General features: G+C 43.2%; 54 protein-coding genes, 1 tRNA gene and 6 pseudogenes (2 of these 61 cut by a window edge). 26 read left to right on the top strand and 35 right to left on the bottom strand.

The features are described from left to right. On the top strand, positions 1–1088 hold the 3' portion of the coding sequence (locus MAE_RS21690; protein WP_012267455.1) for a three-Cys-motif partner protein TcmP. 34 nt of this gene lie to the left of the window's left edge; 1088 of the gene's 1122 nt are visible here — the last part of the coding sequence; its start codon lies off the left edge, out of view; its stop codon occupies positions 1086–1088. On the opposite strand, the gene MAE_RS21685 is transcribed toward MAE_RS21690, so the two are convergent. From MAE_RS21685 to MAE_RS21675, 3 genes are all read right to left on the bottom strand, one after another. Beyond that, complete coding sequence (locus MAE_RS21685) at positions 1078–1854, bottom strand: DUF5131 family protein (protein ID WP_012267454.1); 777 nt, start codon at positions 1852–1854, stop codon at positions 1078–1080. The genes MAE_RS21690 and MAE_RS21685 overlap by 11 nt on opposite strands. Before the next feature lie 66 nt (positions 1855–1920). Continuing rightward, positions 1921–3108, bottom strand: a complete 1188-nt coding sequence (locus MAE_RS21680; RefSeq protein WP_012267453.1) for an RNA-guided endonuclease InsQ/TnpB family protein — start codon at positions 3106–3108, stop codon at positions 1921–1923. 545 nt (positions 3109–3653) lie between these two features. Beyond that, positions 3654–4595: a hypothetical protein gene (locus MAE_RS21675; RefSeq protein ID WP_012267451.1), complete on the bottom strand. Its 942-nt coding sequence runs from the start codon at positions 4593–4595 to the stop codon at positions 3654–3656. 90 nt (positions 4596–4685) lie between these two features. On the opposite strand from MAE_RS21675, the gene MAE_RS21670 reads away from it, so the two are divergent. Next, positions 4686–5507, top strand: a complete 822-nt coding sequence (locus tag MAE_RS21670; RefSeq protein WP_002763378.1) for a nucleoside triphosphate hydrolase — start codon at positions 4686–4688, stop codon at positions 5505–5507. 96 nt (positions 5508–5603) lie between these two features. Here the strand turns inward: MAE_RS21670 and MAE_RS21665 are convergent, their stop codons facing one another. The 4 genes from MAE_RS21665 to MAE_RS21650 all read right to left on the bottom strand — a co-directional run bounded on the left by MAE_RS21665 (position 5604) and on the right by MAE_RS21650 (position 10470). Continuing rightward, positions 5604–5804, bottom strand: a complete 201-nt coding sequence (locus MAE_RS21665; RefSeq protein ID WP_002735656.1) for a hypothetical protein — start codon at positions 5802–5804, stop codon at positions 5604–5606. A gap of 424 nt (positions 5805–6228) precedes the next feature. Further along, complete coding sequence (locus tag MAE_RS21660) at positions 6229–7227, bottom strand: Npun_R2821/Npun_R2822 family protein (RefSeq protein ID WP_012267450.1); 999 nt, start codon at positions 7225–7227, stop codon at positions 6229–6231. A 539-nt stretch (positions 7228–7766) separates the two neighbouring features. After that, positions 7767–8777: an Npun_R2821/Npun_R2822 family protein gene (locus tag MAE_RS21655; RefSeq protein ID WP_012267449.1), complete on the bottom strand. Its 1011-nt coding sequence runs from the start codon at positions 8775–8777 to the stop codon at positions 7767–7769. Between the two features lie 208 nt (positions 8778–8985). Beyond that, positions 8986–10470: a hypothetical protein gene (locus MAE_RS21650; protein WP_041804276.1), complete on the bottom strand. Its 1485-nt coding sequence runs from the start codon at positions 10468–10470 to the stop codon at positions 8986–8988. 127 nt (positions 10471–10597) lie between these two features. On the opposite strand from MAE_RS21650, the gene MAE_RS21645 reads away from it, so the two are divergent. Then, positions 10598–10670 (top strand) — tRNA-Glu (locus MAE_RS21645). Positions 10671–10690: 20 nt separating this feature from the next. On the opposite strand, the gene MAE_RS21640 is transcribed toward MAE_RS21645, so the two are convergent. After that, positions 10691–12040: a sensor histidine kinase gene (locus MAE_RS21640; RefSeq protein WP_012267447.1), complete on the bottom strand. Its 1350-nt coding sequence runs from the start codon at positions 12038–12040 to the stop codon at positions 10691–10693. Between the two features lie 320 nt (positions 12041–12360). On the opposite strand from MAE_RS21640, the gene MAE_RS21635 reads away from it, so the two are divergent. The 3 genes from MAE_RS21635 to MAE_RS21620 all read left to right on the top strand — a co-directional run bounded on the left by MAE_RS21635 (position 12361) and on the right by MAE_RS21620 (position 14803). Next, positions 12361–12834 (top strand): EVE domain-containing protein, encoded by a 474-nt coding sequence (locus MAE_RS21635; protein WP_041804275.1) that lies wholly within the window; start codon positions 12361–12363, stop codon positions 12832–12834. Positions 12835–12837: 3 nt separating this feature from the next. Next, positions 12838–13692, top strand: a complete 855-nt coding sequence (locus MAE_RS21630) for a prohibitin family protein (RefSeq protein WP_002763389.1) — start codon at positions 12838–12840, stop codon at positions 13690–13692. 460 nt (positions 13693–14152) lie between these two features. Continuing rightward, positions 14153–14803, top strand: a complete 651-nt coding sequence (locus tag MAE_RS21620) for a hypothetical protein (RefSeq protein WP_012267443.1) — start codon at positions 14153–14155, stop codon at positions 14801–14803. Between the two features lie 113 nt (positions 14804–14916). Here the strand turns inward: MAE_RS21620 and MAE_RS21615 are convergent, their stop codons facing one another. Next, a complete protein-coding gene (locus MAE_RS21615; protein WP_002795832.1) occupies positions 14917–15909 on the bottom strand; it encodes a DNA cytosine methyltransferase in 993 nt (330 codons plus the stop codon). A gap of 113 nt (positions 15910–16022) precedes the next feature. Between MAE_RS21615 and MAE_RS21610 the strand changes: the two are divergent. The 5 genes and pseudogenes from MAE_RS21610 to MAE_RS21590 all read left to right on the top strand — a co-directional run. Then, positions 16023–16148: pseudogene (locus MAE_RS21610) on the top strand (IS30 family transposase); the annotation flags it as partial. A 248-nt stretch (positions 16149–16396) separates the two neighbouring features. Then, positions 16397–17068 carry a response regulator transcription factor gene (locus MAE_RS21605; protein ID WP_012267441.1) on the top strand — a complete coding sequence of 224 codons (672 nt, stop codon included), beginning with the start codon at positions 16397–16399 and terminating at the stop codon, positions 17066–17068. Positions 17069–17206: 138 nt separating this feature from the next. Next, a complete protein-coding gene (locus MAE_RS21600) occupies positions 17207–18934 on the top strand; it encodes a M6 family metalloprotease domain-containing protein (RefSeq protein WP_012267440.1) in 1728 nt (575 codons plus the stop codon). Positions 18935–18965: 31 nt separating this feature from the next. Continuing rightward, positions 18966–20651 (top strand): DUF6345 domain-containing protein, encoded by a 1686-nt coding sequence (locus tag MAE_RS21595; protein WP_012267439.1) that lies wholly within the window; start codon positions 18966–18968, stop codon positions 20649–20651. An 84-nt stretch (positions 20652–20735) separates the two neighbouring features. Next, positions 20736–21173, top strand: a complete 438-nt coding sequence (locus MAE_RS21590) for a pentapeptide repeat-containing protein (protein WP_002795826.1) — start codon at positions 20736–20738, stop codon at positions 21171–21173. Here MAE_RS21590 and dcm read toward each other — a convergent pair. The 16 genes and pseudogenes from dcm to MAE_RS21515 form a co-directional block, all read right to left on the bottom strand. Then, positions 21138–21660 (bottom strand): annotated as a pseudogene (gene dcm, locus MAE_RS21585) (DNA (cytosine-5-)-methyltransferase); the annotation flags it as partial. The gene MAE_RS21590 and the pseudogene dcm sit on opposite strands and share 36 nt — an antisense overlap. A gap of 210 nt (positions 21661–21870) precedes the next feature. After that, the gene (locus MAE_RS21580) at positions 21871–22107 is read right to left on the bottom strand and encodes a DUF4926 domain-containing protein (RefSeq protein WP_002731660.1); all 237 of its coding nucleotides are present in this window, start codon (positions 22105–22107) and stop codon (positions 21871–21873) included. A 226-nt stretch (positions 22108–22333) separates the two neighbouring features. Then, positions 22334–22546: a hypothetical protein gene (locus tag MAE_RS21575; RefSeq protein ID WP_004158042.1), complete on the bottom strand. Its 213-nt coding sequence runs from the start codon at positions 22544–22546 to the stop codon at positions 22334–22336. Further along, positions 22543–23019, bottom strand: a complete 477-nt coding sequence (locus MAE_RS21570) for a type II toxin-antitoxin system VapC family toxin (RefSeq protein WP_012267435.1) — start codon at positions 23017–23019, stop codon at positions 22543–22545. Before MAE_RS21570 ends, MAE_RS21575 begins: the two co-directional genes overlap by 4 nt. 123 nt (positions 23020–23142) lie before the next feature. Further along, positions 23143–23343 (bottom strand): hypothetical protein, encoded by a 201-nt coding sequence (locus MAE_RS21565; protein ID WP_231859659.1) that lies wholly within the window; start codon positions 23341–23343, stop codon positions 23143–23145. A 262-nt stretch (positions 23344–23605) separates the two neighbouring features. Beyond that, entirely contained in the window at positions 23606–23812 is a 207-nt protein-coding gene (locus MAE_RS21560) for a type II toxin-antitoxin system HicB family antitoxin (protein WP_012267433.1), read from the bottom strand. 5 nt (positions 23813–23817) lie between these two features. Then, positions 23818–24027: a DUF6887 family protein gene (locus MAE_RS21555; protein ID WP_002763394.1), complete on the bottom strand. Its 210-nt coding sequence runs from the start codon at positions 24025–24027 to the stop codon at positions 23818–23820. Between the two features lie 81 nt (positions 24028–24108). Further along, a complete protein-coding gene (locus MAE_RS21550) occupies positions 24109–24381 on the bottom strand; it encodes a type II toxin-antitoxin system RelE family toxin (RefSeq protein WP_002795818.1) in 273 nt (90 codons plus the stop codon). Further along, a complete protein-coding gene (locus tag MAE_RS21545) occupies positions 24368–24580 on the bottom strand; it encodes a hypothetical protein (protein WP_012267430.1) in 213 nt (70 codons plus the stop codon). The genes MAE_RS21550 and MAE_RS21545 overlap by 14 nt, the downstream gene beginning before the upstream one ends. Positions 24581–24633: 53 nt before the next feature. Beyond that, positions 24634–24885, bottom strand: coding sequence for a hypothetical protein (locus tag MAE_RS21540; RefSeq protein WP_012267429.1), 252 nt, complete (start codon positions 24883–24885; stop codon positions 24634–24636). A 36-nt stretch (positions 24886–24921) separates the two neighbouring features. Further along, on the bottom strand, positions 24922–25143 hold the full coding sequence (locus tag MAE_RS21535) for a DUF2283 domain-containing protein (RefSeq protein ID WP_002769518.1): 222 nt from the start codon (positions 25141–25143) through the stop codon (positions 24922–24924). Further along, positions 25124–25390, bottom strand: a complete 267-nt coding sequence (locus tag MAE_RS21530) for a hypothetical protein (protein WP_002795816.1) — start codon at positions 25388–25390, stop codon at positions 25124–25126. The genes MAE_RS21535 and MAE_RS21530 overlap by 20 nt, the downstream gene beginning before the upstream one ends. A gap of 166 nt (positions 25391–25556) precedes the next feature. Then, positions 25557–25931 (bottom strand): DUF5615 family PIN-like protein, encoded by a 375-nt coding sequence (locus MAE_RS21525; protein ID WP_012267428.1) that lies wholly within the window; start codon positions 25929–25931, stop codon positions 25557–25559. Next, positions 25928–26161: a DUF433 domain-containing protein gene (locus MAE_RS21520; RefSeq protein WP_012267427.1), complete on the bottom strand. Its 234-nt coding sequence runs from the start codon at positions 26159–26161 to the stop codon at positions 25928–25930. Before MAE_RS21520 ends, MAE_RS21525 begins: the two co-directional genes overlap by 4 nt. Positions 26162–26650: 489 nt before the next feature. After that, positions 26651–26815, bottom strand: a complete 165-nt coding sequence (locus MAE_RS30675; RefSeq protein WP_232023864.1) for a GUN4 domain-containing protein — start codon at positions 26813–26815, stop codon at positions 26651–26653. A gap of 32 nt (positions 26816–26847) precedes the next feature. Next, positions 26848–27214, bottom strand: a pseudogene (locus tag MAE_RS21515) (IS1 family transposase); the annotation flags it as partial. A gap of 171 nt (positions 27215–27385) precedes the next feature. On the opposite strand from MAE_RS21515, the gene MAE_RS21510 reads away from it, so the two are divergent. Beyond that, positions 27386–29044, top strand: a complete 1659-nt coding sequence (locus MAE_RS21510; protein WP_012267424.1) for an IS1634 family transposase — start codon at positions 27386–27388, stop codon at positions 29042–29044. A 246-nt stretch (positions 29045–29290) separates the two neighbouring features. On the opposite strand, the pseudogene MAE_RS30670 reads toward MAE_RS21510, so the two are convergent. The 6 genes and pseudogenes from MAE_RS30670 to MAE_RS21475 all read right to left on the bottom strand — a co-directional run. Next, positions 29291–29729 (bottom strand): annotated as a pseudogene (locus tag MAE_RS30670) (IS1/IS1595 family N-terminal zinc-binding domain-containing protein); the annotation flags it as partial. Between the two features lie 116 nt (positions 29730–29845). Continuing rightward, positions 29846–30709: pseudogene (locus tag MAE_RS21500) on the bottom strand (NB-ARC domain-containing protein); the annotation flags it as partial. A 93-nt stretch (positions 30710–30802) separates the two neighbouring features. Then, entirely contained in the window at positions 30803–31195 is a 393-nt protein-coding gene (locus MAE_RS21495; RefSeq protein ID WP_012267421.1) for a hypothetical protein, read from the bottom strand. 108 nt (positions 31196–31303) lie between these two features. Then, positions 31304–33109 carry an aspartate kinase gene (locus tag MAE_RS21490; protein ID WP_012267420.1) on the bottom strand — a complete coding sequence of 602 codons (1806 nt, stop codon included), beginning with the start codon at positions 33107–33109 and terminating at the stop codon, positions 31304–31306. An 867-nt stretch (positions 33110–33976) separates the two neighbouring features. Then, a complete protein-coding gene (locus MAE_RS21480; protein ID WP_012263965.1) occupies positions 33977–35386 on the bottom strand; it encodes an IS4 family transposase in 1410 nt (469 codons plus the stop codon). A gap of 196 nt (positions 35387–35582) precedes the next feature. Continuing rightward, positions 35583–37151 carry a bifunctional ADP-dependent NAD(P)H-hydrate dehydratase/NAD(P)H-hydrate epimerase gene (locus MAE_RS21475; RefSeq protein WP_012267418.1) on the bottom strand — a complete coding sequence of 523 codons (1569 nt, stop codon included), beginning with the start codon at positions 37149–37151 and terminating at the stop codon, positions 35583–35585. On the opposite strand from MAE_RS21475, the gene MAE_RS36200 reads away from it, so the two are divergent. From MAE_RS36200 to MAE_RS21465, 4 genes are all read left to right on the top strand, one after another. Beyond that, the gene (locus MAE_RS36200; protein ID WP_331448763.1) at positions 37150–37311 is read left to right on the top strand and encodes a transposase; all 162 of its coding nucleotides are present in this window, start codon (positions 37150–37152) and stop codon (positions 37309–37311) included. The two genes, MAE_RS21475 and MAE_RS36200, sit on opposite strands and share 2 nt — an antisense overlap. A 552-nt stretch (positions 37312–37863) precedes the next feature. Continuing rightward, complete coding sequence (locus tag MAE_RS21470) at positions 37864–38451, top strand: hypothetical protein (protein ID WP_012267416.1); 588 nt, start codon at positions 37864–37866, stop codon at positions 38449–38451. Positions 38452–38460: 9 nt separating this feature from the next. Continuing rightward, the gene (locus MAE_RS33555; RefSeq protein ID WP_012267415.1) at positions 38461–38682 is read left to right on the top strand and encodes a hypothetical protein; all 222 of its coding nucleotides are present in this window, start codon (positions 38461–38463) and stop codon (positions 38680–38682) included. Positions 38683–38733: 51 nt separating this feature from the next. Beyond that, positions 38734–38934, top strand: coding sequence for a hypothetical protein (locus MAE_RS21465; protein WP_041804266.1), 201 nt, complete (start codon positions 38734–38736; stop codon positions 38932–38934). Positions 38935–39059: 125 nt separating this feature from the next. Here the strand turns inward: MAE_RS21465 and MAE_RS21460 are convergent, their stop codons facing one another. Beyond that, positions 39060–39836 carry a Uma2 family endonuclease gene (locus tag MAE_RS21460; RefSeq protein ID WP_012267413.1) on the bottom strand — a complete coding sequence of 259 codons (777 nt, stop codon included), beginning with the start codon at positions 39834–39836 and terminating at the stop codon, positions 39060–39062. Between the two features lie 28 nt (positions 39837–39864). Further along, positions 39865–40869: an NADPH-dependent aldehyde reductase Ahr gene (gene ahr, locus MAE_RS21455; RefSeq protein ID WP_012267412.1), complete on the bottom strand. Its 1005-nt coding sequence runs from the start codon at positions 40867–40869 to the stop codon at positions 39865–39867. 572 nt (positions 40870–41441) lie between these two features. Here ahr and dnaK point away from each other — a divergent pair. The 4 genes from dnaK (at position 41442) to rsgA (ending at position 46366) form a co-directional block, all read left to right on the top strand. After that, complete coding sequence (dnaK, locus tag MAE_RS21450) at positions 41442–43490, top strand: molecular chaperone DnaK (protein ID WP_012267410.1); 2049 nt, start codon at positions 41442–41444, stop codon at positions 43488–43490. 260 nt (positions 43491–43750) lie between these two features. Continuing rightward, complete coding sequence (dnaJ, locus tag MAE_RS21445; protein WP_002795599.1) at positions 43751–44875, top strand: molecular chaperone DnaJ; 1125 nt, start codon at positions 43751–43753, stop codon at positions 44873–44875. Positions 44876–45067: 192 nt separating this feature from the next. Further along, the gene (locus tag MAE_RS21440; protein ID WP_002738399.1) at positions 45068–45289 is read left to right on the top strand and encodes a sulfurtransferase TusA family protein; all 222 of its coding nucleotides are present in this window, start codon (positions 45068–45070) and stop codon (positions 45287–45289) included. Next, positions 45290–46366, top strand: a complete 1077-nt coding sequence (rsgA, locus tag MAE_RS21435) for a small ribosomal subunit biogenesis GTPase RsgA (RefSeq protein ID WP_012267409.1) — start codon at positions 45290–45292, stop codon at positions 46364–46366. A 142-nt stretch (positions 46367–46508) separates the two neighbouring features. Here rsgA and MAE_RS30665 read toward each other — a convergent pair whose 3' ends face one another. Next, on the bottom strand, positions 46509–46871 hold the full coding sequence (locus MAE_RS30665; protein WP_231859808.1) for an ARC6/PARC6 family protein: 363 nt from the start codon (positions 46869–46871) through the stop codon (positions 46509–46511). Positions 46872–47627: 756 nt separating this feature from the next. Next, positions 47628–48827 (bottom strand): hypothetical protein, encoded by a 1200-nt coding sequence (locus MAE_RS21430; protein WP_041804263.1) that lies wholly within the window; start codon positions 48825–48827, stop codon positions 47628–47630. 55 nt (positions 48828–48882) lie between these two features. On the opposite strand from MAE_RS21430, the gene MAE_RS21425 reads away from it, so the two are divergent. The 6 genes and pseudogenes from MAE_RS21425 to adhE all read left to right on the top strand — a co-directional run. Continuing rightward, positions 48883–49590, top strand: a complete 708-nt coding sequence (locus tag MAE_RS21425) for a Crp/Fnr family transcriptional regulator (RefSeq protein ID WP_012267406.1) — start codon at positions 48883–48885, stop codon at positions 49588–49590. Between the two features lie 180 nt (positions 49591–49770). Further along, a complete protein-coding gene (gene cutA, locus MAE_RS21420) occupies positions 49771–50109 on the top strand; it encodes a divalent-cation tolerance protein CutA (protein ID WP_012267405.1) in 339 nt (112 codons plus the stop codon). 174 nt (positions 50110–50283) lie between these two features. Continuing rightward, a complete protein-coding gene (locus tag MAE_RS21415) occupies positions 50284–52989 on the top strand; it encodes a phycobilisome rod-core linker polypeptide (RefSeq protein WP_012267404.1) in 2706 nt (901 codons plus the stop codon). A 101-nt stretch (positions 52990–53090) separates the two neighbouring features. Continuing rightward, positions 53091–54329, top strand: coding sequence for an AAA family ATPase (locus tag MAE_RS21410; protein ID WP_012267403.1), 1239 nt, complete (start codon positions 53091–53093; stop codon positions 54327–54329). Beyond that, positions 54326–54835: pseudogene (locus MAE_RS36195) on the top strand (hypothetical protein). The gene MAE_RS21410 and the pseudogene MAE_RS36195 overlap by 4 nt, the downstream one beginning before the upstream one ends. Before the next feature lie 464 nt (positions 54836–55299). After that, positions 55300–57671 carry the 5' portion of a bifunctional acetaldehyde-CoA/alcohol dehydrogenase gene (gene adhE / locus MAE_RS21400; protein WP_012267401.1) on the top strand. Its footprint extends 295 nt past the window's final position, so 2372 of the gene's 2667 nt are visible here — the first part of the coding sequence; its start codon is at positions 55300–55302; its stop codon lies off the right edge, out of view.

Genomic DNA, 57671 nt, shown 5'->3' with positions numbered 1-57671 from the left:
AACAGTCCTTGATCAAAGCTAGGATTGTTGAGAAATATTTCTGGGCTTGGGCAAAAGTTATAATTTCAAAAGTTAAGGGATCGTCTTCAGTCCAGAAAATCGCTTATGTTGACCTTTTTGCTGGTGCAGGACGATATAAAGATGGCTCAAAATCAACCCCAGTAAAGGTTCTAGAAACTGCCATCGCCGATACAGATATGCGAAATATGCTGGTATCGATCTTTAACGATGCCGATGTCGAAAATGTTAATTCTCTTCAACAAGCTATAGATTCAATTCCGGGCATAGAAAATTTAAAATACCGCCCTCAAATATCAAAATATGAGGTGGGAGAGGACATAGTTAAAATCTTCCAAAGCATGAAATTAGTTCCCACTTTACTTTTTGTTGATCCTTGGGGTTACAAGGGGCTATCTCTTCAACTTGTTAATTCGGTCGTCAAAGATTGGGGTTGTGATTGCATCTTCTTCTTCAATTACAATCGCATCAACATGGGTTTAAATAATGATGCAGTCAAAGAAAACATGAATGCGCTATTCGGACAAGTAGGAGCAGATCAACTCCGCAAACGATTGAAAACACTTACTCCACAAGAGCGTGAGTTAACCGTTGTAGAATATATCTGTGAAGCCTTGGAAATGGGTGGTAAATATGTTCTTCCATTTCGTTTCAGACATGAAATGGGAAATCGTACTAGCCATCACCTAATTTTTGTAAGCAAGCACCCTAAAGGCTATGAAATTATGAAAGAGATAATGGCTAAAGAGAGTTCTGAACAGACGCAGGGCGTACCATCTTTTGAGTATAATCCTGCAACTCTTCAACAACCGTTACTCTTTGAGCTAACCCGTCCTCTTGATCAACTGGAATCTATGTTGTTGGACAATTTTTCAGGTAAAACTATGACGATGGCAGAGATTTACGACCAGCATCATGTGGGAAAACCGTACATTAAAAAAAATTACAAAACTGCCCTTAGCAATCTTGAATCTCAAGGAAAAGTCACAGTACATTCACCCGAGGACAAAAAACGGCGAAAAGGAACGTTTGCGGATGATTTAAAGGTTACATTTCCAGTTAAGCAATAAGCTCTAATTTTTCTAACCGCCTCGCCGATTTAAGTGGGACACTTCCCCATGTTTGGATATGCTGATTCCAGGCATTAGGCATCTCGTCCCAGATTTTATCATCAAGTAATCTACCTGCTGCTTTCGGTGTCCTTCCCCCAACTTGTTTGAAAAAAAATGCTACCCCTGAATTTTGACATTGATTGCGGATATCCCTTGCCCAGTCAAGTTTCATCTGGCGATGTTTTTGCCCGGATTCTCCGCCGACAATAACCCAATCAATGCTAGTTAAATTAAGTTCTAGTGGTCCTAAAAGTGGCTCACATGAAATGAAACGCACTGAAACAGGAACTGTCCGAAGATATTCAATCCGATCTATGTGGTTTTGGTTCTCGACAGATACACCTAGCCAAATGTTTTCTGGAAAATCTAATTGAGACGCTAAATCACCTAAACGGCTTTGTCGCTTTGTTAGAATCTGATATATATGCCAAGGTGTTGAATGAATAACTGAGAAAACTTGTCTGATAAAGTCGAGAGGCACATCATCATGAAAAAGGTCACTCATTGAGTTGACAAAAACTCGACTGGGAGTGCGCCAACGTAAGGGTTCTTCCAATCTTTCTGGATGCAAAGTCAAGCTGAATCCATTGGGAAAGTTCTTGGGAAAACGCTGTGTAATAGCTTCGGCATAACAATGCAGACAGCCAGTGCTAATTTTATCGCACCCAGTTGTTGGATTCCACGTTTTATCAGTCCACTCAATACCAGTGTGTGTACTAGACATATTTTAACTCCACAAGCTATATCTTTGACATCCTCACCGCCGTGAACGGACGGTGATTCCCAAACCTCACGATTTAGGTTTCTGTTTCTTTCCCGAAGGATTTTTCGCACCTGCCTTAACAGATTTACTCTGTTCTGGTCTTATGGTCGCTCGACAGACTGACACCGCAAGCCCTGCGGCCAAAATATTTTTACTAGCGTTAATATCTCGGTCATGGTGCGTCCCACAGTCTGGACAATCCCACTCTCGAATATTTAACGGCATTTTCTCAGCAATATACCCGCAATTACTACACCTTTTAGAGCTAGGAAACCATCTATCTATTTCGATGTAATTTCTCCCATACCAACGGCATTTATAGGCTAATTGTCGGGTTATTTCTCCCCAGCTTACGTCAGATATTGCCTGAGATAATTTCGGGTTTTTGACCATATTCTTAACGGCTAAATTCTCAACAACAATCGTTTGGTTTTCACGAACTAATTGAGTGGTTAGCTTATGTAAATGGTCTTTTCTACTATCAGTAATTTGAGCGTGAATCCTTGCTACTTTGATTCTCGCTTTTTCCCGATTTTTTGAGCCTTTCTGTTTTCTAGAAAGATTTTTAGATGCTCTTCGCAGTCTCCGATAATGCTTGTTAAAATGCTTGGGATTAGACACTTTATCGCCATCGCTGGTAATCACAAGGCTACTAATTCCTAAGTCAATTCCGATGGCTTTATCGGTTGGGGGTAATGGCTGGATTGTTGGGTCATCAAATCTTATTGAAATATGCCAACGTCCAGAAGGATGTAATCTGACTGTTACTGTGCTTGGTTCACAGCTTTCTGGTATTTGTCTTGACCATCGAATAGGTAAGGGTTCTGTGCATTTAGCTAAATAGATTTGTTTGTCTTTGAATTTAAAAGCAGATTTGGTAAATTCGGCACTTCCTCCTTGATGTTTTTTCTTAAAGTTAGGATACTTAGTACGACCAGCAAAGAAATTAGTAAAAGCTGTTTGTAGGTGTCTTAACCCTTGTTGTAAAGGTACACAGCTAACTTCGTTTAAAAAGTCTAATTCTTCTTGCTTTTTCCAATCGGTCAACATTGAAGAAGTTTGAGCGTAGCCTACTCTTTCTTGTCTTTCATACCAAGCTTGTGTTCGTTCGTGGAGAGCTTTGTTGTAAACTAATCTTACACAGCCCAAAGTGCGCCGCAATAGCGACTCTTGTTCGGGTGTGGGGTAAAATCGAAACGAATAGGCTTTTTCCATACCTCACATTTTAGCATATATTTCGTAAACGATGCTCATATTTAACAGCAAAGCCGCCGTAAAACGGCGGGGTTTCAGACCCAAATTTTCGATGACAGACGCTACCTGCCGATAATTAGCAATTTACTTGTACTATACCATTGTTTGACAAGTACAATTGTCGCCGCACTCACTTTCTACATTACGCAATCGTCAATGAGTTGCGGTGTACACAAAATATTACATCGTTTAACGAAAACAACAGGCGCTTACAGCCGGTGCTATGAAATCTAAGCGGCGATCGCTTCACCAGCAAGCCCTAAGTAGGGCTTGCTGAATAAATCTAAAAAGCTTGTTGGATAAGGTTTTTAGGCTTTTTTGACCTCAAAAAGTGCCTAGCATTGGAGTGATCGGGGGTAAAATTCCTGGACTTTTTCCCTGAAAATTAGGTAATTGACCACCTGAAAATGAGTAAAACCCCACACCCCACACCCTGCCACCGGGAAAAACTTTTTCAGCAGACCCTAAGTACCACCTCACCTCAAATCTAGAGAACTAACGCTCTTTTAATACCATAATTCCGGGATCAGGTCATAATAACCAGCTTGGGTCGGTGGGTAAATACCCGCTTCGATTTTTTCGATAATAGTCGGCCAAGCTTGCCTAAAAGCGGCAGAGCGCTCGTTGGGGTGCAGAGTCCAACCCTTGGCATTGGTGAGAGTGGCGCGATAGTAGTTGCTTTGTTCTAGGGAGCGAGAAACCATAATTTCCCAAGAGTCGAGTTTTCCTTTGCCGGTCAAAATATTGCCCCAAGTTTTTAAACCATCGGGTAAATGATCGAGAAAGGTATTTTTATAAGAGCGCCAGAGGGGGGTGATCGGTAAAAGGCGATCGTAGCGACGACAATTAAGTAGATAGGCACGACTACCAAAAAATTTAAATTGATAGAATCCATCGGGATTTTTCGTGCAGGGATGGGCAGAATCAATCGTACCATCGGGCCGCGGCGGACCGGACAAAGGACGCACAAACATCATTTCTGGATGGGTTTCCATTAACTCGATCCCTTCGCGAATCCAACTGTAATCCGGTTCTTGGTAGAGCATCATGTCGCTGTCATAATGGACCATATAATCGCTGCGACAGGACTCGATTTTGAAGATCGAGCCGAAAATCGGATAACCTTTGTAGTTATGGGTGGAACGGAGGGGACTGCCGAAATGCTTTTGATAGATGCGCTGACGATAGCTGGGATCGTAGTTAAAATCCACTAGGCGATCGATTATGCCATCTTTAACTAATTTTTCACCACAGGCTCTTAACTCCTCCATTGTACCCAGTCCGGGGCGATTAACCTTTTCCCCGCTTAAAGGGGCCGTGTCAATAGCGAGTACCTTTTCCTCGAAGGGAAACTGACTCATTTTGACTAGATGGGGAATAGTGTTCATCATAAACCAGACATCGGTTCGCGCCGTAAAAAACCAGAGCGAACAACTTGGCAATCCCATTTTGTATAAACCTCACTTTTGTTTGGGTCTTAAATGGGATACATTATAGGGGAATCTTCGCGACAAGTTGACACAATTCCTTATTAACCTATGACTATAGCCCTCGATCGCTTACCCCAATCTTGGCAGGGTTTAACCCATCGTTTAACTTATAAGTATTTTCAGGTACGCATTGATACACCCAAAGACCCCTATAAAATTCTCTTTCGTCCCCAACCCTATCAGGTTTTATTTATTCTTAGCCATATGCGATCGGGTTCGTCTTTATTGACCCATATCCTCAATTCTAATCCTGAAATTATCGGTTTTGGCGAAACTCATCTGGTTTATGAGAGTGAAGAGGATTTTAAAACTTTAATGTTTCAACTCTACTGGCGGTTGAAAGATTTAAACATGAATCATAAATATATTTTAGATAAAGTTCTTCACGATCAGAAGTTTTTAGATCATAGTTTTTTGCAATCTGATCCGGTTAAGACCATATTTTTACTACGAGAACCGCAGCGCACTTTAGCTAGTATTCTAGATATTAAACCGCATCAAAACGAGCAGCACGCCCTGGGTTATTATACCGGTCGTTTAGCCACCTTAGAAAGTTATGCTCAATTAATTAACAGCAAAGAAAAGAGTTTATTTATCACCCACGATCAGGTATTAAACCAAAGTCAGTTGGTTTTTAATAGTTTACAGAGTCATCTCGATACTAAAACGGGATTTTCTGAAGAATATCGAGTTTTAAAAACCACTGGCAGCCGCGGTATAGGAGATTCTTCCGAGAATATCAAAGCGGGTAAAATTATTAAACAAGCCAGAAAATTAGATATAGAAATTTCCGACGCTGTTTTAACCCAAGCCCAAAAAGCCTACGATCGATGCTACGAAACCCTCAGCCATTATTGTCATTGTATCTAAACTGAATTGGGTATTAGTAATAGCCTTGATTCTCTCCTCCGAGTCCCAAGAAAATACCCCTAACTCAACTCTAAGTTGAGCATTTAAAAGGTCTGATTAGCCTTCAATATTAGCAATTGTAAAGCCCATCTGACACTCGTAGAGATTGGGCTGTTGGCTTCCTCCTTTACCCAAGGAGTGACCACAGCCTAGTTTACCCTCTCGCCACCGGGGTTGTCCCTGCTGGTTGGCTAAAAGACAGCCCTGACAGACAGAACCCGTATCGAGAATGTGTTCGTCGGTTAAAATCACTAACATGACGTTCACCCCCATTGATCTCCGATCACTTTTGTCTCTATTGTAAGAGGTTTTTTCTGAGATGTAGTGGCGCGCTATACATTCCGCTACTTTTTGGTTTTTTTTCGCCTGGACTCTTCTTATCAGAAGATTAGTCCTTCAAAAGGGATAGTCATTTCAGATAAGTCTGATACGATTCAATCTTAATTGAAGTGACTATAATTAGGGCTTGCTGAATAAATCTAAAAACCTTGTTGGATAAGGCTTTTAGACTTTTTTGACCTCAAAAAGTGCCGACCATTGGAGGGATCGGGGGTAAAATTCAGGTACTTTTTCCCTGAAAATTAGGTAACTGACTACCTCAAAATCGGTAAAACCCTACACCCCACACCCCACACCCCACACCCTGCCCCCACCAACAAACTTTTTCAGCAGACCCTAATGATTATTTTCCTAAACCGAGTTTTCTGGTTACTTTTTGCCAAAAAGTTGGGGTCGGTGGTTGATAGGGTTTGGGACTGCCGGTAAATATAGGGCGTTGACTAGGTTGGTAGAGATAACGATAGTGTAAGAAAATATCTCGATAGGGAAAATCGAGATTTTCACCGCTACAAAGTCGCGTGAACAGAGAGGAAGATAAACCAATGTAGTGAAGGTATGTCAAGCGGTTGCCCTGATCATAAAGAATATTATCTAAAGCCTGAAAATGGGGAGAGGTGACACAGCAGCCGGTGCGTTCTTCTTTAGGCAATTGAAGAGCTAGATTATATATAGAAAAATTTGAGCGCATCATCATATAATTGACAATAGTTTGATCGGGAGCCATCGGATAGAGAATTTCTGCTTCTCCTGCTCGCAATTGTTCGATTAGCCAATTACGGCGTTCCCCGTCAAATAAACCTTTTTTTGAGCCATAAAAACCCGAACAGAAAATTTCTTGGTTAAGACGTTCTTGGGGAAAGATTTCTAATAATTTTGGGGAAGTAACTTCATAAACGTGGGTGATATCTTTGTGCTGAAAATCGTAGACCACACAATCATAATTATCTAACTGTGCAAAAACCCGATCTAAGGGACTCATCAATAGGGTATCACCATCCATGTAGATAAAGCGATCGAACGGCCCATCAAAGGCACAATAACGACGATGGGTACCAAAACGATGATAACCTTTGCTACCAGCCTTTAACCAGCGTTCTTTAGCGGTAGGATGGGGTTCCCAAGCAGATTTAGCGAAATTATCCCAGCGTTCGATAATTTCCTGATTATCAAATAACTGTACCTTAGGACGTTGAGCAATTTCCGCCTTGATACGTTCGGTGTTGTCATCGTAGGGATAGACACAAACAGGAAGAGCCTTTCCCGCATTTACCTCGATGCTGTTGAGTAGGGCGACTAATTGATCGTAAACGCGATCGTTGGCTAAGGTACAAATACCTTCCATAAGTAATCCCAAGTAGAAAAATCAAAACATCCTATCTTTCCCCTTATTTTAGGGAGGATCTTAACTTATGTAGGGCTTGCTGAAAAAGTTTTTCCTGGGGGCAGGGTGTGGGGTGTGGGGTGTGGGGTGTGGGGTTTTATCGATTTTCAGGTGGTCAACTACCTAATTTTCAGGGAAAAAGTACCTGAATTTTCCCCCCAATCACTCCAATGGTCGGCACTTTTTGAGGTCAAAAAAGTCTAAAAACCTTATCCAACAAGGTTTTTAGATTTATTCAGCAAACCCTATGTAATAAATATTTACAATTACAGCGTTTCTCACACCAATGAAGTATGATCTAATTTGCTATCATCCCCAGACGACCAGCTAATGTTGCTCCTTGGCTGTTCCCCGTTTCCTAAAACCAGAGACTTCCTAACTCACCCTTAAGATAACTGATACTAAATCCGTTGAGTATAGGCTACATATCAGGACAGGCAAAAGGGGCAACAAATAATCAGTCTTTAATAACCTGAAAACTGATTATTCACTCCTAATTATTATTTTCCTAAACCGAGTTTTCTGGTTACTTTTTGCCAAAAGGTTGGGGTAGGTGGTTGATAGGGTTTGGGACTATCGGTAAAAACAGGACGTTGACTAGGTTCGTAGAGATAACGATAGTGTAAGAAAATATCTCGATAGGGAAAATCGAGATTTTCACCGCTACAAAGTCGAGTGAACAGAGAGGAAGATAAACCAATGTAGTGAAGGTATGTCAAGCGTTTGTCGTGGTCGTATAATAGCCCATCCCGTTGTTGGAAATGGGCGGAGGTGACGGCGTTACCGGTGCGACGACTGGCAGGCCATTCTTTCGCTAAGTTAGAGACGGATAGCTGCGATCTCATCACCATATAGTTCAGCACCGACTGATTGGGAGCCGAGGGATACAACACCTCTGCCTCGCCCTCCTGTAGCCTTGCCACTAGCCAATCCCTTTGTTCCGACAGCATAAAGCCGCGCTTGGAGGCGTAGAACCCAGCACAAAAGATCTCCGCCTCGATCCGTTCTTGGGGAAACACTTCCAGCAGTTTCGGCGAATTGACATTGTAAATGTGGGTAGGGTCTTTGTACTGAAAGTCGTAAGTCACCACATCACAACTGTCTAACTGTTCAAACACAGGGGTGACATCATCCAAAATCAGCGCATCTGCATCAATGTAGATGAATTTTTCAAAGGGGGCGTTGGGGTCAAAGGCACAGTAACGGCGGTTCATACCCAACCGTCGTACTCCTTGTATGCCTTCAGTTTTCCGCCAATGTTGCAGTGCTGTGGGGTGAGCTTGCCAGACTTGTAACGAAAAGTCCTCCCACGGCTTAAACAGATCTTTGTCATTCCAGAGGGTGACATTGGGACGGGTGGCGATTTCGGCGGCGGTTTTTTCCAAGCGGTCGTCGTAGGCGATGACGCAGACGGGCATACCCGCACCCGCATTGACGGCGATGCTATTCAGCAAGGCCACCAGTTGGTCAAACACGACATCATTACCGAGGGTGTAAATACCGTAGTTCATTGCAGCTCAGGAAGAAAAAAAATCAAAACTTATTATCTTTGCCGTTAGTTTAGCTTATTTTTGTCGATAAATTTCGGTAATTTGAGATTATGGCCATGACTTTAACTGCTGAAATGTCTAAGATTGATAGAGGTAAGTCCCTAAAGATAGTCTCAAGTTTCTCACAACAGAAAGACTACCCGCTCGGCTATACCCAAAACCGATCGATTTAGCGTTTGCGTTTGAGTAATTTAGAAATGCGTCGATTGTACCGCAACCAACGCCAGATTTTAATAACTAATTCCTCCACCCATAAAATAATCGCATCTAATCCCTCTAAAATCCGTTCTAAGGGGTGTTTAACGTAGCCGACGGGGGTTGATTCGGTTTCTAACCATTCCTCGTTAATTGGTTGAATTATTTCCTTGGCATAGCGGGGATCTAATTGGGTGGCGGGGGGGGATTCTCCTGGGGGGATTTTTTGTAAAGATTTATTTTGTTTTTCTTGACTAAAAGCTTTTTTTGTGCTATGAGGCTCGGCTGGTGTGCCTGGGGACTGGGGAAGGGGATAAGCGGGGTTAAGGCGCAGTTTTTCGGAGTCTTGGGGAGAAATAGCCAAGATATCGGCGGATTCTAGCCATGGTTGCTCGCTGACGGCGGAAAATGTCAGGGATTGGCGAGAGGAAAAGAAGTGATCGATCGCCGCTTGGATGAGTTTGCCGATCGTGAAGGGATCCGCTTGGGTTTGTTTTTCTAGCCAATCCTGGAGACGTTGCTTGAAGGTGATCAGCAGAGAATTAGGAAGACTTAAGGGATATTTTGCCGATAACGCGGGTGAATCAGCACTATATTCTAAATTATTCTTCTCTTTTGCCCAGAAATGCTCGATCGCAGCATAAATTAACCAATAAAGTCGCCAGAGATAGGAGGAATTTTTCTCGAGAGTCGGGGACTGGTTAACGAGATCGGAAGGGGGGTTAGAGGTGTGGCTAACACTGCTGGGGATTGCGGGGGAGACAGCGAGAAATTTAGCCTCGAAAATTGCTAATTTTTCGTCAATGACTTCTAAAATCGCTTGAGAATTGAAATTAGGCAGTGGTAAGGAGAGTGGTGTCGGGGTTTTGACGAGATGGGATTCTTGGAATAGATTAATGGCGATCGCTATTTGCCCCTGTTGTTCCCAGCGTAGTAGGTTCCAAAACCAACGTATCGGAGGCAAGACAGGATTTTTATCGGTAAAATTCGGTAATAAAGGCGGATATTGAGGATTTAATCGCTTAATTTTCCGGTTTTCGAGGGCGTAGTTAGCCAGTGCCGTCCTAATTTGTTTTTCTATTTGTCTTTGGGTTTGATTATCGGTGATTTTAACAGTCTGGTGATCGTTAGTGACGAAAACTAAAGCTTGATCCTCTAGATCGGCTGCTATGCCAATAAATGGCGTTTCTTGGTCAGATAAGCTCTGTAGAAATTCTTTGATCGCATCCGTCCCCTCTTTGCCGGGGGGTGATAATTGTTTCTGGAGACTGTTCCCCAATTGATTAGCCGTCATCCGCAGGGATTGTACCAGCAAATAGACGGGATAGAGGGCTATTTGCAGGGCAATAGCGATCGCATTTTGACCGCGACGGGAGACGCGGCCGAGGTTATCTTTCAGACGGATCAAGCGACGGTTGATCAGGTTGAACAGTCGGCTTTTATAGGGATCGGCAGCCATGGATTTTGGGCGATAACATCTTCAATTAGACTATCCTATTGTGCAAGGGCGGGATTAAAAAAATTTTGGCCAAAACCCTTGACTCCCGGAAAGATTATTGTTATATTTAAAAAGGTCTGAAATCCACGCCCCCATCGTCTAGTGGCCTAGGACACCTCCCTTTCACGGAGGCGACAGGGATTCGAATTCCCTTGGGGGTATCAAAAAAAGGTCAGAGGTGTTAAGCTTCTGACTTTTCGGTTTTTTTCTCCCGTTGATGGCTTTTTGGTAGGGTGACGGTGAAAACTGTTCCTCGATCGATCTGACTCTCGACGCTAATTTGTCCATGATGACTGAGGGTAATCGCTAAAGCGATCGCTAATCCTAATCCTGTTCCCCCGGAAGTGGCAGAATTTTGTCGTGCGGGATCGAGACGATAAAAGCGATCGAAAATATGGGACAAAGCAGCCTCGGGAATACCGATTCCGTTATCTTTGATGCGTACCAGTAACACCGATTGTCGATCGCGTTTACTTTTTTCCAATTCCACTGCCACATTTTTAGGCTCAGATTCGGGGAAAAAAGCGTGTTTTAGGGCATTAGAAATTAAATTTGTGAATAAACGGGCTAATTGATCCCAATCTCCCTGCATAGTAAACATTTCATCGCTGTAGGAAAAATCCTCTTGGTCTGGTTCCACGATCGACAAAGAGAGGGAAATTCCCTGCTTATCGGCGATTAAACGCTGTTCTTCCACCACTTCCATCAATAGAGCATCCAAAGGTACAGCTTGCTCGATCGGTTGGACGATGCCACTATCAGAACGGGCTAAAAAGAGCAGATCATTGACTAAATTGCCCAATCTTTCCGTTAAACGATCGATCACCTGCAAGCGTTGATGGCCAGTTTGGGGATAGGCGATCGCCATTTGCACGTTAGTTTGGATAGTGGCGATCGGATTGCGTAATTCATGGGAAGCATCGGCGGTAAATTGTTTTAAACTCTGATAGGACTCTTTTACCGGTTGAATGGCTAAACCGGACAAAAACCAACCAATCCAGGCAACACTAGCAATCATCAGGCAAATTCCGACGATTAAATCCCATAATAGCTGTCTAATCGGTTTTGTCACCTCAAACCAAGGATGACTTACCCGCAGATATCCCAAAACATAATGACCGATTTCCACCCTTTCGGTTACTTGTCGCAGCAGACGATTATCGGATAAGCGAATAGTTTCCCCTTGACGGTGGGGATGGAGGGGAATATCTAAGGATTCGGCCAGAGTTGACCAAAGTAGATTACCTTGGGGATCAAACCATTCCAAATCTATATGATCGTCCTCGACGGATTTACCCTGACTGGGAAAACTTGCGAGGGGATCGACGCGATAACGTCCTTGATCCGGGGGAATCGATTCGATCACGAGGGAACGATTTACCACCTCAATGATGTGTTTGAGGGTATCATCAATGCGATCCACTAGGGTATGGCGCACATAAAAATACATTCCCGTAGCGAGAAAAAGCAGTAGTATGGCAGTGACAACAGTGTACCATAAGGCTAAACGGCGGCGAGTGGCTTGGAACACCGATAATCTATGGATTGGCTAGAGATTTTTAGAGCAATGTATCCTATTTTACAGCTTATTTGAGCGATTTAATAGTGGAGAATAAATTATTTTTACCTATAGGGAAAAACTGACGGTTGCCAAGAATAGCTAGACTTGAACGCTCATAGTCCTTAAAAATTGCCGCTAACAAAAGTATTTTTAGATACATTCTCCTCAATAATTGTTTGAGTAGAACTACAAAAGCAGTCAAAGTGAATTATATTTAACCCTATGGTGACAGGGCTGACAGGAACGGCTAAAAATATTTTTGAGCTTATGTGAATTAATCACAACTATAAATGATGAATTTAAATTACTGGTTAATGAAATCGGAACCCGATGTCTATAGTATCGAGGATTTAAAAAAAGATGGTCAAACTATTTGGGAGGGAGTGCGAAATTATCAGGCGCGCAATTTTCTCCGTCAGATGAAACGGGGAGATTTAGCCTTTTTTTATCATTCTAATACCACCCCGCCAGGGATTGTCGGCTTGATGCGAGTAGTGCAAACTGATATGATCGATCCCACACAATTCGATACCGATAGTCCCTACTATGATTCTAAATCCTCCCCAGATTACCCGCGCTGGTGGACGGTTAAAGTTGAGTTTGATCGCCTTTTTCCCCAACTGCTGCCCCTGGGAATTTTAAAACAAAATTTTACGGCCGATGAATTATTATTAGTAAGGACAGGAAATCGTCTGTCAGTGATGCCTGTCAATCAAGCAATTGCGGTAAAAATTATCGCTTTAGTCGCTCATCAAGGAGTATAAACTGTGAACCAGAAAGATGCTATTAATTTACTTTCCCTGATCGGGGGATTATTGGCCACTATTGTCATTTTAGCGGCCTTTAATGCCTATGTGATTATCACCCCCGGACAAGCGGGGGTTTTAAGTGTGTTAGGAAAGGCTAAGGACGGGGTTTTATTGGAGGGATTTCACTTTAAACCTCCCTTTGTTTCTAGTGTCGATATCTACGATGTTACGGTGCAAAAATTTGAAGTTCCTGCCCAAAGTTCCACTAAAGATTTACAAAATTTATCCGCTAGTTTTGCGATTAATTTTCGTCTTGATCCGACTCAAGTAGTGGCAATTAGAAGAACCCAAGGTACCCTACAAAATATTGTCGCTAAAATTATCGCCCCTCAAACCCAAGAATCCTTTAAAATTGCCGCCGCTAAAAGAACAGTAGAGGAGGCAATTACTCGACGCAGTGAGTTAAAAGAAGACTTTGATAATGCCCTATCGACTCGGTTAGAAAAGTATGGTATTCTAGTCTTAGATACCAGTGTGGTAGATTTGAATTTTTCTCCGGAATTTGCTCGGGCTGTCGAAGATAAACAAATCGCGGAACAACGCGCCCAAAGAGCCGTTTATATCACCCAAGAAGCAGAACAACAGGCCCAGGCAGAAATCAATCGCGCTAAAGGGAAAGCTGAGGCACAAAGACTATTAGCAGAAACTTTAAAAGAACAGGGGGGAGGATTAGTTTTACAGAAAGAAGCGATCGAAGCTTGGCGCGAAGGTGGGGCGCAAATGCCCCGGGTTTTAGTCATGGATGGATCGGGAAAAAATAGCGTACCATTTTTATTTAATTATAGTGATTCTTTTCCAGAAAATACCCCCTAAATTCGGGTCTATTTAGCCCAATTATTTTCTCAAGATACAGTCTTTCCCATCAAGAGGAAGTGTAACCTAAATTTGGTAAGCTGTTGACTATCTAAATTACTCGTTAAGACTATAGGGGAGAAGGGAGCAGGGAGAAGGAGTTTCAGCCTAAGTTCACCCCACTTCTCCCCATTCCAATCCCATGCCACCATCCCCAACCTAATCAAACCTCTAACTACAAGAAATATGACCTTGGGGTGCTTTTCGTTCAAAAATAACTTGATCGTAGATCGCCGACGAGTGTAAAGTGCGTTAGAAGGCTACCAATTCTGTTAAAAAAACCAAATCAACAATCCGCACCCCACGCAGCAACTTTATTCTTAAATTGGTGTTTCTGTCTTGGCTTATTTTGTTAGCAAGAACAGCCGAGAAACCTATTTGACGCTATCATGGAAACAGCGCTGTACTGCTGGCTAAATCAATGCTTACCCTCAAAACGAGTAAACTAACCCTTGCTGATGTTCAACGTCATCTTAATTTCCAAGAAAAGCTTGAGGATGTTTCATTTACAGAGCTTTTAGCTTTGGAAACCGTCAGCGACGCAGAAAAATTAGAACTTGTTCAAATCCGCAACGATTTTCGACCCTATTTGATGGAAGATAAAGCATCAGAAGGACAAGTGAAAGTTTTAACCCTATTTCCCTTATGGCGGTTAGCTGGTTTTTATCGTTATCCGATTAAGATTAGGGTTGAAGAAGGGATTGATAATATTATCCTTGTCGATGAAGATAAAACTATTAGCGGACGCTTTGATATTGTCACGGTGAATAATTCGATATCAACTGTCAATAATATCCCTTTTTGGATTTTAGTAATTGAAGCTAAAGAGAGTGGAATCGAAGTACGTCAGGGATTACCTCAATTACTGACTTATGCCTACAATAGCTTAGAAAGACAACCCTCAGTTTGGGGATTAGCGACTAATGGCTTACAATATATGTTCGTCTATCTCAGACAAGAAACTAACCCCACTTATCAAATAATGCCAGAACTTAATTTAATGTATCCTCAATCAGCAATTAATCTGCTCCAAATTCTCAAGGCAATGGGTCAGCTAATTTTAGAGACATAAATTAGGACTCAAACAAGCTATAATCTCCTAGGCTTTTACTGTCTATATAGGGAATTAAAAGCGTCTTGAATAATCACCACTATCTAAAACTCCTGAGTCGAAAATAAACTTAATTAAGTTGTTCGATTGAACGAGAATGAATTAGTTGATGCTTGAGCAACATCTAACAAAGACTCGATCACAGAATTAACCACAGCAGCTACGCAGGAAATCGCTACACTATTACCCGTTAATTTTCGCATAGTTTGATAACTGCCAACAATTTGATAATCATCGGGAAAACCTTGTAAACGTAGCATTTCCCTTGCTGTTAAGCGTCTTTTCCCATCCACTAACAAATAATTATAGGATGCTCCTGCTCGCAAGGCACAGGAATAGGGATAAGCGCTGACATTACCTCCTTTATTTTCGTGCCAGATGGTCGGTTCACTATAAGGTTTTTTTCCCTCTCTTTTCAGGAAGCGACTTTTTTGAATTCTTGCGGAAGCATAATAAAAATCCGAGACATTTTCCTCTAATATTTCCGTTAAAGTTGTTCTAGATAAAGCTGGTTTTGGCCAGATAAAACCCCGCGCTTCTCGGAAACCAACGATAAAAATTCGTTCCCGTTTTTGCGGTAAACCAAAATTAAGCGCATTCAAAACTCGGTAATCGGTATAGTAATCTAAATCTTGCAGAGTATCGAGAATAACTTCTAAGGTTTTTCCCTGTTGATGTCCCTGCAATTGCTTGACATTTTCCAGAATAAATGCTGCGGGTTGTTTGGCTTTTAAAATGCGGGCAATCTCAAAAAATAGCGTGCCTCTGGTATCTTCAAATCCCTTTAAATCACCACAAATACTAAAAGGTTGACAGGGAAATCCTGCCATTAAAATATCGTGATTGGGAATATCTAGGGCGGCAATTTCGGTAATATCTCCCTGGGGTTGGTCGCCAAAATTAGCGTGATAAATTGACCGAGCGTCTTTATCTATATCACAGGAAAAGACACAATCAGATTCTAAGTTTTTTTGGCGACAAACTTGTTCAATAGCGACTCGAAACCCTCCCAAACCACAAAAAAGGTCAACAAAACGAATTTTCTGCTTATCTTTAAGTAAATTCATCGATCACATCCCTAGCAAGACCTGGATAATATCCTAACTTAATGGGGATAATTCATCACCTTATAGCACAGCTACGTCAAAAAATAAATCGAACTTTAGAGGTATTTTTAGCCAAGTTTGAGGAGGTAGAAAGAGCCGTAAACTTGATTAACAATCGTCCTCGAAAATGTCTTGACTATCGTAACCCGAATGAGGTATTCTATGAGGATAGAGCAGACAGTCATGTAATTCAGACTTGAATTGGCGTTTTATGAAAGGAAATTATAGTTAACAGGGGGCTGTTTTCAGGAATTCTGTCACTGCGACCGATGTTGATGACATAGATATTTTCTTGTTTGTTTCCTAATTTTCTGTTGCCTATTTGCTGCTTTCTAAAAGTACAGATATTCTGAGCAAGCACTAGGCCTTGAGATAAGAGCGTCACCACTAGGGCAGAAAGATGGATTTTGTGATAATTATTTGAATAGTGGAGAAATTTATGGGATTGATGCCAAAGCTCTCGGTAAGTTGCGATCGCTGTCTCGCAGCTTTGCTATCTAGCCCAGAGAGAGAGCCAGAAAACAATAAGGACAAATATAATCAAATAAAAGCAATAAAGCCACGATTACCCCAATTTTGCCAGCAGATAGGTTTAATAGTCATGGATATAGCTGGAAGCGTGCAAATGCTTACGGAACGATCTGAACAATTGCTGTACCAGTATTCCCTCTCCCATACCCCGAACACCTTACCAGAACCCTTGCAAAAGTGGTTTAAACATCCGATTGCCCGACTCTTAGCCAAGGATGAGCAAGCCTTTTCCTGTTCACCCTTACGCCTAGAACAAGAGGGACGACAGTTAATCATTTTTCTGATTCCCACTCTTATCGGAGAACAGTTTCTCCTAATCTTAGAAGAACAAGAACTGCCCTCTTTTTCGATTGCGGCCTTAGAATTGTTGGGACTGACTAAAAGGGAAGCAGAAGTGCTATTTTGGATTGCCCAAGATAAAAGTAATGCCGCCATAGCAAAAGTGATCGGATGTAGCGAAGGAACCGTGCGAAAACATCTAGAACATATTCACGGGAAACTAGGGGTACAAACTCGGACGGCAGCGGTTATAGTTGCCCTCGAAAAGTTGGGGCTACTGAAAGGGCAGATTGCTGCGATATCTTCATAATTCCCTACGCGGATCATCGTATTGTTAACCCAGAAAAATTTGATGATTATTGAAATTGTGCATTGTCCTGTACTTAGTTCTTGAACAGAGCTTCTCATCGAGAAAGCCAAAATTTCTTTGGCAAGGAGAATCAAATCTATGCCTACACCCTTTGTGAATGAGGAATTTACCTTCACCAATCCCGACGGCAGCACTATCCGGGTCAGGGGATCGGGAAACCAGTATTATGCTGTTTTTGAAACCCTAGATGGCTATACCGTGGTCAAAAACCCTGACAATGGTTTTTACACCTACGCCCAGCTTTCCGAAGACAAAAGCCAACTGATAGCCACCGATGGGATAGTCGGCCAAGTAGCACCCCAAAGCCTCGGCATCCAGCCCCATCTAAGCATCGAGACCGAGAGTGCCAAACAACAAGCTCAGAGCGCACCGATGCTACAGGAAGGGTTCAGTCAATGGCGAGTCCGTCGTCAGCAAAAAAAAACTCAGCTGCAGGGAATCAGTGCGACGACCAGTGCTGATGCCAGACCAGCTTCAACAGTAACTGTGGGCAACTATCTGGGATTATGTATCTTGATTAAGTTTCCCGACGTTGCCGCCAGCATTTCCCAACAGGAAGTCAGCAACTTCTGTAACCTACCTGGTTACGCCGGATTTGGCAATAAAGGGTCAGTACGGGATTATTTCTACGACAACTCCCAGGGAAAATTAACCTATACCAATGTTGTCACCCAATATTACACCGCCGCCCATAATCGCTCCTATTATACCGATCCAGCGATCGACTATGGTACTCGCGCCCGAGAACTGATTCTAGAAGCCCTCAATTATTTGAAATCCCAAGGCTTTAACTTTAGTCAGTTGAGTAGTGATAGTAACGGCTTAATTTATGCCTTAAATGTCTTCTATGTCGGGCCGCGGGTCAACAATTGGGCCGAAGGACTATGGCCTCATTCCTGGAGTTTAGCTTCACCCTACGATGTCGGGGGGGGCAAGAAGTTATACGACTACCAAATCACCAATATGGGTAGTGAACTGACCTTGCGTACCTTCTGTCATGAAAATGGTCACATGATTTGCGATTTTCCCGATCTCTACGATTATGGCGGTCAATCGGCAGGAGTGGGTAATTATTGTCTGATGTGTTACGGAGGCAATGATAAAAATCCCGTACAAGTTTGTGCCTATCTCAAAAATGAAGCCGGTTGGGCCAGCAAAGTGACAGCGATAACTCCAGGTCTTACCGCCAGTCTTCCTGCGGCCAAGAATGAGTTTTACCTCTACAGTAAGAACGCTAACGAGTATTTCCTGATCGAAAACCGGCAGAAAACTGGCCGGGATACATTCCTCCCCGATGCAGGCCTAGCCATCTGGCACGTGGACGAACAGAAGAATGGTAACGAGGAGGAACAGATGACTCCTAGCCAACACTACGAATGTTCCTTAGAACAGGCCGATAATCGCTTCGATTTGGAAAAAGACGTGAATGCTGGTGATAACGCCGACCTATTTCGAGCCTCCTATAAAACCGAGTTTTCCGATAGCACCAGTCCTGCTGGCAAATGGTGGGATGGTAGCAACTCTGGCCTAAAAATCGCCCAGATTTCTGCCGTTGCTGCCACGATGACCTTCACTGTTCCAGGCAGTGCTTGGCTAGAGAAAAAGCAGATTACCGGTTTGTGGATGATTAACCAAGAACGCAATGCGGCCGCCTATGTGGACGGCCTCGGCTGGCGCAAGATTGCCAGCGAGAGTGACAGTGTTTTCTTGGGGATGCTTGCCCTACTGTCCGCCGCTAAGGAAAGAAAATTTCCCGTCAATCTGCGTCTAGAAAACAACGTGATTCAGGAAATTTACGTTTTTTAAAACTTTTTCAAGATTTAACGAGGAAAATACCATGACATTAACACAACCGACTCAAATTCCCCCCGCAGCTAACGTTCCTAAGTCCGAAACACCAGAAATTCCCGCCGTTCCTCTCTTTGCCGAAAACCCCCTCGGTCAGGATAGCAAAGATGGCCTGCGTGGCGGAGCGAATCTCTATGGCGGCTGTAGTATTGAAGTGGGCTGTGGTTGCTCCTTTGGCACCCTGCGCTATACCCATGAAGATGCCCAAGGCTGGTTAGACTATGTGAAAAAGTTTACCCCCTTAAACTTTTGGTATCAGGATTGTGGCGTACAACCCTGGCTTTACTACGAACCCTACGATGATTGGCAAGATACCTACGGGGTAGATGCGGTCATGGCCTTCTATCACTCTGGTCATGGCGGGATGGATGCCAATGGCGTGTTTTATCTACCGATGAGCAAACCGTGGGGTAACGAAGGTTGTACGATCGTCTCTAGCAGTGATAAGTTAGTTTGGGCTAACGAGCGGGTCAGATACATTTTTCTGTCTACCTGTCTTTCCCTGCGGGTTCTGGGCGGTCACAACCCGATTCGCACTTGGCATCCTAGTAATCGCGGTTGGCGAATGCTCTTCGGCTATGAAACTGTTAGTTGGGATAATCCCAATTACGGTAAATTTTTCTGGGAAGAATGGAACAAGAATAAGCCTTTAAGTACCGCTTGGTTAGATGCTAGTTGGCGCATTGCCCACGACCAGGCCCCCTCGGTGGTGGCCTGTGGTGCCAGTGCCGATGAGGCGAAAAATCGTCTCTTTAATGAACGCTATTTTTCTCGCGAACGGGTCAGTAATGCTTGGTATTGGTGGCGATGGTACAATGTGGCTCGCAGTAGCCAACCACAACTGGTCTTACCCCAGCATCTCCTCGTCGGTCGTTTGCAACCCCTAGACGCTACTCGACCCGCTGCCCGCAGCCTAGCGGCACGATTTGGTCTTGACCTGGAAATCCCGTCAGAAGTTGGTAGTACCAGAAATGGCTCCTATCGCGTGGTGACGGGGGAACAAAGCATCGCCTACGGTAGTGATGGGTCAATTGATGTTCGTTTGGCAACTCCTAACCGTTATAATTACAACCCTTTGGCTATGGACAGCGCCCAAACCTTAGCCCAGGAGGCAGTCTGGCGTTACGGTCTTGACCAAGAAGTCCCAGTGGTGTTCGATCGAATTATCTTATCTTCCGAAGCCGGCGGTACGGCTAACGGTTCGGGACAATTGGACGGACCGTTTACTACTGGTGTGATTGTCCAATTCCGACAGTTGATTAATGGTGTCCCAGTGATTACCCCGGGGGCAGGTACGGTGCGAATTGCCCTGGATAATGATGGTACTGTCACCGATGTGCATTCATCAGTCCGCTCGCTCGAACAGTTAAGTAGTCGTCCTGTACGCTCTGCCAGTGCGCCGCCTCCCCAGGGTGATATCGCTCCTGTCTTAGCACCCGAACCTAGCAACTATGAGCAGTTACTAGCGGCAGAGTTTAGCCGACAATTGGCTTCCCTGTCTGCTCGCGGTGGCGCTGGAATGCCTCTAGAATTCACCACTGTACCCAATTCCACCGAGATTGGCTACGATATTGACGGCGATGAGGCGATTTTGATCGCCCGCAAAGCGATCGAAGTTAACTTTGGCAATGGTTATCGTAAACGTTATTGGGTTACTGTACCCTTGTTTGGTTAACTGCGATCGAATCCAGTTTTAATCATGTCAAGACGGGCAAGCTCCCCGTCTTGACAGGCTTTTTTACTTTTTCCTGGCTACACAATGTCTAGCGTCACCCGTCAACAACTGGAGAGCGCGATCAACAATGGCTTAAAGATCGGCTTAAACGGTGAAAATTTACAAGGTTTGGATTTATCTGGTCTGAATCTCAGTGAATTTGACTTTAGCTATGCCAATCTAGAATCAGTTAACTTCCGGGGTGCCAATTTAAGCAAGGCGATTTTGTGGTCTGTGCAAGCGGCAAAAGCGAACTTTAGTCAAGCTAACCTTAGTGGGGCCAACCTCGGCACTGCCAATCTTAGTCAATGCAATCTTAGCGGTGCAATTCTCCGTCAAGCTAGTTTGTTAGGAACCAATTTGCAACAAGCGGATTTAAGCAGCGCCGATTTGCGTCTGGCTAATCTCCAAAATACCATCCTCACGGATATTATTTATAATGCTCAAACCCAATGGCCTGATGGATTCCGTTTTTTGCGGTAAACCAAAATTAAGCGCATTCAAAACCCGATAATCGGTATGGTAATACTAAATCTTGCAAAGTATCGAGAATAACTTCTAAGGTTTTTCCCTGTTGATGTCCCTGCAATTGCTTGACATTTTCCGGAATAAATGCTGCGGGTTGTTTGGCTTTTAAAATGCGGGCAATCTCAAAAAATAGCGTGCCTCTGGTATCTTCAAACCCCTTTAAATCACCACAAATACTAAAGGGTTGACAGGGAAATCCCGCCATTAAAATATCGTGATTGGGAATATCTAGGGCGGCGATTTCGGTAATATCTCCCTGGGGTTGGTCGCCAAAATTAGCGTGATAAATTGCCCGAGCGTCTTTATCTATATCACAGGAAAAAACACAATCAGATTCTAAGTTTTTTTGGCGACAAACTCGTTCAATTGCGACTCGAAACCCTCCCAAACCACAAAAGAGGTCAATAAAACGAATTTTTTTACTATCTTTCAGGAGATTCATCGATAGTTGAGATTGTAGCGATAGGGATATTCTCTTTGATTTTAACTTATTCAACTTTCACCAAAGAGCGGACGGTAAATATTTCATTGGCGCTTGAGAGTAACAAACTGAAAACAGTCGTCATTGCTGGGGACATACACAAAAAAAGGATGGTGGGTTACGCTTCTTGAACCTCAGTTTTCTAGGAAATCACAGCGAAGAATAACAGAATTATATTATTTGAAATTCATCCTGTTTAAGATTTTGAATTGATTCAATCTTGGAAACTTCTACAGCGATAACTGTATAGGCTTTTCCCTGATTATTTAACACTTCTAAAACATAGCCATCCTCTTGGCCTTCGGGTCGAGGACAATAATCCACGATAATCGCGTGAGTGCCACGAGACAAATTAGATTCTGGCAAATCTTCGGTTAATTGAACTTCGGAAAACATATCAAATTTCATAGTCTAACTCTTTTAATCTGGTAATAAAGTCACAAATCTTGTTTCTTTCGTAAGTGAGTCGATAATCCAATAGGTAGAGACTCGTAAGTTTATCCCGTGGAACTCCTGAGATAAACTTATTCTGTATTGTTACATACAGCCATGAATCATTATCGCCCTAACTCTTGTGTTTCCAATGAATTGGCAATTAATCAGAATCAATCTAAATTGTTTCGCTCAAGCCAACCTAAGAGGCTGTTGTGTTGGCGTTGAAAGCTTTGGTGTGTTCTTCTCGAATTTTATGAATTTCTTCAGCATACTTGAGAGTAAACCCGTAGGATTCCGCAGCCTTTTCCGCAGCAATGCGAGACTTAACTAAATAGTCATGGATAGACGTGCATTCCTCCGATAATCTTGTTTGAGTTTTATCTTTTTCTTGCAAAATCTCTGAGTGGATCATAAGTTATTCTCCTCTTTGAATAGTTCAAGTGGTGTGACAATTTCAGGTGTTGACAAACCAAGGCGGGCATTGATAACGCGAATAGGCTTCCGTTTGTTAGCATTCGCTAGGTGGTTGCAATTCCAAGTAACGAGATATTGAATGTCGAAATAGCTGGCATAGGCAAGATGTAGAGCGTCGCCCACAAGAGACCTTGGCATGACATAGTTGGCAAGATAAAACTCGACAACTTGTTCAAGAGCAGAAGTCGGCGGTAGTAAAGGAATCCTCGAAACCAAATGAATAATTTCAGCTTTACGCGGATAGTTTCCGTTGGTTAGTTCTTGAAGCACAGCATCCGAAATATATAAATCATAATAACTGGACATCTCCGACCACCACTTCCTTGTGATTTCGGTAAAAGTTTTTAGAGCTTCACGCTCATCAAAGTAATAACTCGGAACCGTGGAATCCAAGTACACTTTTTCTTTCATGATAATAACTGATCGACAAGACTAAATTAAAGCCTGAAGCAGCGGTATGGTAGCCCCCTCTATTCTACTATCCTATCTCTGTAACGAAGTTATTGCACTGTCATGCTTGACCTCGATCATTTCTCAGAGCGATCGCACTTGGACTTGATCGCATTGAAACTTCTCCATTTTATCCCAAACATTAGTTGCTTGTTCCGAATCTAGGAGTTGAGCAAGTTTCTGCGCCGCTGCGTGTGAATTAAGCGGCGACGAGAGTAAATATGTTGCTCCTGGCTGTAGGCTTGGCTCCTCGTCCTTACTTAGTTCTGCGATCAGAAATTGCATCACCTTCAACTTGTCTGCACGAGGCAGACTTCTCAAAGTAGGAAATAGCTCTGCTATAGTCATCTGGCTTAGAGGATTGCATTACCTTTCCATTTTCTCATAAAGCTATCTATTCACCGTGCAAATTTCTCATAACTGAGCCATTTTCGATCCACTATTGTTTCGTTCAACCCCACCTACAAGATCTGCATTTGAGCATTGGCAATATGTTTACAGTTCCATGTTAACAGATAAAAGTCGCGGACAGGATGCAGGTGATCGGTTACGCTTCGATATACTGGCAATAGGTGGCTGGTTGGGGAATTGGCAGCCCTTGCTCTTGTAAACCATCCAGATGAAATTGAATCGCTTCTTTCATATTTTCTGTGATTTCCTCTAGGGTTTTACCGGTAGTAACACAACCGGGTAAATCGGGAACATAAGCGGAATAGTTATTTTCAGCTTTTTCGATAATAATCGCATAACGCACGATTTCTATTCCTCAATTATTTGATTTAATTTTTCCTTGAAAATCGTTTCTATTTCTTTATAGGACATCGTTTGAGGTGCGGGATATTTAAACCAGTCTTTTTTTCGGCTTAATAATACTTCTAGTGCTTCACTAAAAATAGCTTCTTCGTTTCGATGTTCCGAAAGATACTGACGGAGTTCTGCGTTAGTCATTTCCGAAGGTGATTTTTTCATAATTCAAAGTTCCAATTCCCCTGTTCATCGATTAAAATGATTAGAAAGCAATTGACAGATAAAGATAGCGGTATCTTTCTATCAAGGAAAAGTTTTGTAAATTTCTCTACGATGTGCGACCCGTTGACAGATGATGGTTTGATTGGGTTTATCAATAGTCAGGCCAATCCTATAATCTGCAACTCTAATTTTATATTTATCTTTATGTCCTTTCATTTTATCGAGATAGCCTAATTCAAAAGGATTGTCAGTTTCTAATTCGGAAAATACGATCAACTCAACGCGAGATTGTATGTCTTTTGGCAAAGAGGTTAATTCTTTTAAAAATCTCTTGTTGTATTCAACTTTCCACATTTTTATTTTTAAGCAACTCTAAATATTGTAAGGCTTTTTCTTTGTCTAGGATTTGATCATTTTCAACTTCTTCGATGAGTTTTCCCAGTCCGTAATCCTCAAGGATTTCTTCGATTTTTTCAAATTCAGCAATGGGAATCTGAACGGCAATCGGCTTTTGATCCTTGTCTAATACATAGCTTTTGGTAATTTCTAGCATTTGTAGTTCCTCTAAAAGTTCTCTATATTATTATTGATAAATCAAGTAAAAACTCACTCATGATTTTCGAGTTTGCTCTCTAGTAATTCTAGATTTGATAACTGCGGTGGATGATTAGCATTCCATGGGAGAGCTTGATCTAATTTTTCTCGAAAAGGCGATCGATTTATCCAGTCTTCATTTACGGGAGAGCGATCGAGTAAATTTTGATAAAACTCATTCCACAGTTGACCCCATTCTTTTAGATCGATAACAACTGCTGTTTTTTCTCCTGTTTCATCGACAATATACTGAATACCTTTCATGATTTAAATTGTTGTGAGATGGACATTAATCGATAACTATATTTTAATCGATTCACGAGAAGATATGGATTTTGCCAGTTCTTGTCTAGCATCTTCCGATAGAGAACAACCAAAATCTAGAATCTCGATTAAAACTAACTGATCGTCCTCGGAATAATGTAATATTGTTTTCCCTTCCTCCTCTGCGTAAGCAATTGGATTATTGTTTAACTCAATTAATAAAGCATCCACATCTGGGCTATAGTGTATCTTGTTCATATCGGGATATCCTACCGGGGTAAAGGGTGATGATTAAGAAAAAAGCGCTGAATTCTCGATAAACTACTCGAATCACTAAATTATCATTGAACTTTTTTTGTGCGATTCGCTTGTTGTCTTCAGAGATTTCTATTTTGTCAGGAAATTGTACAGTTTCGAGGATAAATTCAGGAGTGATAAAAATTCCACGAGCGGATAGCAAATTCAATTTGATTCTAGAATGCTCACTAAATCGAACTTCTTTCATTTATCCAACCAATATTATATCGCCAACCTGTGACAGGCATCGAAACCCTATCAATTTTTTCGATAATAATTGTGTAACGCACGATTTCTATTCCTCAATTATTTGATTTAATTTTTCCTTGAAAATCGTTTCTACTTCTTTGTCTGACATCGTTTGAGGTGCGGGTTCATCGAATTGGAAGTTTACGAACACGCACAGAGTCATCGCTGATAGTAATTGCCGCACCTTCTGTCAGTTCCGTTTCCACAGTCAGTAAAACATCTAGAAGCCTTTGAGCAACTACATCAGGTCTGGCAGAAGATAACCGTAATGTAATCAAGCTAGGCAGTCCATAATTATTGAGGGCTACCAGCAGGGAAAAGTCTAAGTCTTGTGTTAAAATAACTTGACCTTCCACTCTGGCAAGTTCCAAAATCTCCGCGTCGGCAGCAGTGGCAGGTAAAAAGTCTGTAGTGCGTACTATGTCGTAGCCCTGTAACCTTAAAGCCGCAACTGTCAAAGGGGAGATATGAACATCAGCTCGTAAACGCAGACTACTCATGCCGAAGTGAAGCTAACGATATAATCGGATACAGCCCAAGCTGCATAATTAAGAGCCTGACGAATATCTTCCTCCTCTAACTCTGGATAAGCCTCTAAGACTTCCTGAATAGATAACTGACTAGCCAACAGTTTCAGAACAAATACCACAGTGATACGCATTCCTCGAATCGTTGGCTGTCCAAGACATATTTGTGGATTAACAGTAATACGGTCTAGCTCTTTAATCACTGTGGAACTCCTGAGATAAACTCCTCTTATATTGTTACATACAGCAATGAATTGTTATCGCTTTAACTCTTGTGTCGGCAATGAATTGGCAATTAATCAGAAATTAATATAAGCAATTATTGTAGGTTGGGTTGAGCGAAACAATACTGGGTCGAAAATGGCTCAATTCGATTGTTTAAGCGAAACCCAACAACTCCAAAGGTTACTCTTTGTTGGGTTTCCTTGCGTCAACCCAACCTACGAGGCTGTTACCTTTATATGTTACATTTTACAAGTCTCGACGCGAGATAATCCACCAACGAAAATGTACTTCGTTTAAACTTCTGGCTATACTTAATCGATCAATTCCGGTTCTTCGTTACTTGGTATGGTTCAATAGGGTGGCATAAATCGACTAAATCCTTATCTGGCAAGAGTTCTATTGATTAGTTCGTTCTAGATCGAAAACAATTGACAAAAATCGCATCAATGTCTTTCTCTATAAGGGTTTCATCCCTTATAGAGAAAGACATTGCATAGCACAAACCGAAGAACCTCAATTCCAAACGGAAGGTGTCCTTGAGGTGCTTTATTATCATCAAAGGTCACAGTATCGTAGTATATCCAGTGTTTATTTACTAGCCAGCCTACTTTATCTCCGAAAGCGTTCCAGATTTCGGTGGTGATTCTGTAGTAGTGATGGCGGCTTAATCCTTTGCCAGGTGTGCATTGTAGTCATGGATAAAATACCAAACAGCCCCAACGTGATTCTCCATTTTTTTAGAGAAAGATAGACTCTCTCTCACCAACCGAGAAATCCTTTGTCGAAAGGTATTATTTAATCTTTCAATAGGATTAGTTTGACCAGTTTCTTTCCCGACTGGTCGATGACGTTTACTGGGAATTACTGTCTTATATGACTCCCAAAAGTCTGTGTAAGCAACTGCACATTGTCGGTAAACACCTGGTAAACTAGCCCAAAGTTTTTTGGCTGATTGACGACTCCTATCTCCGCGCATAGCAACCAATAATTTCCCTTGTATTTCTATCAATTAACCGCCAAATATAGACCTTTATCCCACATTCCGCACCCTCAACTGTCACATAAGCTGTCCCCCGCCAGAGACTTGAGTAAAAATACTTAGCTGGTGAAGGTTTTCTCGGTGGCCGCTAGGGGGGCTTTGAGACCCTAATTATGAAAAAATAGGAATTGTTGGAAAACTGAGGCGAGTGGACTGTTCGACCATGAATCAATCAACAGAAATTGAAGTCAAAAATCTAGACCATCTGGGATTAGTAGCCGGAATTATCGATGAAATAGGAATCGTTGAAATTATCAACGAACAAGTCTCAATTGAGCGAGGAGAAATTGTCACAGCGGGGCAAGTCGTGAAAGCAATTATCCTGAATGGATTGGGATTTGTCTCCCGAGCCTTGTATTTATTTCCTCAATTTTTTGAAGATAAAGCAACCGAACATCTGCTGGGAGAAGGCATCGAAGCAAAACACCTGAATGATGATAAAATTGGTCGAGTAATGGACAAACTTTATCAACTGGATGTTTCGGGTATTTTCCTACTCATCAGTTTAGCCGCCGTGAAAAAATTTGGTGTAGCAACCGAGAACTCCCATTTAGATTCGACTTCTCTATCAGTAGAAGGAGAATATAAAAAGGAATACCCAACAGTAGAAATCCTGAAATCAGGAGCAGTGGGAGAAGAAATTGAAACCAGACAACAGCCAATAAAAATTACCTACGGATACTCCCGCGACCGAAGACCTGACTTAAAACAATTTATGATTGACTTAATCGTAAGTGGGGATGGAGATGTACCTTTATTCCTGAAAGTAGGGGACGGAAATGAAGCGGACAAAGCGGTTTTTGGTCAAATCGCCCGAGAATTTAAAAAACAAGTTGACTTTGACAGTTTAATAGTCGGCGATAGCGCCCTCTATAGCAAAGAGAATTTAAAACTAATGAAAGAAATGCGTTGGTTGTCTCGAGTACCATTAAGCATTAAAGAGGCTCAAGAGTTAGTCGATAGCATCTCAGAAAAAGAGTTAACCGATTCAGAAATACCGGGTTATTCCTGGCGGGAAACAAGCTCTAACTATGGGGGTATAGAACAAAGATGGTTGCTAGTTGAAAGTCAAGCTAGACAAGAATCAGACTTGAAAAAATTAGAGAAAAAAATCGAGCAAGAAAAGAATTCTGCCCAAGAAAAAATCCGGCAACTATCCCGAAGAGAATTTGAGAATAGAGCGGTGGCGTTGGCGATAGCCAAAGGATTATCTGACTCCTTAAAATCTCATCAGTTAACGGAGATTAAAGTCAATCTCATTCCGCCTGAGTCTCAGCAGTCAAAACTCAAATCAAAAGACGATTTGCCCTCTCAAAGCTATCAAGTTCAAGCCGAATTAGAGTTGAATTTGGCAGCGATTGAGAGGCTAAAGAAACGAGCAGGACGATTCGTTTTAGCAACTAACGATTTGGAGAAAAAACGATTGAGCAGTGAGGATATACTCAAAAAATATAAGGGGCAACAAGCTCCGGAAAGAGGATTTTCTTTTCTCAAAGACCCCTGCTTTTTTGCCCACAGTGTCTTTCTCAAATCTCCCCATAGAATCGAGGTCATGGCCATGCTCATGGGCTTGTGCCTGCTGGTTTATACTATTGGTCAAAGACAACTTCGTTTAAGTTTAAAACAGCAGGAGACGGGACTGAAAAATCCGTTGGGTAAGTTAACTGACCGACCGACGTTACGCTGGATATTTCAGTGCTTTCAAGGGATTCATCTCGTCCGTATTCAAGACAATCAAAAGATTAGCAACTTAACGGATGAGAGGCGCAACATTTTGAGATTTTTTCCCAAACCTTGCCAGGAATATTATCTCTTATCTTGACCAGATGGATTGACTTCAAGGGGTGACAAAACAAAGCGAGCAACTGGAACATCTCCCCCTAGATGTTAAGTCTGATTGCCTAGTCATTCTCAACAAGCACTGTTTATTGAGAATGACCGGGGGAACTCTGAAATTTTCGGCTTAGTTGCCGGCAGCTTGCCGCCAACTCACTCCTCTAGATAAGTATTTTGACTCGCGCCCCTTCCTCTTTTGAGACGTTGTGACACTTAGGGTGCGGAATGTGGGCTTTATCGTCTTAGAAAAAACAAAAGACCACATTTCATCACATTCTCTAACCAATTTACCTTTTGGTTTGTCCGAAACCTTTATTTGACGGGGGACAGCCGCCAGTTTATTGTTGACATAATTTTGTAACCATGACCAACTTACCCCTGTTACTCTAGCAATTCCTCGTCAGGAAATTCGTTCGAGCAAGAGTTTATCAATTAATTGTTTGGTTTCGTCAGAGACGGTTTTATTAGTGGGATTGATCACCAACTGACGACCACATTCTTTACCTTGACGTTTGGGTTTTCCATTATGAATAGAACCATTCTTGATCGTATGGTGAGAACCACAATTAGGACAGGGGAACGGAGGTGAAGGGGGTACTTTGTTCGGTGCTAGACTGATATTTCAGTAAGCCAGACAGGAGCCAGAAAAAGATATTTATCAGAAAAGTCATGATCAAGCTAGAGGTTTAAAGACTGATTCGAGCCAATTATTTTTATTAATAAATATTTTACACAATTCATACCAGGTAAGCAAGAGAGCTACGCCACTACTACCGAATCATTACCTATCGGTTAACCATTCCTCCACTGTATCCCCATCTTCATCGGGAAATAAATCCAGAATCATCTCCTTGGGAAAGGGCGCAAGAGCGAATAAACTGAGGTAAAGTGCCAAAATTTGCGCTTCTGGTTCGCTATGCAACTCCTCCCAACTGAGATTAAAGGCAGCTTTTAACCCTCTTTCCGCAGTCATTTCCCCATGAAACTTGGGATTTTTGTCTAAACTTGGCTCATCTAAGCCGTTTTCGGCTAATTTCTCCCGTATTTTGCTAATTTCCCAATCCTGTCGTCGTACCAGCAACCTTGCCACCAATTCTAACGCCAAGGGTAAATAACCCAAATCCTGACATAATAATTTAGCTGCCTCAATTTGTGTGTCAATTCTGTTGTCTTTAAGGTAGGAACGCAATAAATCAAGTGCATCTTTTTCTTTTAATACTTCTACCCGAAAAGTCGCAATTGTCGCTGATAAATATTCCTTGCGAGTGGTAATTAAGACATGAAAGCGTTTCTCTTCTTGCGGTGGTAAATAATCCTTAATTTGCTGATAATCCCGCACATCATCAAAAATAATTAAGACATTTCCCGCTAACCAATTTTGCCAACAATAACGAATTTTTACGTCTAATTCTCCCTCATCCGGTAAAGTTAATTTGAGATGTACCCGCGCAAAATCTAAAATAGAAGTACCGATAAAACCGCCGTCACTTTCTGCCACATTTAACCAACATATCCCCCCCGGATAGGCTTTTTCTCGCCATTGTTGCCAGCCAAACTGTCTGGCTAGTTCGGTTTTACCTATGCCTCCCATTCCCGTTAAGGTAGATATAGCAAGCTTTTGGGATTGTTGTAATTGCTTTTTTAAGTCAATTAATTCCTGATTCCTACCAACAAATCTAGGGATATTACTATTAGATAAATTGTGAGGATGTTGTTTAACCTGTTCCTTAACAGGCGGCTGCAGTCAGATTTTATTGATGTTTATATTTTCTGCTTGATAAACTTCACTAACCTGACCCTGATTCTGTAAATTTTGACCTCCAGAATTAGCCTGGTTCATACTACTATTATCCTGAATTTTCAAGGATTGAATTTCTGTTGCTAAACCCTTGACTTTTTCGGCGAAATCTGCTTCATCATTCATGGCAACTTTTAAATAATCTGCTACTTTTTCTAGATCAGTTTTTGACCCTTTTTCAGCAGCTTGTAAAGCTTTTTCAGCCTTAGGATTAGCTTTAAGTTTATTCCAGATGATTTGCCGCAAAGTATTAATTTTTTCTAGAGCAGCTTCGGTAAATTTTTCTACAGTAGTCTGAAATACCAAAGCAACAATTGTCGCCACTGTTATCGGTTCCATAGATAAAATCGGGGTGATGAGGGTTAACTTATTTATCTGGTTTTTGGGGGTATAAGTTGCCAGCAATATAAACAACTCTTACCCCCATCATAGAACTTGTAATTTCATTTAGGCGGGTACTTCAATTTTACCCTGTCCAGCTAATCCAAAAGCGGCGTGAACCACTTGTAGGGCCCTGACTCCATCTTCCTGATTCACCACACAACTGATTTTTATATCAGAAGTAGCAATCATCAAAATATTAATTTTCTCCTTTGCTAAAGCTTCAAAAAAGCGTGCTGCTACCCCCGGTTGTCCTTCCATTCCTGAACCAACAATGCTCACTTTCGCCACATCATTATTAACCACCACTTCCTGTAAACCCAAACTTTCCGATAGTTCTAAGAGGATTTTTTGGGCTAAATTAGCATCAGCTTGGGGCAAAGTAAAAGCGATATCCCGTCGGGGAATACCATCGACAATGCGACAGCGTTGGGATTGAATAATCATATCAACACTGACATTTTTTGCCGCTAAAACCGAGAAAATTCTCGCCGCCATCCCCGGGCGATCGGGGACGTTACGAATGGCCATTTGTGCCTGATTATTATCTAGGGCCACTCCCCTGACTGGGACTAAATTTTTAGGGATTTCGCAATGAGCAACTTTAGCAGAATACTCCACTTGAAAAGCATCACAAAGGACTTTAATTGCTTTTTCTCCGTCCGCTTCATCGATGACACAACTGACTTTTACTTCAGAAGTGGAGATCATTTCGATATTAATTGCCGCTGCGGCCAAAGTGCTAAATATTTGGGCAGCAATTCCCGGCCGGCCGATCATACCGGCGCCGGTAATGGCGATTTTAGCGGCCCCGGATTCGATGATCACTTCCGCTTCCTCTGTATTAGTGGGATGGGAACGTAAAACCGGCGCGATCGCTTCGGCCACGGATTGGGCTTTTTTCAAGGCATTTCCCATCACCGTAAAGGCGATATCGTTGCTGTCCCCCTCGTGAATCGATTGAATAATTAAATCCACGTCCACCTGTTGATGAGCAATTTCCCCGAATAAACGGGCAGCGATACCGGGACGATCCGGAACCCGTAAAAGGGCGATTTTCGCCTGATTACCCTCAAATTCCACCGCATCCACTGCTTTTGTCAATTCCAATCCTTGCAGGGTGCGCGGTTTCGGTGCTGGGGATGTCACCCAAGTACCCGGATCCTCTGTCCAACTGGAGCGGACAACCAAGGGAACCCCGAAGTTTTTAGCGATTTCCACCGCTCGCGGGTGGAGAACTTTCGCTCCTAAACTGGCTAATTCGAGCATCTCATCGCAGGTAATTTGGTCTAAAAGACGCGCTTCGGGGACTAAACGGGGGTCAGTGGTGAGAATACCGGGTACATCGGTGTAAATTTCGCAAAAATCGGCTTTTAAGGCGGCTGCTAGGGCCACGGCCGAGGTATCGGACCCACCGCGCCCTAGGGTGGTAATCTCTAGTTGATCACTATCGCTAACACCTTGAAAACCGGCGACAACAACTACTTTACCCTCCAATAGATGTCGGGAAAGGCGATCGGTTTTAATTTCTAAAATACGGGCCCGACTATGTTCGGATTCCGTGACAATTCCCACTTGAGCGCCGGTTAGGGAGATGGCCGGTTGTCCGATTTCCTCTAGGGCCATACTCATCAAGGCGATCGTCACCTGTTCCCCTGTGGATAATAACATATCCATCTCCCGGCGCGAGGGTTCGGCGGCGATCTGTTTGGCTAAATTGACCAATCCATCGGTGGTTTTACCCATGGCAGAAACGACCACCACCACGGTGTTTCCTGCTATTACCGTATTTTTGACCCGTTGAGCGACCGATTGAATGCGTTCCACGGAACCTACCGATGTACCACCGTATTTTTGGACAATTACAGCCATAGTTGTCAGCGCTAGAGACTTTCTATCTTTGTTCAATCTCCAACTTATCAAAATTCCTTAACGATAAGTGGTTTTGGTTAACATTCCTTATGTTTTATCAAATGCCGACTATCCTTAAGACTGCACCGGAGAAGGGAGCACCGGAGCTAGGTTAAGGCAGTCCGAGCATTTGTACTAAAATACACCTACTCAGTTTAAATACAGTACACTTATGCTATTAATAATATTTTGGCTCTCTTAGGTTTGGTGGGTATTATGAAAGATATTTTAATGTTAGATACAGTAAAAATTATCAATTCTGATCCCCCCGCCTATCGGCACCCCCCTTATCAAGGGGGGCAGGGGGGATCGAATCTAAAATCCATTTTTAATTTAATTATAACCAGCTATTTAGATACAGTAAAAATTATCAATTCTGATCCCCCCGCCTATCGGCACCCCCCTTATCAAGGGGGGCAGGGGGGATCGAATCTAAAATCCATTTTTAATTTAATTATAACCAGCTATTTAGATACAGTAAAAATTATCAATTCTGATCCCCCCGCCTATCGGCACCCCCCTTATCAAGGGGGGCAGGGGGGATCGAACCTAAAATCCATTTTTAATTTAATTATAACCAGCTATTTAGATACAGTAATAATTATCAATTCTGATCCCCCCGCCTATCGGCACCCCCCTTATCAAGGGGGGCAGGGGGGATCGAACCTAAAATCCATTTTTAATTTAATTATAACCAGCTATTTAGATACAGTAAAAATTATCAATTCTGATCCCCCCGCCTATCGGCACCCCCCTTATCAAGCTATCCATTAGTCACATCTTTCTTAACATAAAATTTGACAAAAAGAGAAAAGTGTGCCAGATGGCTCAAGGGGGTTCTATAGGGGGACTAATTTGATGAGATAGTTTCCAAGTCTGGCTGATATCATGTAACCTTCGCAGTCCCAACCAAATAGTTTTAACACCAGGTTCACCGTCACCTTTTCTACCTAAAAACCCCCCAAGAGAAGCAATCATTCTGACCGCTTCTCGAAAGGAGGGCGGCTTTTCAGGTGGCGGACTCTTTTTATGAATAGTGGCACACAAAGATTGCCATTCATGTTCTTCCAAAAAACTTTCACAACTCTCCTCTCCGTGTAAGCGTGCTTGATAGGTTAACCAAAGTAATCTCCAAGCTACAATTGAATAGGTAGCTAAGGCCATCTCAATTCTCCTACCCGTTTCTAATTGCAGTTTTTCTAATCCACAACCACTTTTTAAAACAAAATGATAGCGTTCTATTAACCAGCGATAACTATACCAGCGCACACAGGTTATCGCTGATTCAAAGCTACTAATGTCTAGGCTAGTTAAGAGCAGCCAACTGATAGGATTAACTCCGCTATGCGGATTTTCTTCTTCAGCTAAAATTACCTGTAATTTGACCGGTTGACGAGGGGTCGCCTTGGAGTGATGGCTAGGTACTTGTATTTCAAAACTGGCAAATCTAACTGTTAGTTTAGCTAGTCTAGCCTCGTGATTAGGATTGCGTTTTACTTGCACATCTAAGGTCCCACAGGCTTTTATTTCTCTGATGGATTGATGTAAATATTTAGGCTCTGAATGCCCTGACCTTTGCTTGTCTTCGAGATAGTTAACTTTTCGGTTATGAGTTCCTCGAATTAATAAATGAGAGTTAGGACTTCTTGATTGGGCAAATAAATCAAATATGTCTGCCTCACAATCTCCGATTGTTACTACTTGAATATCTTCGGGTATCTGTTGTTGTGTTTCTGACAAAGAATCTAACCATCTTTGACTTTCTTTTTCTTGGGTTTCTCTTTTTTTGCGTTGCTTGGCAATCCCTAAATTCTTTTCTTCTCTTGCCCAGACATATTGATTAATCAGTCCTAAAGGTATTCCGACTGGGGACACTCCTAAGGTGGTATGAACTTTGAGACCAAAGGATTTTTTATAATCTAGATAACCCATGCCTTTTTTGGCTTTTTGCGTCGTAAAGTCTAAACTTGTTGTGTCTTGCACTGCCAAAACTATTGGATGTTCTTTGATTCTTTCTACTGTACTTTTGGCCTGGGCGGCAATTATATCTGAGGGGTGAAAATAGGGGGAATTCCAAAAGTCGTAGGTGGCACTCGCTGCGGCTAGATTTCCTGAAGCTTGTGGCACACTTGTACTAGGTTGACTGGCCAAGTTTTCCACGATACTGATTAACCTTTTCTTTCTTCTGGTGTCCCCTAGGTCTGCATACTGTAATTCTTGGGCTGCCCATTTCTCCATTTTTTTGCTTACCTCCACCTTAATTCCTTCTTTCAAAACTATACCTATCAATCGTTTCCCCTTTTTTTAAGTTTCTTCTCTTTTTGTTAAGAAAGATCCGACTAATGGATAGCTTATCAAGGGGGGCAGGGGGGATCGAATCTAAAATCCATTTTTAATTTAATTATAACCAGCTATTTAGATACAGTAAAAATTATCAATTCTGATCCCCCCGCCTATCGGCACCCCCCTTATCAAGGGGGGCAGGGGGGATCGAATCTTTAAGGGCAGCAAATAAATAATTAGCTAAAGTTACTCCATCTACTCCTAATTCCGTCCTTTCTTTGGCCGCTAAAATGCCAGCTTGAGCGTGTAAATAAGCCGCTAATGCGGTTGCTTCCGGGGCATTATCCGGCATTTGGGTTAAGAATCCGCCGATTAGTCCCGTTAAAACATCACCACTACCACCTCGCGCTAGAGCGGAGCTACTTTCGGGGATTAAATACATTTTACCGCCCGGGGAGGCGATTATAGTTCTGGCTCCTTTTAATAAGACAATTGCACCACTTTGTTGAGATGCTTCTTGAGTGATATTAATCCTATCTTGAGAACCTGATAAGTTAGGAAATAAGCGTTTAAATTCTCCCCAATGAGGCGTTAAAATTGTCTTATTTTGGCGAGATGATAATTTTTCTATACCCAATTGAGCCAAAATATTTAAAGCATCGGCATCGAGTATAATCGGTTTATCACTGTCTAAAACCTGTTCGATAATAGCAGGATTTTCTGTGGTTAATCCAGGACCACAGGCGAGGACATGATAATTATTTAATTCTAGGGGAAGTTCGGCAATAGCTCCCGTGGCAGTTTCGGGACAATCGATAATTAATGCTTCTGGTAAATGACTAATTAATAAAGATTTAAGGGCAGCAGGAACAGCAATAGAAAGCATTCCTACACCACTACCTCGCGCTCCTAATCCGGCGAGAATTGCCCCCCCCGCATAACGACGAGAACCACAGATAATTAATAAATGTCCCTGCTGATATTTATGGGTAAGGAGAGGACGGGGTAAAGGTAAATAAGGGCGAATTAGATCGGGATTAACCCTCAGAATTGGCGGTGAATCTTGTAGAATTGTTTCTAGGTCAAGGGGACTAATTCCTATGTCAATTAACTCCACTTTACCCAGATAGGGTAAGGCCAAATCTTGGAAAAAAGCTCGCTTCCAGAGTCCCAAACAAAAGGTATGAGTGGCTTTAATTGCCGTGCCTAAAACCTCTCCGGTGTCGGTGTGAATTCCCGAAGCAATATCGATACTAATTACCGGTTTTTGCCAACTATTAATTTTATCGACTAATTCGGCAATATCTGCCGATAAAGTCCTTTCTAAACCAAAACCGAAAAGACCATCGATAATTAACTGACAATCCTCTAAAGATTCTAAAGTTTTCTGAAAAATTAAGCCTAAATGCTTGACATAATTAGCCTGTTGTGCTGTTAAATCCTTGAGTTTGGCGATCGGACAAAAAAGAGATACTTGATAACCGGCGAGATGTAATTCTCTAGCAATCACGAGAGCATCACCGCCATTGTGACCAGGGCCGACGATAACGCCGATTTTTGGGAAATTAGCCAAAGAATAGGACTTTTTAAGCTGTTGTGCCGTTAACAGGGCTGCCTTTTCCATCAAAGCGGCCACAGGCATACCAGAGGCAAAAATTGCCCCTTCAATGCGACGCATCTGCTCGCTATTAACCACGTTGGACCGATAATTGTAGCTCATTCGAGGGATAAATTGCCTATTAACAGGTCTAGATCACTTTTTTTCGGATTACGTTCACCTGATTATCGATTACAAGCCTGACATCGCTTTATCCAAGTTAATTGCTAACCTTAAAACAGTTGGTTCTTCGGTTTGTCTTATGCAATGGACGGGGTTATAAAGAATGAAACCTTTATAGAGACAGACATTGCCGCAATTTTTGTCAATTGTTTGCGATCTGGAGCGAACTAATCAATTAAATCTCTTGCCAGATAAGGATTGAGTCGATTTATGCCCCCCTATCGAACCATAACAAGTCCCGAAGAGCCAAACAGTTAGTAAGCTGTCAAGCATTTAAATTGCTTGTTGAGACGGGGCAAGAGGCAAGAGGCAATAGTAAAGGGATTGGGGGAAATTCAGCTAATCTAAGGATAGGCGGTTAAGATGCGTCTTAGCTTAGTCGCTTAATTAGGGTTTGCGGCAAAAAGTTTTTCGTGGGGGCCGGGTGTGGGGTGTGGGGTGTAGGGTTTTACCCATTTTCAGACGGTCAATTACCTAATTTTCAGGGAAAAAGTCCCAGAATTTTCGCCCCGATCACTCTCAGCTGGCACTTTTTGAGGACAAAAAAGTCTAAAAGTCTTATCCAACAAGGTTTTTAGATTTATTCAGCCAACCCTAATTACTAAATTATTTTATCATAAAAAGAAATCCTCTCTCAGGTAAGAGCGGTAGTATGGCTTACTCGACACAGCAGTTAATTGAAATCCTCGAGCGAGAAATGCACGCCACTTGCAAAGGGGAACGTCTGTTACTCTCCCCGGCGGAGCGCATTGATAATCCGGTGATTGCCAAGGCGATCAATCTAGAAAAGGCGGGCAAAGTCTTCGCCTATCAGGATTTTCGCCGTCAAGTTCACGATTATCAACAACAATATCAGGTTTCGGGCATTATCTGGCGTGTTTGTCAATGGGGCGATCGCACTCTCCGTTATCCCGAAATTCATAATCAATTAGTTGCCGTGGCGGGTGACAAGGAAATTCTCATGGCTGCCAAAGCCTCGGTTTTAGAGTTTTGGAACAGCATCACCCCTAATATGAATTTTTGGTGGGCGCTTAACTCCCGTCGTCCCATTTCTGCCGATTATCTAGCCGAATTAGTCGCCCAGTCCGAATGGGCGGAATTAGATGTGGCGCGCACGGAATTATATCTCGGCCTCTGTTGGGGTAATCCTTTAGAACACCAGTATCAATGGGCGCAACCCTTTTCCGGTTGTCATCGCATTATCGCCGCCGTCGATGAACCTAGTTCGATTAAGGTCTGAGGGCGATTGATGTCTTGGGGTGTGGGGGTGTGGGGTGTGGGGTGTGGGGTGTGGGGTGTGGGGTGTGGGGTGTGGGGTGTGGGGAGAATAAAGCTGCCTTCTGCCTTCTGCCTTCTGCCTTCTGCCTTCTGCCTTCTGCCTTCTGTCTCCTATTGTAAAGTTTTGTTAATTTTTCTGGGATTAGGGCATTTTGTAAAAATAGATACAGAATTGTATGTTATATATATTTAGTAGGTGATTAAAAAAGTTCGAAACACTATTTGCAGATCGGAGGAAATGATTATGTCCACAGAACAACAAGCTCGTGCCTTAATGATGCGTCACCACCACGCCGTTAAAAATCGTCAACAATCGATGTTAGGGAGAAGTGCTTCTGAAATCGGTATTGACAATGACAATGGCTACGGGGAAACCGTTCAACGTCGCTTCTCGTCCGACTTTTCTTCACAAACCTATGATCGCTCTGGTGCTACTCTGAGTTAGGCTCTTAGATTTCGCTAAAGTATCAGCTTTCAATCTTAGAATTAAGTGAACAATCAGCCCACACAAACCGAGATCGGGAGGTGTGGGTTTTCGGTTTTTAGAGATAGGGGTCAGTCTTGGGCCGATTACGGGGTTTCATCGGGATTTATGCCTAATTGCCGTAATTGCGCCGCTAAACGTTCCGCCCGTTGACGTTCGCTTTCGGCCTGTTGAGAGGCTGCCTGGGCGCGTTGACGTTCAATTTCAGCGTTCTGACGTTCTATTTCGGCTAATTCCGCAGGTAGGAGGATTAAATTGCCGTCTAGGTCATAAAAACGCAGCCAAGGGGCTTCTTCTCGTTGGATGCTGCCCATCCAGACTCCTAACCATAATCCCAAACGTTGACACCATAACCAACCGCGGTGATCGGGAATAATTTCTTGATAGCATTGATTTTGGTCTAAAGCCCAACCTTGCAGGGAAGTGGCATCAAAGGGATTATAAACGAAGTATTGGGAACAGCGAAAAGTCCGCTCATAGAGTTTTTTTTTGGTAATTAAATCGATTTTTGCGGTGCTTTCTGACATTAATTCTACGATCACATCGGGATAACGTCCGTTTTCGTTCCAAACCACCCATCCTTGTCGTTTATAACTACCATCGATATCGAGGACAACGAAAAAATCCGGGCCACGAAAATCTTTATTAAAAACCCGCTCACGGCTAAAGTAAATAAACATATTACCGCCAACAAAAAAGTCCTCTCGATCCTGATAGGCTTGTTCGATAGAATCGATTAACACATTCATGGCCTTGCGGTGACGGTGCGTTTCCAAAGGTTCTCCATCATCAAAAATCAAGTCTTCAGGGGGAATGGGTGGTTCTTCCCAATCGATAACTGGAGGAGTGAGGGGTTGAGTCATCGGGGTTACGTCCAGGATAGAGATGGTTTTATTTTATTTGTAAGACGAGGCGATATTTAGGTTGTCCAGTTCTCAATTTTTCCATAGCTTCATTCACCTGGGAGATAGGATAGATTTCTGTCACCGGTTCAATGCCATGGCGGGAGGCAAATTCGATCATTTTATTGATGGTACTGGGACTACCCAAAGGACTGCCAGAAATCGATTTTTGACCCATAATCAAGGGAAAAGCATAGGTAGCCATGGGTTCAAGAACAGCCCCAACAATGTGCAGACGACCCTTGGGACGTAAACAGGCGATATAAAGACCCCAATCGAGATTAACGTTAACGGTAGAGATAATGAAATCAAAGTAATTTTGTACCGATTGCAAAGCTTCGGGGTCTCTGGAATTGATAAAATGAGTCGCGCCTAGTTCTTTTGCTTCTGTTTCTTTGTCGGGACTACTGGAAAAAGCGGTTACTTCGCAGCCCCAAGCTTTGAGGAATTTTAAGGCTATATGGCCCAATCCACCAATACCAATGACACCAACTCGGGCCGTGGGTTTAATATTAAATTGGACAATGGGATTAAAGACGGTAATACCACCACAAAAAAGCGGGCCAGCTTTAGCAGCATCTAACTGGTTCCCCAGGGGAACTAACCAACTATGATGAGCGCGGACTCTGTCGGCAAAACCGCCATGGCGACCGACGATAGTTCCTTCGGCAGTAGCACAAAGGTTTTGATCCCCCGACATACAAGTTTCACAGGTGGAACAGGAACGGGAAAACCAACCCAGACCGACTCTTTGCCCTAATTTTAATTCTTTGACTTTAGCACCAAGAGCGGCGATTGTACCGACCACCTCATGACCGGGGACAAAGGGATAGGTGGTCAGTCCCCAATCGTTATCGAGCATACTTAGGTCACTGTGGCAAATGCCGCAATATTCCACCGCGATTTCTACATCTTCATCCGCTAATATACCCGGATCGTAGTCAAAAGGCTCTAGTTTTCCCCCTTTTTCTCGGGCAGCATAGGCTCTAATCATGATTAAGTCCTCTGGGATCGGTTTATTGCTTATCTTATCCTAAATTTATCTGAGTATGGCTTGCACTAAATCCTGTTTAAAAGGTATAGGAAAGTGGGAAACACCGGAGCGGGGGGAAACAATCCATAACTTGGGAGTTATACTAAATCCGTTGAGTATAAGCTACTTATGAGGACAGGCAAAAGGCAATAGGCAATAGGCAAAAGGAGCAATAGATAATCAGTTTTTAATAACCAGATTTAGTATTAATCATAGTATTAAAAACGGATTTGATCTTACCAGCGATCGCCAAATTCCCAAAAGGGTAATTTTTTTATACTACAAAGCAAAGTGCGGAATAGGGGCTAGAAGCATGAGCAAAATTACTGGTTTTGGGTTACTCTTGATATATGGTCCACTACACCGATCCGGGCGGGCTTGCGGACTTTACCGACAAGTTTTGTTAGCCTCGGAGGGAAACTACCAGCTTTCATCCGAGGCAAGATTAGGCGAGGTAAAAAGCCCTTTTCTAATTTGGGGATAATTTTTGTCAGCGATTGTATCCTATTAACTATCGTTATTATTAGAGCGTCATGGGAAAAGTCATCGGCATCGACTTAGGGACAACCAACAGTTGCATTGCCGTACTCGAGGGAGGTCAGCCGATTATAGTTCCCAACTCGGAAGGGGGAAGAACAACTCCTAGTATCGTGGGATTCGGCAAGGCCCAGCGCCTAGTGGGACAACTGGCCAAACGTCAGGCGGTAACTAATGCCGAAAATACCGTCTATAGCATCAAACGCTTTATCGGTAGGCGTTGGCAAGACACGGAGGCAGAAAGGGGACGAGTTGCCTATCATTGCCAACGCGGTCGCGATGATACCGTCAATATCAAAATTCGTGGTCGGGAATTTACCCCCCAAGAAATCTCGGCCATGATCCTACAAAAATTAAAGGCCGATGCCGAGGCCTATCTGGGAGAACAAATTAACGAGGCCGTGATTACAGTTCCCGCCTATTTTACCGATGCCCAACGTCAAGCCACTAAAGACGCGGGGATGATCGCAGGACTAGAAGTATTAAGAATTATTAACGAACCCACCGCCGCCGCCCTGGCCTACGGTTTAGATAAACAAAACGAAGATCAACATATCCTCGTTTTTGACCTAGGGGGAGGAACCTTCGACGTTTCCATCCTGCGACTGGGGAAGGGGGTCTTTGAAGTGAAAGCCACGGCTGGCAATAACCATCTTGGGGGGGACGATTTTGATAACCTCTTAGTGCGGTGGCTGGTGGAGAACTTTCAAAGTCAAGAAAACATCGATCTGTCTAGCGATCGCATGGCGGTCCAAAGACTGCGAGAAGCCGCCGAAAAAGCCAAAATCGAGCTTTCTAGCATGATTACCACCTCGATCAATCTCCCCTTCATCGCCGCCGACGAAACTGGCCCTAAACACCTAGAATTGGAACTAACTCGCGCTAAATTCGAGGAATTAACCAGAGAATTAGTGGAAAAAACCCTCGGACCCGTACAACAGTCCCTCAAAGATAGCGGACTGCAGCCTAGCGATATCAATCGTGTTATTCTCGTTGGTGGTTCCACCAGAATCCCCGCCGTACAAGAATTAATCTCCCGTTTCTTTTCTACCGGCCAGATTGATCGCTCTGTTAACCCCGATGAGGCCGTTGCTTTGGGGGCAGCGATTCAAGCCGGAGTTTTAGGTGGAGAAGTAGAAGATATCCTCCTACTCGATGTCACCCCCCTTTCCCTCGGCATTGAAACCCTCGGCGAAGTCTTTACCAAAATTATCGATCGCAATACCACTATCCCTACCAGTAAATCTCAGGTTTTCTCCACCGCTGCCGATGGTCAAACTTCGGTGGAAATTCATGTTCTCCAAGGAGAAAGGGCCATGGCCCAGGATAATAAAACCCTGGGTAAATTTCTCCTGACAGGAATTCCTCCCGCTCCTAGGGGGGTGCCACAAATTGAAGTGGCCTTTGAGATCGATGTCAACGGCATCTTGAAAGTGGCCGCCAGCGACCAAGGCACCGGCAAAGAACAAAGCATTTTAATTAGCCATACTGGAGGGCTGAAACCGAACGAAATTGAAAAAATGCGCCTAGAAGCCGAAAAATACGCCGAATCCGATCGCCTTCGTCTGCAAATGATCGATATTCGCCACCAATCCGATAGTCTTTTCTATAGCTACGAAGTCACCCTCAGGGAAAACAGTCAGTTAGTCGCCCCCGATATCCGGCAACTGGCCGACCAGAAGCGGCAACAGTTGGAAATCGCTCTGCGCGACCCCTCCCTATCCCCAGAAAAGCTAAAAACCACCTTGGCAGAATTTCGTCAGATTGTCCTCGAAATCGGTACCCGCATCTACACGGGTAGACAAGAGCAAAACCAACCCCTTAACGGTACTGGTTTTGAACCGATCGATGTCACCGAAAAACTGACCCGACCCACCCGCACCCAAGCCACTTCCTCCAATACCTTCGCCAAGAGGCCAACCCTCTCCCACACTAGAACCAGAACCTATAGTAATCTGGAAACTAAATCCGGCGAATCGGGCAGTGACGATCACCCCTACGATGGCGAAGAAATGAGTGCCAGTGACTACGAGGCCGTAGATTAAAAAGTGATCAGTAATCAGTAATCAGTTATCAGTTATCAGCTTTTTTCTCCCCTTCTCCCCACACCCCACACCCCACACCCCACACCCCACTTCCCCACTTCCCACTCCCCCACTTCCCTATCACCCCACTTCCCTATCACCCCACTTCCTTACCAAAAAAATAGTAGGGATAACCCAACTAAACTATTATGTATAGTTTGTTAAAGTAACAACTAGACTTAAACTTTATTTATAAATTGCCAGCAGAACCATAGTCCCCTATGCCCACTGATTACTACGAAATTCTAGGTGTCTCGCGAGATGCCGGCAAAGAAGACATCAAACGCGCCTATCGTCGTCTCGCCCGAAAATACCATCCCGATGTTAACAAAGAACCAGGAGCCGAGGAACACTTCAAAGAAATTAACCGCGCCTACGAAATTCTCTCGGAACCAGAAACCCGCAATCGTTATGACCGCTTTGGTGAAGCTGGGGTTTCTGGGGGCGCTGCCGGTTTTGATCCTGACAATATGGGCGGTTTCGCCGATATCTTTGAGACAATCTTTAGTGGTTTCGGGGGCATGGGCGGCCAAGCAACCGCCCGCCGACGCACAGGCCCTACCCGGGGCGAGGATTTACGTCTCGATTTTAGACTAAAATTCCGCGAGGCTGTCTTTGGCGGCGAAAAGGAAATCCGTATCCGTCATCTGGAAACCTGTCAAACCTGTAAAGGCAGTGGGGCCAGACCAGGAACCAGTTCCCGCACTTGTACTACTTGCAGTGGTACTGGTCAGGTGCGTCGCGCCACCCGTACTCCCTTCGGTACTTTTGCTCAAGTTTCGGTCTGTCCCACCTGTGACGGTGCTGGCGAAGTGATCGAGGAAAAATGCGACGTTTGCGGCGGTTCCGGACGCAGACAGGAAACCAAAAAACTGAAAATTACCATCCCCGCGGGGGTTGACAACGGCATGAAATTGCGCGTTGCCCGGGAAGGAGACGCCGGACTTAAAGGCGGGCCGCCGGGGGATTTATTCGTTTATCTAACCGTGGAAACAGATGCAGAATTTCAACGGGAAGGTAATGATATTAAATCGGATATCACCATTAGCTATATCCAAGCGATTTTAGGATGTACCATCAAAGTTAATACGGTAGATGGCCAAGAAGACCTGACTATCCCTGCCGGTACTCAACCGAACACCGTACTGATTTTAGAAAATAAAGGGGTTCCCAAATTAGGCAATCCCGTCAGCCGCGGTGATCATCGCATTACCGTTAAAATCTCGATTCCTACCCGTGTCACGGGAGAAGAACGGGAATTGCTGGAAAAATTAGCAAAAGTTCGCGGGGAAACCGTGGGGAAAGGCGGCATCGAGGGATTTTTAGGTAATATCTTCCATAAATAGGGCAGGCTGAATAAATCTAAAAATCTTGTCGGATAACGGAGGCAGGGGGCGGTCGGCGGTCGGCAGTATTCAGGAGTCAGGAGTCAGGAGATAGGAGATTATTTTATTTATTCTCCCCACACCCCACACCCCACACCCCACACCCCACACCCTGCCCCCAGGAGAAACTTTTTCAGCAAACCCTAAATAACTATGACTTTAGACCTGCGCGGCACTCCCTGCCCAATTAATTTTGTCCGAACAAAATTGCAATTAGAGAAAATGACCGCCGGGGAACGGTTGGAAGTCTGGTTAGATGCCGGGGAACCGATCGAACAGGTTCCCACTAGCCTGACAGTGGAGGGTTATCAGATAGAATCGATCGAGGACCGAGATAGCTTTTTTGTTCTCAAAGTCTATCGCCCCGATTCCTAAATGGTAGATGCACAATTAACCGATTTATACGGCACAGTGGTGGCTGTACAGGCGAATTTCTATCAGGTACGCTTGGATTCTGCCGTTATGGGCGAGAATCTTCTCTGTACCCGTCGCGCTCGCTTGCAAAAAATCGGTCAGTCGGTGATGGTTGGTGATCGGGTGCGCGTGGAGGAAGCCAATTTTGGCGATCAGCAGGGTGCGATCGCAGAAGTCCTCCCCCGCAGTACCGAGATCGATCGGCCGGCCGTTGCCAATATCGAGCAGATTTTGCTAGTTTTTGCCCTTGCTGAACCCGTCCTCGATCCTTGGCTGATCAGTCGTTTTTTGGTGAAAGCCGAGTCCACAGGTTTAGAAATTGCCGTCTGTGTCAATAAAATCGATCTGGGGGAACCGGAACAAATAGAGGTCTGGGGCGATCGCCTAGCTGGTTGGGGATACCGGCCCTTTTTTGTCAGTGTGGAGAAAAATCGGGGATTTGAGGCTTTATTGGCACAATTAAACCATAAAATCACTCTCTTGGCCGGTCCATCGGGGGTGGGAAAATCGAGTTTAATTAATTGTCTAATTCCTGAGATTAATCAACGGGTGGGGGATGTGTCGGGAAAACTGCAAAAAGGTCGTCACACTACCCGTCATGTGCAGTTATTTGCTTTACCAAATCGGGGTTTATTGGCCGATAGTCCGGGTTTTAACCAACCGGATATTAATTGTTTACCGGAAGAATTAACTTTTTATTTTCCGGAAGTGAGAGCGCGTTTAGCTTTGGGAAATTGTCAATTTAATGATTGTACTCACCGTCGGGAACCTAACTGTGTGGTGAGGGGAGATTGGGAACGTTACCAACATTATTTAGAGTTTTTAGAAGAAGCGATCGCACGAGAACAGTCATTACAGAAAACTAGCACAAAAGAGTCAAGTTTAAAGTTAAAAATTAAAGAAGCAGGTCAAGAAACCTACGAACCCAAATTAGCCAATAAAAAATATCGTCGTCCTTCCCGTCGCGGCAAAAATCAAGATCAGGAACGCTACGAAAATAAAACTCTCCAAGATATTTATAATGATGATTCTGAATAGAATCGATTCGGTTGTCTTTATCTTCAGGGTTGCTTTATAAATACTGTCTAAAGATGAAAATTTAACAGCAATGATTGTATCTATGGGTTTTTATCTGAACTATTTTTGATTTTTATTCTCGCCCTTTTGGAATTAATTAAACTTATCTACGAACTAAATTTTTAAGAGTTCTAGAGTTGGCTATTTTCCATGTTCCCTCGTCATTTTCAAGATTATAGCGAACCAATAAGGTACTTAAACCACTATTCTTTTGATCAATTTTACCCTGACTGTTATAGAGGGTTCTTTCTTCAGTAACCACCACATCCACTGTAGCTTGATCGCCAGAGGCTGTAAAATTATTAACTGAATCTATTCTCTGAACTCCATAGATATAATAAGCACCATTATTAGCTAACCATTCGGAAGAACTTTCTTGACCATCAGAGCGCTTTATTTTGTCATTATAAGCTTTACCTGTAAGTAATTCTTCTCCTAAATAGGTTTGATAGGAGGAACCATAAATATCTGGTTCTTCGGTTTGTCTTATGCAATGGACGGGGTTATAAGGAATGAAACCTTTATAGAGACAGACATTGCCGCAATTTTTGTCAATTGTTGGCGATCTGGAGCGAACTAATCAATTAAATCTCTTGCCAGATAAGGATTGAGTCGATTTATGCCCCCCTATCGAACCATACCAAGTCCCGAAGAGCCAAATATCTCTTTTTGCCTTTAACCAGCGCTCGATTAAATCCACCGAGTTAACTATCTGTTGAGGAACAGGTGAATAGACAGGTTCAGGACTGGGTAAGGCATCGATGACACCTTGGGTAATTTTAACTTGATTAAAGTATTTAATTAGGTGCTTTTGTCACTCTTGAGCGCGATTTAAGTTACTAAAAGTTGCTACCTGAATATTACCATCATTAACAAAAGCATCCCGACAAAAGTTATTTTTAACTCTCTCTAAACTCACAAATGTTGCATCCTCTAATAAAAATTAACATTTAGCAATAATGTCGGGGGCGTGTTTGCGGCAATAACCTTGAATAAAAAAAAAAAATTAGCAATCCGCGCCCCACGCACCAGTTAAGTAAGTAATCTCAATTAATTGTGAGATAGTGGGACAGGGTTCTGGTTCTTTGTATTTTATCTTTAATTGTAACCGGCTACTTAGTTGATGATAGGTGGTGCGTTACGACGGATTGTTACCTTCAAGTCAAAGCAGCAATTTTGGCCGTCTAACGCACCCTACGTTTTACTACTGAGGTTGATGTTTTTAAGCATTATTGACCTTCTCACCTCTAAGAGCCGAAAATAAACAGAGACGACCCAAACCCAAGATTGCTGGTGAGAAGGTTTCCTGACTGGGGGCCTCTAGATTGCAACCGGCAAATTCTTGCTGTATTTCTGTTAGAAAATAAGGCCAAATGGTTAAGAAAAAATTACCGCTAAAAATTATTCGATCGATATCTTCAAGACTTTTTTGCTGTTTTTCTAACAAATCATTAACTTTTTGTCTTAAATTATCTATATATGGTATAATCACCTTCTTATTTAAATCGGTGCGACTGACCGTCCAAGTATGACCGGCTAGAGAGGAGGTAAATTCGCTTTCTTCTTGGAGGATTAATTTGGTTAATCTAGCGGCTGCCAGTAAAGATTTTTTTAAGGGATTAGTATCGGTGAGATCGGAGCGGGAAAGAGGCAAAAAAGAACGCCAGAGAGGATAAATTAAGTGAGAGAGTATGGCCTGTTCATAGGTGTTTTCCCCGTAGTTAAAATGGCTCAGAGCGATCGCTTGACGGCATAAAGAGCGAGTTTGCGGTGGGACTTCCACTATTGCTAAAGTGGTGGTCTCTCGTTTACCTTCGATCACCAGTAGGGTTTGGGGTTGGGGTTGATCGCTAGTGGGAATATGGGCCAGAGCAGTAGCGATCGCTGTTTCTAGACTAGATAGGCGATCAGGGGGTATTAGTTGCGCTGTGAGAAGGGCTTTTTTCAGGTCATCCGTGGGGGTTTCCCCGTCATCGGTGATAATAATAGCTTCTAATCGATCTAGGGCTTCCCAGAGCCAAGAATCGGTGCTAAAATCCCGATTAGATAGCCAACTAATTAGATATTCTTCCACCTGAGAGCAGGGTAAGAGATCGCTTGTTCCCGTTGCCAGACTCCAAGAAAGAGGATAAAAATCGATCAGTCCCCGGCTTTCCCGAAAAAAGACAACTTTTACCCCCTCTGGTTGCACCTCCATTCCCAGGGACCAACGGGCAACTTCAGGGGTTGGAGCGGGCAACAATAAGGGAGAAAGCAGCGCTCTGGCCGATTCTAATTGTTGACGAGTGGCGATAATTGTCTCGGAAGTAACTTCTTGCGGGTTAACTAGAGAGGAAATCACCTTGGCAAGAATCCGATCGATCTCGGTCAGTAGGGAGGAAAAATCCTGTTTATCGGTCACTGGATAATTAAAAATACCCACAACTTTCCATTGTAGAATCACCTGCCTAAAACCAACAAAATTTAAATATTAAACCATGGAAGAAAAACGATATCCTGCGGAAAAATTAGCAGAGATTCAAAAATTATTAGATACAGCCACTTTATTGGTCGGTTTGGCCCCTGAAACCCTCGATCAAGTTACTTCTCATGCTGTCACCCGCACTCATCCTGCTAATCGGGCGATTTTATTAGAAAATGATTGGGGGGGTTCGGTTTACTTTATTCTGGATGGTTGGGTGAAAATTCGTACTTACAATATGGATGGCAAAGAAGTCACCTTAAATATCCTCGGTAAAGGGGAAATAGTCGGAGAAATGGCCGCTTTAGAAGAATCTCCCCGCTCCACTGATGCTATCACCTTAACCACGGCCACAATTAGCAGTATTCCCGCTCAAGATTTTGTTAATCTGCTCCAATCGGAACCTTTAGCGGGAATTCGTCTTTCTCAGTTAATGGCCAAGCGTTTGCGTCAACTTAACCGGCGTTTACGTTTACGGGAGGCCGATAGTCTCTCCAGAGTCGCCGATACTTTACTCTTTTTAGCCGAAGGTCAAGGAGAAAAAAGCTGCCAGGGTACAGTAATTCCCAATTTACCTCACCGGGAATTGAGTAGTATTAGTGGCCTGGCCCGGGAAACCGTGACCCGATCCTTGACCAAATTGCACAAAAAAGGACTGATTCAAAGACAGCAGGAATCCCTCTTTATTCCCGATCTGGTCGCTTTAGAAAAAGTGATCACCTAAATTCAGTGATCAGTGATCACTGATCAGCTGATTGTTTTTATTTGTCGATTAATTAGCCATTTTTCTAGTTATCATCACTATTATACTAAATCTGGTTATTAAAAACTGATTATTTATTCCCCCTGTTGCCTGTTGCCTGTTGCCTGTCCTGATATGTAGCCTATACTCAACGGATTTAGTATGACTGAAAGATTAACCGGTTTTGGAGTGGTGCTGGTGACAACAACCAGCGAAACGGAAGCGGAAAACTTAGCGATCGCCTTACTTAACGAGCGCTTGGCAGCTTGTGTCAGTATTTACCCGATTCGTTCCATTTATCGTTGGCAGGGACAGATTGAAAACGAGCGCGAATGGCAATTAGCGATTAAAAGCGATTTAAAGCAGTTTGAGCAGTTATCGGCGAAGATACAGGAACTTCATACCTATGCCGTCCCAGAAATCATCGCTTTACCGATTGTGGCGGGTTCTCAGACCTATTTAGACTGGTTAGCCTCCCATACAGGTGGGGTGTCGGAATAGACCGATCGGTAAGTTTAGCGAAAAAAATCTATATAATTCTTAATAAACTATCTCAGGAAGCGCAAAAAGTTTTAATCTAGATGCTGATTAAATTTTTAAACATCTGGTTTTAAGACCGATCGCCTCCACGATTGGAGAACTCAGCACATCGTCAAGGGAGATAGTTAAAATCCAATGAGTCTTAAGGCAAGCGGTGGCAGCTCCTTAGCGCGTCCCCAACTCTATCAAACCGTCCCAGTATCTGCCATTACCCAAGCAGAACAACAAGACCGCTTTCTCGATAAACCCGAACTCAATGAACTGATCGCCTACTTCCAATCGGGGAGCAAGCGCTTAGATATTGCCCAAACGCTCACCCGGAACTCCGATCTGATCGTGTCACGGGCAGCTAACCGGATTTTTACCGGCGGTTCCCCCATGGCTTACCTAGAAAAACCCCCCGTGGAAGAAATGGCTATGGTGGGTGCGGGTAAAGTTATCAACGTCCAGGAAGGGATGAAATTAGGAACCGTTACCTACGCGGAAAGCGGGTCCGGTGGCGGCAGTGGCCTTCTCGGTGGCTTAAAAGGGATTTTCGCCTCTAGCGGCCCAATTCCCCCCGGATTCCGACCGATTAACGTCTCTCGTTACGGTCCGAGCAATATGCAGAAGTCCCTCCGGGATTTATCCTGGTTCCTGCGTTACGTTACCTATGCGATCGTCGCTGGTGATACCAGTATCCTGATCGTTAATACCCGCGGTTTAAGGGAAGTTCTCGAAAATGCCTGTTCCATTGATGCCACCATCGTGGCCCTGCAAGAAATGCGGGCCGCTTCGATCGAGTATTTCCAGAGAGACAAGGATGCGGCCACTTTAATCAGTGACTATTTCAATATCCTACTGGGGGAATTAAAAGCCCCCACCCCCTCTAATAAACTGCGTCAGCGTCCCAGTAGTGACCAACAGGGTTTAAGTCTTCCCCAAAGCTACTACAACGCCGCCGAAAAACGGCAAAAGTTTGTCATGAAAACCGGTTTATCGGAGTCGGAAAAATCTTCGATTATCAAGGCCGCCTACAGACAAATTTTTGAACGGGACATCACTCGCGCCTACAGTCAGTCCATTTCTGACCTAGAATCGAAGGTGAAAAACGGCGACATCTCGATGAAAGAATTCGTCCGTCGTCTCGGTAAATCGCCTCTCTACCGTAAACAGTTCTTTGAACCTTTTATCAATAGTCGCGCCCTAGAATTGGCTTTCCGTCATTTCCTCGGTCGCGGTCCTTCCTCCCGGGAAGAAGTGCAGAAATACTTCTCGATCGTCTCTAGCGGCGGTTTAGCGGCGTTAATCGATGCTTTAGTCGATTCTCAGGAGTATTCCGACTATTTCGGCGAAGAAACCGTTCCCTATCTCCGGGGTTTGGGTGCAGAAGCGCAGGAATGTCGTAACTGGGGGATGCAGATCGACCTGTTTAACTACAGCGCACCTTTCCGCAAAGTTCCCCAATTTATCACCACCTTTGCTAAATACGATCGCCCCTTACCGGATCAGCACGTTTACGGTTCCGGAAATGATCCCCTAGAAATCCAATTTGGGGCAATTTTCCCGAAAGAAACCCGCGAACCTAGTTCTAGTCCCGCTCCCTTCGGTAAAGATACCAAACGTATCCTCATCCACCGCGGACCTGCCACTAATAACCAAAATAGTAACCCCAGCGCCCGAGGTGAATTCCCCGGTACTTTGGGACCGAAAGTTTTCCGTCTCAATAACGAGTTACCCGGTTCTAGTAATGGGGTAAGCGTTAAATTTGGCGAAAGTTCCACCCAAAGAGTGATTTTAGCGGCTTATCGTCAGGTTTTCGGTCGAATGCCCTACGAAGGTCAGCGTTTATCCGTGGCCGAGATTAAGTTAGAAAATGGCGATATTACTCTGCGCGAGTTTATCAAAACCCTAGCTAAATCCGAGGCTTTCCGGAAAATCTACTGGACTCCTCTCTATGTGGTGAAAGCGATCGAATATATTCACCGTCGTCTGCTCGGTCGTCCCACCTACGGTCGTCAGGAAATGAATCAATACTTCGATCTTTGCTCGAAAAAAGGCTTCTATGCTTTAATCGATGCCCTTATCGACAGTCCTGAATATACGGAAGCTTTTGGTGAAGATACGGTTCCCTACGAGCGCTATCTAACTCCCCAAGGGATGCAGTTACGGATGGTGCGTTTGGGCAATCTCCGCGAAGATATCGGCCAAAGAGTTGATAAAGAGGAAACCCCGCGCTTTATTGAATTGGGTACACCTTCGGTCTCAATTCGCACTGAACCCGATATTCAATCTCGTGTCGGTCAAGGTGTCACGGTTCAACGGGAACAAACTAAGATCTTTAAACTGTTAACTAATCTCGATAAAGTTGCCGTACAAAATACTGTTCGCGCCGCCTATCGTCAGATTTTTGAACGGGATCTCGAACCCTATATCATCAATGCCGAATTTACCGCTTTAGAGAGTAAATTAAGCAATGCTGAGATCACGGTGAAAGAGTTTATTGAGGGTTTAGGTTGTTCGGATCTTTACCTGAAAGAATTCTATGCTCCCTATCCGAATACGAAAGTAATTGAATTGGGAACCAAGCACTTCTTAGGTCGCGCTCCCTTGAATCAAAAAGAAATCCAGAAATATAACCAAATTCTGGCAACTAAGGGATTAAAGGCCTTTATCGGTGCCATGGTTAATAGCATGGAATACCTACAATTATTTGGTGAAGATACGGTTCCCTATCGTCGTTTCCCGACTCTACCAGCCGCTAATTTCCCCAATACGGAACGCTTATACAATAAGCTGACTAAACAGGATAGTGAACTGGTGGTTCCCAGTTTTAAACCGGTAGTTAAGGTCGGTGGCTAATTAGTCCTTGAAGTTAGTTAATTTAGCTCGTGTTCAACACGAGCTTTTTTTCAGGACAAATTACTGGCCAAAATTTATCATCGTCAATCAAGGGGGTAACAATGAGCCAAATTAAAGTTAAAAACTTCGGTCCAATTAAGGCGGGTTTACTAGAAAATGATGGTTTTATCGACGTTCGGAAAGTAACGATTTTTATCGGTAATCAAGGAACTGGAAAAAGTAGCATTGCTAAATTAATATCAACATTAAGCTGGTTGGAAAAAGCTCTATATCGTGGAGATTTAGAGGAAAAATATGTGACTAAATATAATCGTTTTGTTAAATCTTTTTGTCAATACCAAAATTTAACCAATTACTTTTTACCCGAAACCCAAATTGAATACAATGGAGATGTTTATCGAATTAGTTTTGAAAATGCTAAATTATCGATCGAGCGTACTGATAATTCAAAGTATCGAGTACCAAAAATTATGTATGTACCAGCAGAGCGAAACTTTTTGAGTGCAGTAAGATGGCCAGAAAAACTCAAAGGACTGCCAGAATCATTATATACTTTCTGGGAAGAATTGGATCGCTCACAACAGGAATTATCTGGCAGTTTGACTTTGCCAGTAGGTGAGGTTAAATTGAAATTTGATAAACTCAATAGACTGGCCAAGATTGTGGGTAGTGATTATAAACTAAATCTATCAGAAGCTTCCAGTGGTTTTCAGTCTTTTGTTCCTTTATTTCTCGTTTCTCGAAATATTGCTTTATCGATTAATCGAACTCAAGAAACTTCCGGCAATGAACTCAGTGGAGAGGAGCAAAAAAGATTAAAAATGGAAATCGAGAAAATTATCTCTAATGATAATCTTTCCGATGACCTAAAAAAGGCAGCACTAGAAGTGTTATCTTCTAAATACCGCAATGAGTGTTTTGTAAATATTGTGGAAGAAATCGAGCAGAATCTATTTCCCCAATCTCAGAAAAAGATTTTATATAAATTATTTGAATTTGTCAATTTAACTCAAGGAAATAAACTCATTTTAACTACTCATAGTCCTTATATTATCAACGATCTAACCCTAGCTATCAAAGCAGATAAAGTTATCAAAAAAATCCTATCATCAGCGATTTCTAACGCCGATTATCTCCAAGAAAAGCTCAACCAAATTGTCCCGAAAGCCTCTTGTATAGGGGCAGAAGATGCTATTGTATATGAATTAACAGAGCAAGGAGAAATCCGAGAACTTGCTACATATAAGGGTTTACCTTCTGATGAAAATTATCTCAATCTTTCCCTAGGAGAGACAAATCAGCTTTTTGATGATTTACTGGAAATCGAAGAACAGTTATGAAGATCAATTTCTTTGATAAAAAATGTCAGAGTCAAACCCATCGGCATAAATTTGGAATTTGTGATCGGCCACCTCCCCCAGAAACTCCCGCTTATTTAGATACAGAAAATCCCAGGGATTGGATTGCTATTGTGGAAAACTCTCAAGAAATTGAAGTGACATTTACCGCTATTGATAAATGTATTGAAATTAGAAAAGTCGATGGTAGTGGTATGGATAAACGCTGTGATGGAATGCTGACCTATGCCAATTGTTTGATTTTTGTAGAATTAAAAGAACGAAAGGGGAAAAATTCGGGGTGGGTAGGAGACGGATAAAAGCAACTAAGAAACACAATTCGGGTATTTATTGAAAATCATGGTATAGAGGATTATTCATCTAGAAAAGCCTACATTGCCAATAACAAAAAGCCTACCTTTCAGACTTCACAAACAGAGAGGATGGAAAAATTTCGCCAAGAAACTGGGTTTAGATTAATCATTCAAAGTATCATCAAAATTGACTGATTTAATTCTCTTTGATTCGGTGGCTCTGAAGATATTGATTTTCTAGAGTTTAGAGATATCCTAGTTTGATGTTGAATCTCACCCTGAATCCGTTGCCAAGCTGTGATCAACTTTAAACTTTTCACTCAAGGAGTGCGGAATAGAACCAGCTTCTCGAACACCAGCTTGAATTTCTGGTAACTTGATCATTGAGTCTCTGTCCTCAAACTTTTTCTAGGTACTGGTCAATCCTAATTTATACTAAATCCAGTTATTAAAAACTGATTATTTATTCTCCCCTTTGCATGAGTGCCTCTTGCATGAGTGCCTGTCCTGATATGTAACCTATGCTCAATGGATTTAGGATTAGTATCCTATAATACCAATGCTTAGGAAACTATAAAGAAAATCCCAAGATTAAGCGAATCCCCTGCCGAAAAACGCTAGAGTAGAATAAAATGCCTAATTTTTTCGACAAAATTGTTATGACAGTTACCAATAGACAAGAGCTAGAAGAACTCATTCAACAAGTAAAAAAAGCTCAACAACAATTTGCCAACTATAGCCAAGAACAAGTAGATCTTATCTTCAAAAAAGCGGCATTAGCAGCTAACAACGCTCGCATTCCCCTGGCTAAAATGGCCGTACAAGAGACAGGGATGGGGGTAATAGAGGATAAAGTGATTAAAAACCATTTTGCCTCAGAAATCATCTACAACAAGTATAAACACAGCAAAACCTGCGGCATTATCGAAGAAGATAAATCCTTTGGTCTGCAAAAAATCGCCGAACCCGTGGGCATTTTAGCGGGGATCGTACCCACCACAAATCCCACCGCCACAGCCATTTTTAAAGCCCTAATTGCCCTGAAAACCCGCAACGGCATCATTTTTTCCCCCCATCCGCGAGCGAAAGACTGCACCATCGCGGCGGCCAAAATTGTCTTGGAAGCGGCCGTGAAAGCGGGTGCGCCGGCCGGTATTATTGGTTGGATCGATCAGCCATCGGTGGAACTTTCCCAAGCATTAATGCAACATCCCAGCATTAATTTAATCCTTGCTACCGGCGGTCCCGGTATGGTAAAAGCGGCCTATTCTTCGGGAAGACCTTCCTTAGGAGTCGGTGCCGGCAATACCCCCGCTTTAATTGACGAAACCGCTCACATAAAAATGGCCGTTTCCTCGATTATTCTCAGTAAAACCTTCGATAACGGCATGATTTGCGCCTCCGAACAATCGGTAATCGTTGTCGATAGCATCTATGAAGAAGTTCGACAGGAATTTATTGATCGCGGGGCCTATCTTCTTTCCCCCGAAGAAAGGGAAAAAGTCGCCGAGATTCTCCTAAAAGATGGTCATATCAACCCCGATATCGTCGGGCAACCAGTGGAAAAATTAGCCGCCATAGCGGAAATTTCTGTTCCAGAAGATACCAGGTTACTAATCGGAGAAGTAGAAAATATTGGCTTAGAGGAACCATTTTCCTACGAAAAACTCTCGCCAATTTTAGCTATGTACCGAGCGAAAGACTTTGAAGATGGGGTGAAAAAAGCCGAAAAACTGGTCTTATTTGCCGGTCGAGGTCATACGGCCGTGCTTTATACCGCACCCTCAAATCGGGAACATATTAAACGCTTTGAAGACAACGTAGAAACAGCCCGGGTATTAATTAATACCCCTTCCTCCCAGGGTGCAATTGGTGATATCTATAACTTCCGTCTCGATCCTAGTTTAACCCTCGGTTGTGGCACTTGGGGCGGTAATTCCATCAGCGAAAACGTCGAACCTACCCACCTATTAAATATTAAAACCGTGGCCGAGCGCCGGGAAAATATGCTTTGGTTCCGAGTACCACCAAAAGTATATTTTAAATACGGGGCATTACCCGTCGCTATTCGGGAATTAGCCGGCAAAAAACGGGCCTTTATTGTCACCGATAAACCTCTTTTTGACCTAGGAGTTACCGCACCTTTAGAGGAAGTTTTAGAAGAAATCGGCATCACGATTAATATCTTTTATGATGTGGAACCCGATCCTTCCCTAGAAACCGTCGAACGGGGGTTAAATGTCATTAATACCTTCAATCCCGATGTAATTATCGCTATCGGTGGCGGTTCCCCCATGGATGCCGCTAAAATTATGTGGCTACTCTACGAGCATCCAGAGATAGAATTCGAGAGCTTGGCCATGCGTTTTATGGATATCCGCAAACGAGTCTATGAATTGCCCCCTTTAGGCGAAAAAGCTCTGATGGTTTGTATTCCCACCACTTCGGGAACAGGATCAGAAGTGACTCCCTTCGCCGTCGTGACCGATCGCCGTAATAATATTAAGTATCCTCTGGCAGATTATGCCCTAACTCCCAGCATGGCAATTGTCGATCCGGAATTAGTGCTAAATATGCCGAAAAAATTAACAGCCTACGGCGGAATTGACGCTTTAACTCACGCTCTTGAGGCCTACGTCTCGGTTTTAGCCTCAGAGTACACCAATGCTCTTGCTCAAGATGCCATCCGACTGCTGTTTAAATACTTGCCCAGTTCCTATCATAACGGAGCTAAAGACCCGAAAGCGCGGGAAAAAGTCCATTATGCGGCGACAATGGCCGGAATGGCCTTCGCTAATGGCTTTTTAGGCATCTGTCACTCCATGGCCCACCAATTGGGGGCCATTTTCCACATTCCCCACGGTCTGGCCAATGCCTTGATGATTTCCCACGTCATCCTCTATAATGCCACCGATGCCCCCTTTAAACAGGCTACCTTCTCTCAGTACAAATATCCTAACGTGAAGTGGCGCTATGCCAGGATCGCTCATTCCTTGGGATTGGGAGGAGAAAGCGAGACCGAAAGTGTGGA

Origin of the sequence: Microcystis aeruginosa NIES-843, assembly GCF_000010625.1 — a bacterium.
Taxonomy (GTDB): domain Bacteria; phylum Cyanobacteriota; class Cyanobacteriia; order Cyanobacteriales; family Microcystaceae; genus Microcystis; species Microcystis aeruginosa.
This window is presented reverse-complemented; position numbering and strand designations above follow the sequence as displayed.

What these genes read in the sequence shown, in the direction of transcription:
- MAE_RS21475 (WP_012267418.1), bottom strand. Translation starts at nt 37,151, where the DNA reads ATGAGCTACAATTATCGGTCCAACGTGGTTAATAGCGAGCAGATGCGT.
- MAE_RS21650 (WP_041804276.1), bottom strand. Translation starts at nt 10,470, where the DNA reads ATGGCTGCCGATCCCTATAAAAGCCGACTGTTCAACCTGATCAACCGT.
- MAE_RS21490 (WP_012267420.1), bottom strand. Translation starts at nt 33,109, where the DNA reads ATGGCTGTAATTGTCCAAAAATACGGTGGTACATCGGTAGGTTCCGTG.
- MAE_RS33555 (WP_012267415.1), top strand. Translation starts at nt 38,461, where the DNA reads ATGTCTTGGGGTGTGGGGGTGTGGGGTGTGGGGTGTGGGGTGTGGGGT.
- cutA (WP_012267405.1), top strand. Translation starts at nt 49,771, where the DNA reads ATGACTGAAAGATTAACCGGTTTTGGAGTGGTGCTGGTGACAACAACC.
- MAE_RS21425 (WP_012267406.1), top strand. Translation starts at nt 48,883, where the DNA reads ATGGAAGAAAAACGATATCCTGCGGAAAAATTAGCAGAGATTCAAAAA.
- MAE_RS21675 (WP_012267451.1), bottom strand. Translation starts at nt 4,595, where the DNA reads ATGGGATTGCCAAGTTGTTCGCTCTGGTTTTTTACGGCGCGAACCGAT.
- MAE_RS21595 (WP_012267439.1), top strand. Translation starts at nt 18,966, where the DNA reads ATGACATTAACACAACCGACTCAAATTCCCCCCGCAGCTAACGTTCCT.
- MAE_RS21465 (WP_041804266.1), top strand. Translation starts at nt 38,734, where the DNA reads ATGTCCACAGAACAACAAGCTCGTGCCTTAATGATGCGTCACCACCAC.
- MAE_RS21415 (WP_012267404.1), top strand. Translation starts at nt 50,284, where the DNA reads ATGAGTCTTAAGGCAAGCGGTGGCAGCTCCTTAGCGCGTCCCCAACTC.
- MAE_RS21410 (WP_012267403.1), top strand. Translation starts at nt 53,091, where the DNA reads ATGAGCCAAATTAAAGTTAAAAACTTCGGTCCAATTAAGGCGGGTTTA.
- MAE_RS21545 (WP_012267430.1), bottom strand. Translation starts at nt 24,580, where the DNA reads ATGCTAGAAATTACCAAAAGCTATGTATTAGACAAGGATCAAAAGCCG.
- MAE_RS21530 (WP_002795816.1), bottom strand. Translation starts at nt 25,390, where the DNA reads ATGAAAGAAGTTCGATTTAGTGAGCATTCTAGAATCAAATTGAATTTG.
- MAE_RS21540 (WP_012267429.1), bottom strand. Translation starts at nt 24,885, where the DNA reads ATGAAAGGTATTCAGTATATTGTCGATGAAACAGGAGAAAAAACAGCA.
- MAE_RS21470 (WP_012267416.1), top strand. Translation starts at nt 37,864, where the DNA reads ATGGCTTACTCGACACAGCAGTTAATTGAAATCCTCGAGCGAGAAATG.
- MAE_RS21680 (WP_012267453.1), bottom strand. Translation starts at nt 3,108, where the DNA reads ATGGAAAAAGCCTATTCGTTTCGATTTTACCCCACACCCGAACAAGAG.
- MAE_RS21510 (WP_012267424.1), top strand. Translation starts at nt 27,386, where the DNA reads ATGAATCAATCAACAGAAATTGAAGTCAAAAATCTAGACCATCTGGGA.
- MAE_RS21590 (WP_002795826.1), top strand. Translation starts at nt 20,736, where the DNA reads ATGTCTAGCGTCACCCGTCAACAACTGGAGAGCGCGATCAACAATGGC.
- MAE_RS21555 (WP_002763394.1), bottom strand. Translation starts at nt 24,027, where the DNA reads ATGAAAAAATCACCTTCGGAAATGACTAACGCAGAACTCCGTCAGTAT.
- MAE_RS21685 (WP_012267454.1), bottom strand. Translation starts at nt 1,854, where the DNA reads ATGTCTAGTACACACACTGGTATTGAGTGGACTGATAAAACGTGGAAT.
- dnaJ (WP_002795599.1), top strand. Translation starts at nt 43,751, where the DNA reads ATGCCCACTGATTACTACGAAATTCTAGGTGTCTCGCGAGATGCCGGC.
- MAE_RS21605 (WP_012267441.1), top strand. Translation starts at nt 16,397, where the DNA reads ATGCCAAAGCTCTCGGTAAGTTGCGATCGCTGTCTCGCAGCTTTGCTA.
- MAE_RS21440 (WP_002738399.1), top strand. Translation starts at nt 45,068, where the DNA reads ATGACTTTAGACCTGCGCGGCACTCCCTGCCCAATTAATTTTGTCCGA.
- MAE_RS21480 (WP_012263965.1), bottom strand. Translation starts at nt 35,386, where the DNA reads ATGGAGAAATGGGCAGCCCAAGAATTACAGTATGCAGACCTAGGGGAC.
- MAE_RS21575 (WP_004158042.1), bottom strand. Translation starts at nt 22,546, where the DNA reads ATGATCCACTCAGAGATTTTGCAAGAAAAAGATAAAACTCAAACAAGA.
- MAE_RS21655 (WP_012267449.1), bottom strand. Translation starts at nt 8,777, where the DNA reads ATGAACTACGGTATTTACACCCTCGGTAATGATGTCGTGTTTGACCAA.
- MAE_RS21495 (WP_012267421.1), bottom strand. Translation starts at nt 31,195, where the DNA reads ATGGAACCGATAACAGTGGCGACAATTGTTGCTTTGGTATTTCAGACT.
- MAE_RS21670 (WP_002763378.1), top strand. Translation starts at nt 4,686, where the DNA reads ATGACTATAGCCCTCGATCGCTTACCCCAATCTTGGCAGGGTTTAACC.
- MAE_RS21525 (WP_012267428.1), bottom strand. Translation starts at nt 25,931, where the DNA reads ATGAGTAGTCTGCGTTTACGAGCTGATGTTCATATCTCCCCTTTGACA.
- dnaK (WP_012267410.1), top strand. Translation starts at nt 41,442, where the DNA reads ATGGGAAAAGTCATCGGCATCGACTTAGGGACAACCAACAGTTGCATT.
- MAE_RS21580 (WP_002731660.1), bottom strand. Translation starts at nt 22,107, where the DNA reads ATGAAATTTGATATGTTTTCCGAAGTTCAATTAACCGAAGATTTGCCA.
- MAE_RS21615 (WP_002795832.1), bottom strand. Translation starts at nt 15,909, where the DNA reads ATGAATTTACTTAAAGATAAGCAGAAAATTCGTTTTGTTGACCTTTTT.
- MAE_RS21550 (WP_002795818.1), bottom strand. Translation starts at nt 24,381, where the DNA reads ATGTGGAAAGTTGAATACAACAAGAGATTTTTAAAAGAATTAACCTCT.
- MAE_RS21570 (WP_012267435.1), bottom strand. Translation starts at nt 23,019, where the DNA reads ATGAAAGAAAAAGTGTACTTGGATTCCACGGTTCCGAGTTATTACTTT.
- MAE_RS21600 (WP_012267440.1), top strand. Translation starts at nt 17,207, where the DNA reads ATGCCTACACCCTTTGTGAATGAGGAATTTACCTTCACCAATCCCGAC.
- MAE_RS21665 (WP_002735656.1), bottom strand. Translation starts at nt 5,804, where the DNA reads ATGTTAGTGATTTTAACCGACGAACACATTCTCGATACGGGTTCTGTC.
- MAE_RS21635 (WP_041804275.1), top strand. Translation starts at nt 12,361, where the DNA reads ATGATGAATTTAAATTACTGGTTAATGAAATCGGAACCCGATGTCTAT.
- ahr (WP_012267412.1), bottom strand. Translation starts at nt 40,869, where the DNA reads ATGATTAGAGCCTATGCTGCCCGAGAAAAAGGGGGAAAACTAGAGCCT.
- MAE_RS21620 (WP_012267443.1), top strand. Translation starts at nt 14,153, where the DNA reads ATGCTTACCCTCAAAACGAGTAAACTAACCCTTGCTGATGTTCAACGT.
- MAE_RS21460 (WP_012267413.1), bottom strand. Translation starts at nt 39,836, where the DNA reads ATGACTCAACCCCTCACTCCTCCAGTTATCGATTGGGAAGAACCACCC.
- MAE_RS21660 (WP_012267450.1), bottom strand. Translation starts at nt 7,227, where the DNA reads ATGGAAGGTATTTGTACCTTAGCCAACGATCGCGTTTACGATCAATTA.
- rsgA (WP_012267409.1), top strand. Translation starts at nt 45,290, where the DNA reads ATGGTAGATGCACAATTAACCGATTTATACGGCACAGTGGTGGCTGTA.
- MAE_RS21535 (WP_002769518.1), bottom strand. Translation starts at nt 25,143, where the DNA reads ATGAACAAGATACACTATAGCCCAGATGTGGATGCTTTATTAATTGAG.
- MAE_RS21565 (WP_231859659.1), bottom strand. Translation starts at nt 23,343, where the DNA reads ATGCAATTTCTGATCGCAGAACTAAGTAAGGACGAGGAGCCAAGCCTA.